Origin of the sequence: Ketobacter sp., assembly GCF_003671495.1 — a bacterium.
GTDB lineage: Bacteria > Pseudomonadota > Gammaproteobacteria > Pseudomonadales > Ketobacteraceae > Ketobacter.
The window spans coordinates 115,343-156,250 of the sequence record NZ_RCHN01000032.1 but is presented as its reverse complement, the minus strand read 5'-3'; the positions used below and the strand labels follow the sequence as shown (position 1 = coordinate 156,250).

The following is a 40,908-nucleotide window of genomic DNA, read 5'->3' as shown; positions in this document are numbered from 1 at the left end:
GTCAATGACCATCACTTTCAGATTCTCAAAATTATCTTCCATCGACATTGCCTTTGTTATTAACAGCGATAAGTCAGCAATCTTATTATAGTTATAATATCGTTATGGGCAGTTCGCAAACTCGAAAGGTGAGAAAATCTGCCGTATATTCAACGCAGCATGATATTTATCACAGTTTTCACCTTCAATCTATAAACCACTGTGGATAAAGCGTTTTTTTAACTTTAATTAAAAAACAATATTTATAACCAGAACGACAGATCCGGTGTAACCTATATACAGTTTTCGGGTCCAACAGAGACCTTAATGCAGCAAACAGAGCACACCATGACAATCAAGATCGGGGTGGTGATGGACCCCATTGAATCTGTCACATTCAAAAAGGATAGCACCCTCGCCATGTTGTGGGAGGCGGATTCACGCAATTGGCAGATTTTTTATATGCTGCAGTCCGACCTCTACATCGACCGCGGCGAACCACGGGCCCGCATGACCCGCCTGCACCCCAGACAGGACCCGCAAAAGTGGTACGACTTTGGGGAGGAAACCCACGCCCCCCTGGGCAACCTGGACGTGATCCTCATGCGCAAGGATCCGCCCTTCGACATGAACTTCATTTACACCACCTATATCCTCGACCAGGCCGAGCGCGACGGCGTGCTGGTGGTCAACCGCCCGCAAAGCCTGCGGGATTGCAATGAAAAGGTGTTCGCCACCCACTTTCCGCAATGCTGCGCGCCGACCCTGGTGAGCGCCGACAAACAGCGCCTGCGGGCGTTTGCCGAAGAGCACAGCGATGTCATCCTGAAACCGCTGGACGGCATGGGCGGCGCCTCCATCTTCCGCACCGGGGCCCGTGACGGCAACCTCAGCGTCATCATCGAAACCCTCACACAACACGGCCGCACCCCCGCCATGGCCCAACGCTACATTCCCGAGATCAGCAAAGGGGACAAGCGCATCCTGGTGATCAACGGCGAGCCTGTGTCCCATTGCCTGGCCCGCATACCGGCCGTGGGTGAGGTGCGCGGCAATCTGGCAGCCGGGGGCTCCGGGGTGGTACAACCGCTCACCGATCGTGATCGCTGGATTTGCGACCAGGTACGCGACACCCTGCTGGAAAAAGGGTTAATCTTCGTGGGCCTGGATGTGATCGGGGATTATCTGACGGAGATAAACGTCACCAGCCCCACCTGCATTCGCGAGATCGACGCTGGCGCCGGGCTGAACGTCGCCGGACTGTTGCTGGATGCCATTGAGAACCGATTGTCAGAAGCCGAATAACCTTGAGTAATCCACGATAACTATGGCTGCTGTTGCCGAACAACCCGTCATTTCCGCCACGGACCGTTTGACCTTTACCCTGTTTCTGGCGTTGGTGCTGCACCTGATTCTGCTGTTCGGGGTGCACATCGGGCTGCCGGACAAGCTGCCTTCGATCTCCTCACTGGAGATCATCCTGGCCCAGCACAATACGGAGAAAGAGCCGGAAGACGCGGACTTTCTGGCCCAGGCCAACCAGGAAGGCAGCGGCACCGAAGCGGAAAAGCTGAAACCCACCACCGACCAACTGGCCAGCTTTGACGACGCGGTGATCCGGGAGGTGAAGCCCCTGCCCCAGGAAGCCACCCAAAAGCCGGTGCAGCCCACGCTGGCCACCCAGTTGAGCACCACCGGCAAGACCGAACAGACCGTGATCAAAACCCCCACCAGCGAGCTGGATCGCGAGGTTAAGATTTCCAAGGAGGAAATGCTGGCCAACCTCAACCGGCAGATCGAGATGGCCAGCTACGAAGCGGCACTGGAGGCCAAACGGCAGGCCTATGCCAAGCGGCCGAAGAAGCGGGTGCTGACCTCTGCCAGTACCAAGCGGGCTGCAGATGCAGCCTACCTGGAAGCCTGGCGGCGCAAAATCGAGTACATAGGCAACCTGAATTATCCCGCGGAAGCCAAACGCAAGAAGATCCATGGGGAATTGCGGCTGCTGGTGGCCATCAACTCCGACGGCACCCTGCGGGAGATGAAAATCCTGAAAAGCTCCGGTGAACGCATCCTGGATCAGGCGGCCATGGAAATCGTCAAGCTGGCCTCCCCCTTCTCCACCTTTCCCCCCGAGATCAAGCAGGACACGGATATCCTTGAAATTATCCGTACCTGGCGTTTCGGCAAGGGGGACTTCCTGTCCTCGTTCTAGGGGTAGCATCGGCGCCCTGTGCACGCCCCGGCGACACAGGCCTGCTAAGGGTCAGCCTGGTCATTCCAAAAAATTCACTTGAACCCCCAGGCCTAACACCCAATACTGAATGTATGACTGATTCCAATCCCACCTGCCTCAAGAATCACTTCCTGATCGCCATGCCTTCCATGGCGGACCCCAATTTTGCTCATTCCATAACCTATATCTGTGAGCATAATGAGGAGGGCGCCATGGGTATCGTGGTGAACCGCCCCATGGACCTGACGGTGGGGGACATCCTGTCCCACCTGCACATTGAATCCTACGACGACAACTTCAATGACGTGCCGGTCATGTGCGGCGGCCCGGTGCAGATGGAGCGGGGCTTTGTGCTGCATCGTTCCAACCCGCACCAGTGGGAAAACAGCCAGATGGTGCATGGGGACATCTGCCTCACCAGCTCCCGGGATATCCTGATGGCCATCGCCCACAATGAAGGCCCGGCCGAATCCCTGATCGCACTGGGCTACGCCGGCTGGAGCGCAGGGCAACTGGACGAGGAAATGGCCCAGAATGCCTGGCTCAGTGTCAATGCGGACCCCGACATCATGTTTGCCACCCCCTACGAACAACGCTGGCAGGCGGCGGCCAATCTGCTGGGTGTGGACCTGAACCTGCTTTCCGATCAAATCGGCCACGCCTGATCCGGCAGTTCCCCCATGGCCACATTCCCCAGCTCCCTGAAGGTCAGTATCCTGGCATTTGATTTCGGCACCCGTAAAATCGGCGTGGCGGTGGGACAATCGGTAACCGGCACGGCCCAGGCACTGCCGGAATTGCCGGCCCGGGATGGCCAGCCGGACTGGCAGGCCGTGGCCCGGCTGATCGAGGAATGGCAACCGGACGCCTTCGTGGTGGGGGTGCCGGTGCAAATGGACGGCACCGAATTTGAACTGACCCAGCGAGCCCGCAAATTCGGCCAGCGCCTGCACGGCCGTTTTGGCAAGCCCTGGTTCGCCATGGATGAGCGCCTCACGTCCTTTGAAGCGCGGGAGCAACAGCGGGAATGGCGCCAGGCCGGCAGCACCCAAGACAGCCTGGTTGACAGTATCGCTGCAAGCCTTATCCTGCAGTCCTGGTTCACAGAAGAGTGGCCACAATTAGTAAAGGAAATGTCTTGATGATCATGCCGGAAGTGGCACCCCTGCTGGACTCCATGGCCAGCGACATAACCAAAACGGTCTACCCCAAACACGACAAACGGCCTGCCATGGTGGGTATTCACACCGGCGGTGCCTGGCTGGCGAAAGAGCTGCACGCCAGCCTGGGATTGAAACAGCCGCTGGGACTGATGGACATCTCGTTCTATCGGGACGACTTTCAGGGCAAAGGGCTGCACCCCCAGGTCCAACCGTCCAACCTGCCGTTCAATGTAGAGGGGCAGCACATTATCCTGGTGGACGATGTGATCATGAGCGGCCGCACCATCCGCGCCGCCCTCAATGAATTGTTCGATTACGGGCGTCCGGCCTGCGTCTCGCTGGTGGCCCTGGTGGACCTGCCGCGACGGGAACTGCCCATCCAGCCCGATGTGTGGGGCATAAGAATGGATTTAGAACCCCAACAAAGGATAAAATTGAGCGGCCCTGAGCCTTTGACTCTGACCCTGATTGAATCCAACGCATGACGCCGACCATACCGCCACACCAATTGCAGCTGACCCCGCAAGGTCAACTGCGCCACTTTCTCACCACCGAAGGATTATCCACCGAACTGCTCACCGAAATTCTCGACACCGCTGAATCCTTTGTCAGTGTGGGAAAACAGGCGGTGAAGAAGGTGCCCCTGCTGCGGGGTAAAACCGTGGTCAACCTGTTCTTCGAGGCCAGCACCCGCACCCGCACCACCTTCGAGTTGGCGGCCAAGCGGTTGTCGGCGGATGTGCTCAACATCAACATCAGCACCTCCGCCACGTCCAAGGGAGAGTCCCTGATGGACATGCTGTGGAACCTGGAGGCCATGGACAGCGATATGTTTGTGGTGCGCCACGAGGCCAGCGGTGCACCCCACTTCATCGCCGAGCACGTGACCCCCACCGTGGCGGTGATCAATGCCGGCGACGGTCGCCACGCCCACCCCACCCAGGCCATGCTGGACATGTACACCATCCGCCGCCACAAAGGTGACTTCAGGAACCTCAAGGTGGCCATCGTCGGCGACGTGCTGCACTCCCGGGTGGCCCGCTCCCAGGTCCACGCCCTGCGCGGGTTGAATGTGGGCGAAGTACGGGTGATCGGCCCGAAAACCCTGATCCCCACGGACTTCGACACCCTCGGGGCGAAGATTTACTACGACATGGTCAAGGGCCTGAAAGACGTGGATGTGGTGATCATGCTGCGCCTGCAGAAAGAGCGTATGCAATCCGCCCTGCTGCCCAGCGAATCGGAATTTTACCGCTTGTACGGCCTCACCACCGAGAAGCTGGCGTTCGCCAAACCGGATGCCATCGTCATGCACCCGGGGCCCATCAACCGCGGCGTGGAAATTGAGTCCGCCGTGGCCGACTGCAGCCAGTCGGTGATCCTGCAGCAGGTGAACTACGGCATCGCCGTGCGCATGGCAGTACTCTCCATGGCCATGAGCGGCCAGACGGATATGCAAAATGCACTGGAAGGAGGCGATGCCTGATGGATTTTTCCCGCCCCCAGTTCAACCAACGCATCGTGATCCGCAACGGCCGGGTCATCGACCCCAAACAGGTGCTGGACCAGAAAGCGGATGTGTACATTGCCGACGGCGTCATCGCCAGCATCGGCGACGCTCCGGTAGGGTTCAAGGCAGACCTTGAATTCGACGCCAACAACATGCTGGTGATTCCCGGTGCGGTGGACCTGTGCGCCCGGGTACGGGAACCCGGCCAGACCCAGAAGGGCAACATCCACACGGAAACCCACGCCGCTGCGGCAGCCGGAATTACGCATCTGTGTTGTCCGCCGGACACCAACCCGGTGCTGGACACCCGGGCGGTAGCCGCCCTGATCCAGGAGCGGGCCTATCAATCCGGCTACGCCCATGTGATGCCCATCGGTGCGCTGACCCAGGGCCTGGAAGGGGAACAGCTTTCTGAAATGCACGCCCTGCGGGAAGCGGGCTGCATCGGCGTGTCGCAATTGCGGCGCCCGGTCAAAGATTCCCAGGTGTTGATGCGTTGCCTGGAGTACGCCAGCACCTTCGACCTGATTGTGTTCTTCCAGAGTGAAGACCAGTCCATCAGCCCCCGCGGTGGCATGCACGCCGGTCCCACTGCCACCCGCCTGGGCCTGCCCGGCATTCCCGAGAGTGCCGAAACCATTGCCCTGAGCCGCGACCTGCTGCTGGTGGAGCAAACCGGTGTGCAGGCCCACTTCGGCCAGATCTCCTGCGCCCGCAGCGTGGAATTGATTGCCAATGCCCAGGCCCTGGGACTGAAGGTCACGGCGGACGTGGCCGTGCATCAACTGTATTTGACGGACAACATGATCGACGGCTTCAACAGCGCCTACCACGTGCGTCCTCCGGCCCGCACCGAGGCCGATCGCCAGGCGTTGATTGACGGCGTGAAGTCCGGCGTGATCTCCATACTCTGCTCCGACCACCAACCCCACGAAGCCGCCGCCAAGGCCGAGCCCTTCCCCACCACCGAAGCGGGCATCTCGGCGTTCTCCCATTTCCTGCCCTTAAGCTATGAACTGGTGAACCTGGGGGTGCTGTCGGAATCGGAGTGGGTGCAGCGCATCGCCATGAACCCGGCCCACCTGATCGGTTTGGACGCGGGCCACCTGGGGGTGGGCAGCAACGCCAACCTGTGTGTGTTCGATCCCAATCTGGAATGGACCCTGAAGAAGGAGAACGTCTACTCCCAGGGCAAAAACACGCCTTTTCTGGGGCGTACCATGCCCGGCCGGGTGGAATTGACGCTGCGGGACGGCACCATCAGCTTTCGCCGGGCGTAGCGTCCCGGCACCGACTTTGACTTACCAGCGGGTTTGGCTCACCAGCGGACCCGATTGCCGCGTACGTCCACATGCACAAACGGCCCGTGGGCGGAATTGCTGCCGTACACACCCAGGCCACCGATGCGGGGGCCGAACGCCCCACCCCGGGACATAGTGTCGATGAACGCCGCCAGCCACTGGGCATCGGCCCGGTTGATCTTGCCGTCACCATTGAGATCGTCCATCAGGCCGTCTTTCGGGTTGTCATCGATAAAAATGTCGCTGGCCCCGCCCCACACATGCCGACTGTAGGGCACATTGCCGATGGCCTTGTTGTACCAGGGTGTACGGTAGCCGCTCATGATGACAAAACCGTCCGTGGCGTGCCCCTGTCGATTCAGCTCCGCCAGAATGTTCTCCAGCTTGAGCAGCAGTTGCGGTCGCAGCAGCACATACTTGGGAAATCCCTGCGCCTGCTTGGAGACAAACTGACCCAGGGTAAAATTGGGGGATACCCGCACCTGCATATTGGCCTCCGTCACTTCAACGAAGCCTTTGGGCGGCAGGTAGATCGCATTATTGTGCAAGGGCTTGGCGGGGTAGCTGCCTATCCGATAGCCGTTCAGCTCTCCCTGTTTGTTCACCGCAGTGGCCGGGGTCAGCACGAACACATTGATGCGGGCGGATTCCCCACCCCGGGTATTGGTGATCGCCAATGGATACACACCGGGGGTTTTGGGAGCGGTCAGGGGCGCACTGCCCACGGCCATGTCGGCACCGGCAAAGGTTAATTGCCCACCCTGCTGAGCGTCCTTGAAATGCACCGAGAACGCCTGCCCCGGCATGACGTAGACAGCAAACTCCGGATACGGCACGATCATCTCATCGATCACCAGCGGCGTGGCCAGTCGCTCTGCGTTCCAGCTATAGGCAGGGCTGGTATTCAGGGACAGCCCCAGCATCACTGCCGCAAACAACCAACGCTGAAGGTTCCGCATAGTAAAATTCCTGTCTGTCACAATGACTGCCTATTAAAATTCCTGTCGTAGCTGCCTGACAATGGGTTGATCCCGCTGATACAGATCACGACGGAACACCACCTCCCCATTTTCATCCACAAATGCGGTCAGATAGACAATATAAACGGGGATTGGTTTCTTCAGGTAAACCGTTCGCGTTTCACGACTGTCGATCTGCTGTTGTATATCCTGTCGGCTCTGGCTTTGACCGTCGGTATTCAGCACCCAATAGGCCAAACCCAGGGGATCGGACAAGCGCACACAACCGGAGCTGAAGCCCCGTTCCTGTTTCTGGAACAGGTTGTGGTCGGGGGTGTCATGCAGATACACCGCGTAAGGGTTCGGCAGCATAAACTTCAGGCTTCCCAACGCGTTTTTCGGCCCTGGCTGCTGGCGCAGCACGTAATTGAAGTTGCGGGGCGTTACGCCGGTCCAGTCCACCTGGCTGACCCCGATGAATTGGGATTGGTGCGGCACTTTCACCTCATAGCCGATGGATTCCAGCGCACCGGCATCCTTGCGCAACAGGGGCAGTTTGTCTTTGGTGGCAATACTGGGCGGCACGTTCCAATAAGGGTTGTAGACAAAGTACTTCATGGATTCGGAAAACACCGGTGTACGCCGAAAGGGTTTGCCAACAATCACATTCATTCGATAGTCATCTTTATTGTTGCGAATCGCCCGCAGGGAGAAGGCGGCGATGTTCACCCGCAAATAGGTTTCCGGCAACACATCCGGCAGCCAGCGCCAGCGTTCCAGGTTGGCGTCCACCCGGTCAATCCAGGAGAAGTGGCTGGCGTTCAGACGCTCCAGGGTGGCGGCGCCCACCACGCCATCCACGTCCAGCCCCGCCGCCGCCTGGAAGGCCCTGACGCTCGCCTCCAGGGTCGCATCGAATGCATCGGAATACTCACCGGGCCCCAACAGGCGCTGTTTCAACAGCGTAACCCGCTCACCCTGCATACCCGGTTTCAATGCCGGGCCCGGCGGCACTTCGGCGGTTTCGGTATCCTGCATGGCCAGCAGTTGTGCCCGCTTGTCCAACAGCGCCTGATACTCCTGGTGGATTGGCCACAGGCCATTCAAGGTGGCCTGAATCTGCCCTTGCGCCAGGGCCTCGTTCAGCAACCCGACCGGGTCCCGGGTTTCCCTGGACAGCGACCATTCGGGGTCAATGGTCTTGGGGTCCAGCACCCCATTCTGCCGATGCCGGGCCTGGGCCAGAAAAGCATCGGTGGCCAACAGCTCCCGCGCCAGGGGGTGCAGCCCCTCCCGCTGCAGCAGGGCCAGATGATAGTTGTCCGGCAAAAAACCGTGCTGGCCGGAGGACTCTATCGCGGCGATCAAATCTGCGACGAGCTGCTCCGACACCTCGTTGTCGACCCATACGGCCTGGTGCTGCCGCTGGCGGTAAAAACGTTGCAACTCTTTAGCGGCCAGCAGGCGCTGATCGGCGACGATGGCCGGGGAGCCGGCGTCCAGACTTTCCAGATACTGCCGCAACTCCACACTGGTGTCAGCCCGGGCGGACACCACCGCCAGCCCTACCCCGCATAACAACCACCGAACCCAGCTCATTCTCCGCTTCCACATTGTTGTTACCATACTGCTGATTGATGCCAAATCTGATTACACGTTGATCATATTACGCCAAATCCCCCCCCGCGCCTCACCGCCGCACAGAAAAAATTCCGGACCTTCATCGGGTGGAGCAAAAGCAACCAAACACCAGGGTGTTCAGGATGGATAGGTCTTGCCCCTGGGCCAACGCCTGTAGCACCGGCTCCAGGTAACTGTTCTCCGCGTTACAAATGCCTTCCTGGTGATAGGGGCCAAAGTAGTTGACCGCCCCTTGAGGATTAAACAGGGCAACTGAGGGCGTGGCTGGAATAACTTCGGTGATAAAACTGAGCTGTTCCGGGGTGAAGGTGTCCTGCGCCAGATCCACGCTGATCACCTGCATGCGCGCAGGGTCTGCACGGGCGCTGAAGCTCTGGTGATACAGCTCGACAAAGCGCTCACATTGACAGCCGGATTGCTTGAACCGCACGAACCAGGCACGGCCATCCTGCAGTTGGGGAAAGTGCTGACGTAGCTGCTCCCGCAATGCCTGCTGCCGGGCACTGTCCGCCAACAGCGGTGGCTGTTGCTGGGTAGCGTCGAACCACTGCTGCGGTTTGATCAGGAAGTACCAATAGGCCAGGCCCAGAAGCAGCAGCCAGACCATGAAGAACAGCGTGGCTTTGAGTAAAGCACCCCGCTTGGCCCCGCTCTTATCCAACCCGGAATGCCGCCAGCTTTTTGCTCAGCGAGGCGACCAGTTGTTCGGCGTGCTGGACATCCTGCAGTCCCGCACTGGCATGTCGGGAAACATCCTGCGAGGCCAGCTTGATCTCATTGGCGTTCCTGGCCACATCCCGGCTCACCGCTGACTGCTCCTCTACGGCGGCGGCAATTTGCTGGATCATGGTGTTGACCCGCTCCAGGCCACTGTTGATGTCCGTCAGCCGCCCGACAAGCTCGGCGCTGAAGCTTTCGGTGTGCTGAACCTGTTCCTGGCAATCGGCCATGGCGGCGACGGTTTCTTCACTCCCCGCCTGCAGGTTCACAATCAGGTTGTTGATCTCTTTGGTGGACTCATAGGTTCTGGATGCCAGCGCCCGCACCTCATCGGCCACCACGGCAAAACCCCGCCCCTGCTCGCCGGCCCGGGCGGCTTCAATGGCGGCATTCAGTGCCAGTAGATTGGTTTGTTCCGCGATGCCCTGGATCACATCCACCACCGCGCTGATGGCGCGACAATTTTCCGCCAGGGCAGCGGTTTTATCCCCGGCGCTGACCAGGGAGCCGGACAGCACCCGCACCGATTGCTGGGTCTGATTGACGTTGTCCAGGCAGAGCCGGTTATCGGACACCGCCTGGTCCGTATCCTGTGACGTTTGCAGGGCATTTTCGGAAATGGAGGCCACCGACTGGGTCAGCTCATCCATGGCCACGGCAATCTGTTCGGTGAGCCCCACCTTGCTGCGGGACAGATTCTCCAGTTTTTGATTGGAGTCGCTGGAATGCTGCACCACCTGCACCAGCTCCGACAACGAGAGCTGGGTATCCTGCACCGCCTGTTGGAAATGGTTCATCATGGAATTGAAACGATTGAGCACGGCACTGCCCGCCTCATTGCAACGCACCGACAGATCCATAACGCCATTGTCCAGATGCACCTGCTCGGCCACCCGAATCACCTCTTCACTGACCCTGGCCTCCTCTTTGCCAATATGGGCCAGCCAGATCAGGGCCGCGGTTTCAGCAACCACATAGACCGCATGAATAAAGACGATTTTCCAACCCAGGCGGTCGTTATCAAACACCCAGACCGGCGCGCCCTGTTCCTGCAGAAAGTTGAAGCCAACGTGATGCACGGCAATCAGGCCTGCCCCCAGCAACAGCGGGCGCCAGTCCCGATAGGCAAACAGGAAGGCTAACCCCACGAACACGCCAAAGTGCAACTCAATCATGCCGTGGGCCTGGTGAATGTGCAGCGCCACCAGCACCATCAGGGCCACCGCGTTGGTCATGCGGCACAACAGGGAGCCTGCGGCCAGTTGGTGCATCAGCATGGCACCACCGAAACACAGCCCGCCGATCACCAGCGCTTCCATCCAGGTGCCGTACCAACTTGCCAGTCCCAGGCTGACCAAAAAGCCCAGCCCCAGAATAATCAACAGGAAACGATCGTTTTTATTGCTGCCCTGATGCGCCGTATCCATGGCTACCAGCCTCCTTTCATACCACCTTCATCATCCTGCAGTGTCAGCCCCTTGGTGGCAGTATCCAGGGCATCGGCCGAACTTTCCGAGCCCAGCTTGATCATCAGGCGCAGATCATTGGGCGAATCGGCGTGGGCCAGCGCGTCTTCATAGGTAATCTCACCGGCGCTGTACAGATCGTAGAGGGCCTGGTCGAACGTCTGCATCCCCAGTTCGCGGGATTTGGCCATCAGCGGCTTGAGCAGATGCACTTCACCCTTGCGGATGTGGTCTGCCATCAAGGGCGTGTTCAACAAGACTTCAATGACCGCGCGGCGGCTCTTGCCATCCGGCGTGGGAATCAGTTGCTGCGCCACCATGGCCCGCAGGTTGAGGGACAGGTCCATCCACAACTGGCCGTGGCGATCCGCCGGAAAGAAGTGAATGATTCGATCCAGTGCCTGGTTGGCGTTATTGGCGTGCAGGGTGGCCAACACCAGGTGACCGGTTTCGGAAAACGCCACCGCGTATTCCATGGTTTCCCGGGTCCGGATCTCGCCGATCATGATGACATCGGGCGCCTGACGCAGGGTGTTCTTCAGGGCGGTATCAAAACTTTCGGTATCCAGTCCCACTTCGCGCTGGGTGACAATACACCCCTTGTGCTGGTGAATAAATTCGATGGGGTCCTCGATGCTGATGATGTGTCCCTTCGAATTATTGTTGCGATGACCAATCATGGACGCCAGCGAGGTGGATTTACCGGTACCGGTGGCCCCAACAAAGATGATGATGCCGCGTTTGGTCATGGACAGGTCCTTGATCACCGACGGCAGGTTCAATTCATCAATGGTGGGAATCCGGGTTTCGATACGCCGCAACACCATGCCCACCAGGTTGCGCTGGTAGAAGGCACTGACCCGGAAGCGGCCAATGCCCCGGGCGGAAATGGCGAAGTTGCATTCGTGGGTTTCGATAAACTCTTTGCGCTGGGACTCGTTCATGACCCCCAGCACCGTCTCCCGGGTTTTTTCCGGACTGAGTGCGGTTTTGGTGACCGGCACAATGCGGCCGTGCACTTTCATGGAAGGCGGCACCCCGGCTGTGATAAACAGATCAGAGCCGCCCTTTTCCACCATCAGTTTGAGTAGATCTTCAAAATCCATGGTCTACCTCAGTTGCATTCTTGTTATTTGATCGCGTCCGGATTCTTGGCTTTCTCACGGGCCAGCTCAATGCTGACGTGACCTTTGCGCACCAGATCCCCCAGACACTGGTCCAGGGTCTGCATGCCCAGCGAGGCACCGGTCTGAATGGCGGAATACATCTGCGCCACTTTGTCTTCCCGGATCAGGTTCCGGATCGCCGGGGTGCCGATCATGATTTCGTGGGCCGCCACCCGGCCACCGCCCTGCTTCTTCAACAGCGTCTGGGAGATAACCGCCTGCAGGGATTCCGACAACATGGAACGCACCATGGCCTTTTCTGCGGCGGGGAACACGTCCACCACCCGGTCGATGGTCTTGGCCGCCGAGGTGGTGTGCAAAGTGCCGAACACCAGGTGACCGGTTTCGGCGGCGGTCAGGGCCAGTCGAATGGTTTCCAGGTCCCGCATCTCACCCACCAGGATGATGTCCGGGTCTTCCCGCAGGGCTGAACGCAGTGCCTCGGCGAAGCCCAGGGTATCCCGGTGCACCTCACGCTGGTTCAACAGGCATTTTTTGGATTCGTGTACGAATTCGATGGGGTCCTCAATGGTGAGGATGTGCTCATAGCGGGTTTCATTGATGTAATCGAGCATGGCCGCCAGGGTGGTGGACTTGCCGGAACCGGTGGGCCCGGTCACCAACACAATACCACGGGGAAACTCACAGATATCCTTGAACACCTGGCCCTGCCCCAGATCCTCCATGGACAGCACCTTGGAGGGGATGGTCCGGAACACCGCACCGGCACCCCGGTTCTGGTTAAAGGCGTTCACCCGGAAACGGGCCACACCGGGCACCTCAAAAGAGAAGTCGGTTTCCAGGAATTCCTCAAAATCCTTACGCTGCTTATCGTTCATGATGTCATAAATCAGGCCGTGCACCTGTTTATGGTCCATGGGGGGCAGGTTGATGCGGCGTACGTCGCCGTCCACGCGGATCATCGGGGGCAGACCGGCTGACAGGTGCAGGTCCGACGCGCCATTCTTCACGCCAAAGGCAAGCAATTCGGTAATGTCCATGGGATACCTTCTTTGAACTGGGTTGAATTAGAACCTGAGTCGACAATATAGGACTCTTTCAAGATTAGCAGACATTCCAGCCGCCACTTTTTTCCTTGGCCCACCTAAATGATTTTTGTGATTAAATACCATACTTTGAGAAAAATTTCCGTAACTCCAACCCAAAGCCATGAACAACGACCTGGAACAACGCTACCGAGCCGTCCGCGGGCGCATCGCCGAAGCCGCCCACAGCCTGCAGGCCACACCGCCGCTGCTGCTGGCAGTGAGCAAAAAACACTCAAGCGCAGCCATTCGCACCCTTTATATGCTGGGCCAACGGGATTTTGGTGAGAGCTACTGGCAGGAAGCCGAGACGAAGATGCAGGCGCTTGAGGATCTGGACCTGGTCTGGCATTTCATCGGGCCCATTCAATCCAACAAAACCCGCCCCATCGCCGAACATTTTCACTGGGTGCACAGTGTGGAGCGGGAAAAGATCGCCCGCCGCCTGAGCGAGCAACGACCTGACCACCTGCCGCCGCTGAATCTGTGCCTGCAGGTGAACATCGACCAGGAAGCCAGCAAGTCCGGCGTCTTGCCGGAAGCGGTTCTGCCCCTGGCCCAGGCAATCCAGGGCTTGCCGAAGATACGGTTGCGGGGACTGATGTGCATCCCACGGCGCCGGGAGGATCCGGTGCAGCGCCGGGCATCCTTTCATCATCTGGCGGAGCTGGGCCGGGCACTGGCCCGTGCCGGTATGCCCATCGACACCCTCTCTATGGGCATGTCTGATGATCTGGAAGCCGCCATTGCCGAAGGCAGCACAATTCTTCGCATTGGCACGGCTTTATTTGGCGAGCGGCAGAAAACCGTAACAAATCCGTCATAGAATCGCTATTCTAACGAGCAGATTTGCAAGCAGATTCGCGCTTTACGATTGTTTAAATTCAGAGATCCTACAGACCATGAAGATTACCTTTATCGGGGCCGGAAACATGGCCAGCAGTCTGGCGGGGGGCATGATCGCCAAGGGCATGGACCCGATCAACGTTACCCTCTCGGACATCAACGAACAGCAACTGCAACATGTGCGCAAGCAATTGCAGGTGAACACCACCCGCGACAACATCAACGCCTGCCAGAAGGCCGACGTGGTGGTTTTGGCGGTCAAACCCCAGGTCATGGGGGACGTACTGGCGCCGCTGAAGGACTTGTTTGCACAGCGCAAACCCCTGGTGATGAGCATTGCCGCCGGCATCACCCTGGCTCAGCTGGAGGGCTGGCTGGGCGCGGACACCCCCATTGTACGCTGCATGCCCAACACCCCCGCCCTGGTGGAAACCGGGGCCAGCGGTCTGTTTGCCAACGCCAATGTAAGCCCATCCCAGCGCGAGCAGGCCCGTTCCATCATGGGGTCAGTGGGCCTGGCCCTGTGGGTGGAAAGCGAAGACCAGATCGACGCGGTGACCGCCGTATCCGGCAGCGGCCCGGCCTATTTCTTCCTGGTCATGGAAGCCATGATCGCCGCCGGCCGCGCCCTGGGGCTGAGTGAGCAGGCGGCCAAACAGCTCACCCTGCAAACCGCGCTGGGCTCCGCACAAATGGCCATCACCAGCGATGTAGAGCCGGATGAACTGCGGCGCCGGGTCACCTCCCCCGGCGGCACCACCGAACGGGCCATCGGCATTATGGAGGACCGGCAACTGCGGGATATTTTCGCCCAGGCCCTGCAGGGCGCCTACCAGCGCTCCAAGGAACTGTCGGGCTGAGCCGGGTCTGTTATCATTAGTGAGTTTAAATGCCGCTGAATTAGGAACTGCTAACCATGCACGTGAACAACGCCTTTCTTTTTCTGGTGACCACCCTGTTCGATATCTACATATCGATCGTGTTGGCCAGATTCATCCTGCAGATGGTGCGGGCTGATTTCTACAACCCGGTATCCCAGTTCATCGTCAAGGCCACCAACCCCTTGCTGGTACCCCTGCGCAAGGTGGTGCCCGGCTTTGGCGGCCTGGATGTGGCCTCCCTGGTGCTGTTTGTGGGGCTCATCATGGTCAAGCTGGGCCTGTATATCTTCGTGTTTCACGATCCCGGCCAGGTCAATGTGGTGGCGCTGTTCATTTTCTTCCTCAAGTCCATGGCCAACACCATCATCAACTTCTTCCTGTTTGTGATCTTCGTGTCCGCCATCCTGAGCTGGGTGTCGGCGGCCGGGGGCGGCTATAACCCGTTTGCCGACATCCTCAACCAGATTGCCGAACCGGTGCTGGCACCGGCGCGCAAGGTGATTCCCCCCATGGGTGGGTTGGATATCTCCCCCATGCTGGTGATGATCGCCATGATTTTCATCAAGCAACTGTTCGGCCTGTCGGGAATGCCGTAAATTGTGGCAGACTGGTATCGGTGGCAGGGTTTGGACCTGATTCTGGATTGTCGTCTGCAGCCGAAAGCCGCCAGCGATGAGATTGTCGGTGACCATGGCGCGGAGCTGAAGATCCGGATCACCGCGCCACCGGTGGATGGCAAGGCCAATGCCCATCTTACCCGGTTCCTGGCCAAGAGCTTTGGGGTGAGCAAAAGCCAGGTGGTGATTGAAAAAGGCGAACTGGGCCGAAGTAAACGGGTGCGGATACAGTCACCCAAGGAAATCCCTGCTAAGCTGAACATTAGCAAGCCCTGAACGTTCAAGGGTTTACCGTCTGCTCGGCAGCCAAACTGTCAATTTTATGCTGAATTATCATGAGTGAATGACCCGATGGAGTCTGCGCGTCTTTCCAATCAGATGGATGCCTATCTTCAGTGGCGGCAGGAAATCCACCGCGAACTGACGCATTATCGTGGCTGGCTGATTGATCACAATGTGCAGAATCCGGAGCTGGAAGCCAAGCTGGAACAGGCTCTGCAGACCCTCAGGGAAGACCGCATCACCATCGCCTTTGTGGGGGAATTCTCCCGCGGCAAAACCGAGCTCATCAACGCCCTGTTCTTCAGTCACTACGGCACCCGCATCCTGCCATCCGGGGCCGGCCGCACCACCATGTGCCCCACTGAGCTGATGTACGATCACCGGGCCACCGAGAGCTATATCCGCCTGCTGCCCATTGAAACCCGCATGGTGGGGTCCAGCCTGTCCAGTTTTCGCAAGATCCCGGACAAGTGGGTGTTTGTCCCCCTCAACACCGACGACCCCCGCGCCATGAAGAAGACCTTTTCCGAGGTGGCCCAACTCAAATCGGTCACCCCCAATGAAGCCTCCGCCATGGGGTTTCAGATTGATCTTCTGGAAAAAGACAGCGAAAATCCGGAAAAAGTCCGGATTCCTGCCTGGCGCCATGCCATGATCAGCTTTGATCATCCGCTGCTGCGCCAGGGCCTGACCATCATCGACACCCCCGGGCTCAATGCCCTGGGCTGCGAGCCGGAGCTGACCTTCAGCCTGCTGCCGGAAGCCCAGTCCATCCTGTTCCTGCTGTCCGCCTCCTCCGGGGTCAGTGCCACCGACCTGGACATCTGGAACCGTCACATCCGCGACCTGGCGCTGCGGGAATCCACCGGCGTCTACGCCATTCTCAACAAGGTGGACTCAGTCTGGGATGAGCTGGAGGACGACCAGTTCAACAAACGGGTGCTGGGGGATATCCGGGCCCAGTGCGCCCGCCAGCTGGCCATCGCACCGGACGAAATTCTCTGCGTCTCCGCCAAAGAAGGCCTGCTGGCCCAGGTGGAGGGCAATATGGAACGGCTGGACAACAGTTTTCTGCCGGAGCTGGAGGAGCTGCTCTCCAACGACATGATGCGACGCAAGGAGCACCTGATCCAGAAAAGCGTGATCAAGGACATCCACGCCATGCTGCACGGCAGCCGCAAGACCTTGCTGCGGCGCCGGGAATCGGTGCTGGCGGAACTGCGGGTGCTGAAGGCGGAGGAATCCGACCGCCAGTCCCAGCTGGAGAAAATGCTGTCCCAGGCCCGCCACGAGCAGACCTATTACCACAAGAAGCTGATTCTGCTGAAATCCAGCCGCAAGATGATCCTGCGGGAAGGCGGCGCCATGCTGGAGCCGGTCAACAGTGACAAACTCAGCGCCTATCTGAAAGAGGCGGGCAAGGCCCTCACCAGCAGCTGGACCATCGTCGGCATGAACAACGCCATTGACAGTTTCTTCGATAACCTGAAGCGGGACATGACCCAACTGGCGCAACGGCAGGAGAAAATCCAGCCGCTGGTGGCGGATATCTACGCCAAGTATGAGGCGGAACAGGGCATGGCGCCCCTGGACTACCCGCGCTTTTCCCCCAAGGAATACCTGACCCGCCTGGACGACCTGCGCACCAAATCCGGCAGCTTCCGCCGCAACCTGCGCAAGCTGCTGACCGAGCAGAAAGCCACCTCCAAGCGCTTCCTCAGCACCATTGTCAACGAAGGCTCCACCATCTACCGCCTGTATGAGCGGGCCGCCAAATCCTGGCTCAACGACGTGCTGCTGCCCCTGTTCCAGAACGCCCAGGAGCAGAAACACCTGCTGGATGAGCACATTCTCAAGCTGCGCAATCTGGGCAACGCCGAAGACAACGCCGAGCAGCGGATCAGCAACATGGAATCCCTGCTGGAAGACCTGGACGAACAGATTGCCGAGGTGGAAGAAATGGTCAAGGGGCTGCGCAAACCCGCCCCGATCCACCAGAGCCGCAAGGTGATCCCCATGATCACGGCGCAGTTCTCCAATACCACCCGCAGACGCTAGGGCTATCCTCCCCACCCTTTTTCAAGACCCTTTTTAAACCCCCTTTTTCTGATAGACTGCGCTCTTCATTGTTTTCAGCTCAGGAACACGAGGATTGACCACCGCGCTCCAAACACCGGCCAAGCAGACGAAAGGCTCCGTGGGCATTGTCCAGCCCCGGCTGTTTCGTTATGACCACCCGATCACCCTGCAATGTGGCAAAACGCTGCCCCATTACGAGCTGGTGTATGAAACCTATGGCACGCTGAACGCGGCAAAAAGCAACGCCGTACTGGTGTGCCATGCCCTCAGCGGCCACCATCATGCCGCTGGCTTCCACAGTGAAGACGACAAAAAACCCGGCTGGTGGGACGCCTGCATCGGCCCCGGCAAGGCCATCGACACCAACCGCTTTTATGTGGTGAGCCTGAATAACCTGGGGGGCTGTCACGGCAGCACCGGCCCCAATTCCATCAATCCGGACACCCACAAGCCCTATGGCCCGGACTTTCCCATTGTCACCGTGCGCGATTGGGTCAACAGCCAGCACACTCTGATGCAGCACCTGGAGATACCCCATTGGGCCGCCGTAGTGGGGGGCAGCCTGGGGGGCATGCAGGCCATGCAGTGGTCCATCGACTTTCCGGACCTGGTGCGCAACGCCGTGGTGATCGCCGCCGCCCCCAAGCTGTCGGCCCAGAACATCGCCTTCAACGAAGTGGCCCGCAAGGCCATTCTGTCGGACCCGGATTTTCGCGAAGGCCATTACTACGAGCACAACACCTACCCCAAGATCGGCCTGAGCCTGGCCCGTATGCTGGGTCACATCACCTATCTGTCCGATGCCGCCATGCGGGAGAAGTTCGGCCGCGAGCTGCGGGACGGCGCCAAGAGTTTCGACTTCGACGTGGAATTTCAGGTGGAAAGCTACCTCAATTACCAGGGGGAAGTGTTTTCCAAGAATTTCGACGCCAACACCTATCTGCTGATGACCCGGGCCCTGGATTATTTTGACCCGGCGGAAGAATTCGACCACGACCTGCGCATCGCTCTGGCCCAGGCCAAGGCCCATTTCCTGGTGTTGTCCTTCACCACCGACTGGCGCTTTTCACCGGAGCGTTCCCGGGAAATCGTGCAGGCCCTGCTGGCAGCCCGCAAGCAGGTCAGTTATGCCGACATCGAGTGCCCCCAGGGGCATGACTCCTTCCTGTTGGATGTGCCCCGTTATACCAATTTGTTCAAAGCGTATATGAATTCAATCGAACTGGATGGGGAGCACTGAGCCATGCGTCAGGATCTGCAGACCATTCAACAATGGATCCGCCCGGATTGCAGCGTACTGGATCTGGGCTGTGGTGACGGTGCCCTGCTGGCCCACCTGCGGGAAGCGAAAAATGTGTTCGGCTACGGCCTGGAGATCGACCAGGACAAAATCCTTGAATGCATTAAGAAAAACGTCAATGTCATCGAGCAGGACCTGGACGGCGGCCTGGGCAACTTTGAAAACGACAGCTTTGATGTGGTGATCATGACCCAGGCCCTGCAGGCGGTGCATTACCCGGACAAAGTCATTGATGACATGCTGCGGGTGGGTAAAGAGTGCATCATCACCTTCCCCAATTTCGGCTATTGGGGCTGCCGCCTGTACCTGATGACCAAGGGCCGCATGCCGGTCTCCAAACAGTTGCCGTATACTTGGTATAACACCCCCAACATCCATCTGTGTACGTTCAAGGATTTTGAGGCCCTGTGTCATCGCAAGCATCTCAAGATACTGAACCGGACTGTGGTGGACATGCATTTTCGTGATGGTGTGCTGATGCGACTGTTCCCCAATCTGTTCGGTGAAGTGGCGGTTTACCACGTCACCAAATAAGCGGCACAACATCTCGGAGGTCAAGAACATGAACCTGCAACCACGGACCATCAAACGGATTCTGACCCCACTGACAGGGCTCCTCCTATTGTTAGCCGCCACCCTTGCGGCGGCGGAACAACTGGTGGAGAACAAGGACTATGTGGTGCATTACAGCGCCTTCAATTCCACCCATCTCACGCCGGAAGTGGCCAGCCGTTACGGCCTGATGCGCAGCCGGCAGCGGGGCGTGATCAATATTGCGGTACAACGCAAACAACCGGGCGGCACACCCAAAGCGGTAATGGCTCAGTTGGAAGGTTTCACCGGGCAGCGCGGCGGCAGTGAAATCCCCCTGCAGTTTCAGGTGGTGGAGGAAGGGGATGCCATTTACTACCTGGCCGAGTTCCGCATTCATGACGGCGACCGACTGGACTTTGACATCAAGGTCAAACCCACCCCCCAGGTCCCGCCATTGAAAGTCAGCTTCAGTCAGGAATTCTATACAGATTAAACACTTAGTCGCCGGCAAACAGGCGTTGCCGGCGTCCTTTTACAGTTATCAATCTGACCCTACAATTTACTACACTCACTTACATTCCCCTGGGCTACAATCCAGAGTAATAAATATTATAAGCACCGAAAGAGTCTTTTGATGTTACCTAAATATCTGTTTTATCTTGCCTTTGGCACCCTGCTGATCAGTGGCTGCGGACTGGATACCGACGACGATGATGAGGACGAGGAATCATCCTATGTTGAGGTCAGCGTCGAACAGAGCGTTTACCTGCCACTCACCAACGACACCCGATTTTTCTACACCGCCACCGGCGGCACCGTCAGCGGACTGGAAGCCAGGATCACCTATGACGTGGGCATGTCCAACCAGAAAGGCTATCCGGTGCATAAAGTGGCAATTGACGGCGATGAACTGACGCTGGATTTGTATTTCCGCTCCACCACCAACCAGATAGAACTGATTGGTATCGATGGTCCCGTGGACGTGAGCGGCGCGTCCATCGATTACCTGCGTTTCAACACGCCCATCAAGCTGATCGGCAATCGCAGCGATCAAAGCACCAAGGCCACCGCTGCCATTGAAATCAATGGCGGCAGCCTGTCCAACAGCAGCATCACCCTGGACTACGACGTCACCAACAGCAGCAACAGCGCATTCAACAACAGCACCACGTTAAGTGGCGATACCTGGCGCTTCCCGACCCTGAACGCCACCCTTGAAGCGGAAATCACCGTGACCGCCACCGGCTTGAGCATCGACCCTATTCCCATCACGCTGGCGTTTTATTTCACCAAAGGCCTGGGCCTGGTGCAGCACAGCGGCAACCTTACTGAAAACACCAGCCCCGACTATGAAGTGAAATTCGATCATCTGCTGGATCTGCCCAACATCATGGTATTCGACACCAACGGAGACGGGCCCAGCAGCCACTTCACCATGGCCGACAGCGGCGACAACCTATCCTCTGCGGATTTCAGGGTGGTCAATCAGTCGGAATTGAACGCCTTGAGCTGGTTGACCGTCAGTACAGATGCCAACGGCGACTGGCGTGTGATCATCAATCACGACGATAACATGCCCAATGACCTGACCAGTTATCAGGTGTTGTTCGAGAGCAAGCGCAACGACGAGCGCCTGTCTGCCAACATCACCGTCCTGGAACCATGATTCACATTAAAACAATAAGACGAGAAGTATCATGATGCAGTCTATCTTTAATCGTTTCGCAGCCCTGATTATTAGCACGCTGATGCTGACCGCCTGTGGTGGCGGTGGCGGTGGCGGTGGTGGTGGCGGCGATGATGGCAGCTCCGGCGGCGGCAACAGCTACTCCCAACAGTTCAACCCCTACATGCCGTTCACAGAAGACACCGCCATCAATTACGCAGATGGCACCTCCGGCCTGGTGGCTTATGATGCTGCATTGTCCACCAACAGCCGCGACGTGTATTCCGTCACCTATGGTGAAGATGACGGTGCCTTGACCCTGCTATTCGAATCCACACCCAACGCCATCAAGCTGCACGGCATCCGAGGCAATTTTGATGTTTCCATCGTCACCATTACCCAGCTTCTGTTTCAAACGCCCCTGGTGATCAGCGACGACAGCAACGCCAGCTATGCACCCACCATCGCAACGGCCAAAGTTAAATACGGCATTGCCACGATTAATGTCAATGTGGATGTCAGTTACACCAAAGCCGAGTCTGACGCGATCTTTACCGCATATGGGGACGGCAACCTGCCGGTAATCCAGTCGGTACTGAATACCACCATTGATTTCGATGGCAGCGTAGCCGGTAATGCCATCGTGATTCATGAGACTCTTCAGACCACCCTCCAACTGGCCAAGGGCATTGGCATTGTCAGCCACGAAGGTGACTACGCGGGCCTGGAGTTCGATGCCCAGATCAGCTCCCTCACCGACCTGCCGGAACCCATCTGGTTTGAGTACAACGCCGGTGAACCCATCAACGTCACCCCCGACACCACATTCCAGATCACCAGCCAGATGAGCCCGGTGAACGCCCAGGTGTATAAAGTGGCGAACCTGAATGAGCTGAATGCTCTGGGTTGGTTCACTCTGGAAGAGGACAGCGCCAGCAACACTTTCAACGTCAGCCTGCAAAACGATCCTGAGCTGCCCGATACCCTCACCAGCGTGGAAGTGGTGTTCGAGCATCGCTCCAGCGGCGAGCGGATGTCCGGTAACGTTACCCTGCTACCCTGAGCGCTGCATTCTGATCCACCGGGTTGCTGGGGTATACTGGCCCCTCGTTTACCAACCCAGTGGATCTGTTATATGCAAGACATCGTGGTGGCCACCGGCAATCAGGGCAAGCTCCGTGAAATCAACCAGGTTTTAAATCCTTTTGGCCTGCAAGCGCGGGGTCAGGGGGAATTCCAGGTGGAAGAAGTGGAAGAGACCGGGCTGACCTTTGTGGAGAACGCCCTGCTGAAAGCCCGCCATGCCAGCCGGGTGACCGGCAAACCCGCCCTGGCCGATGATTCCGGCCTGGAGGTGGATGCCCTGCTGGGGGCACCGGGCATCTACAGTGCGCGCTACGCCGGTGCCGATGCCAGCGATGCCGCCAACGTGGCAAAGCTGCTGCAGGCACTGCAAGGGCTGCCCCGGGAGCAACGCCAGGCCCGCTTCCAATGTGTGATGGTGTATTTGCGTCACGCCGACGACCCGGTGCCGTTGATCTGCCAGGGTACCTGGGAAGGCTATATCGATGAGCAGGCGTCGGGCAGCAATGGCTTTGGTTATGACCCGGTGTTTGTGGTGCCGACACATCAGTGCACCGCCGCACAATTGCCGCCGGACATCAAAAACCAACTCAGCCATCGGGGCCAGGCACTGCAGCAGTTGATGCAGGCCTTTACCCGCCGGATGGGCTGAAATGGGCCTCGCGCTTTACGTTCACATTCCCTGGTGCGTACGCAAGTGCCCTTACTGCGATTTCAACAGCCACGAAAGCCGCGACATCCCAGAGGCGGACTACATCGCTGCACTCTTGCGGGATTTGGAGCAGGACTTAGAGCAGGATCTGCTACAGCAGCCGTTCTGGGCCCAGGGCCGTGAGATCAGCAGTATTTTTTTCGGCGGCGGCACCCCCAGCCTGTTCAGCGCCGCCAGCTACGATCAGCTGCTGCAAGCCATCCACCAAAAAATTCCCATTGCCCGCCAGGCCGAGATCACCCTGGAGGCCAACCCGGGTACGTTTGAGTATGAGAAGTTCGCCGGTTTTCGCCAGGCGGGCATCAATCGTCTTTCCATTGGTGTGCAGAGTTTTGCGGACGACAAGCTCGCAGCACTGGGACGCATTCACAACCGCGACAACGCCATTCGCGCCATCGCTGCCGCCCATGAGGTTGGCTTTGCAAAGGTGAACGTGGATTTGATGCACGGCCTGCCCCGGCAATCCGTGGCCGATGCCCTGGCAGACCTGCAACAGGCCATTGACCTGCACCCCACGCACCTGTCCTGGTATCAGCTCACCATCGAGCCCAACACCGTATTTTACCGCCGCCCCCCCACCTTGCCGGACGACGACGCCCTGGGGGAGATCGAAGACGCCGGCTGGGCCTTGCTGCAACAACAGGGCTACCAGCGTTACGAAACCAGCGCCTACGCCCAACCCGGTTTTCAATGTAAGCACAACCTGAATTACTGGCGTTTTGGGGATTACCTGGCCCTGGGTGCCGGCGCCCACGGCAAGCTCACCCTGGCAGACGGCCGCGTGCTGCGCTATCAGAAAACCCGCCTGCCCCAGGATTATCTGCATCCGGATAAAGCCTTCACCGCCAAGCAACACGTGGTGGCGCAGCCGGATCTGCCGTTTGAATTTTTCATGAATGCCCTGCGCTTGATGGAGCCCATCACCAAGAGTCTGTTCAGCGAGCGCACCGGCCTTGCCCTCCAAACCGTTGAAAAACCCGTGGCGCACGCGGTCGCCCAGGGGCTACTGGAAGACCACCCGGATCACTGGCGCACCACCGAGCTGGGGCAGCGATTCCTGAACACCCTGCTCAATCTGTTTCACTGATTTCGCTGCGACAGGCTTCCCAGCCGATCATGGCCTGCTTGCGGGTGGGGCCCCAGCGATACTGGCTGAACTCGCCGGTGGCGCGGATCACCCGATGGCAGGGAATCAGGTAGCCGATGTGATTGCGGGCAATGGCACTGGCAACCGCCCTCACCGCCGCAGGTTCCTGAATGGCGTCGGCCACCTGTTGATAGGAGTGCAGGTGGCCCTCAGGGATGCGCAGCAACGCCTCCCACACTTTCAATTGAAATGGGCTGCCTTTCATCAGCAGGTGCAGCCGTTGCGGTGTACCGTGTGAATTCGACTGCAGGCGGCCGAAAATCCGTTCACCGGTAGCCTCTGCCACGTTGTCATCCTGCTGCAACGTCGCCTGCGGCCACTCCGCTGCCAGCTCCGCCTGCAAGCGCTGCCATTCGTTCGGGGTGTCATAAAATCCCAACTTGCAGATGCCCTTTCCGGTTTGCGCCAACAGCGCTTTTCCAAAGGGAGTAGCAATGGCTCCGAAGGTAATCAGCAGCCCCGCACCCTGCTGCCGCACCTCGCCGGGGGTCATGGCCTCGCAGGTCAGCATCAGATCGTGCAGACGGCTGCTGCCGCTCAAACCCAGCCCCAGTGCAGTGTCTTCCACCGATTGCTGTTGCAGGCGCCGCTTGGCCTCCTGCTTGGTGAGGAATTTGAGGAACTGCTTGGGGGAGACACCTACCCATTCCGAAAACAGGCGCTGCAGGTGGGATTCACTCAGCCCCAGCTGGTTGGATAACCGCGCCAGACCGGGCTGCTCCTCCCGGTGGGTGACACAGTATTCGATGGCAGCGGCAATCTGCTGATAGCGGCTGCTGGAGGTTGGGTCTGCGCTCACGGTTTCTCTCGAATGCTGTTCTATGGAATGCTGTAACCTGATGCAGGCCAGTATCCGGTTATCCTGCCGCGAGCGCCACCCGAATCCTGCTCAGGGGCGATTGCGACCATAGGCATCGTGGCTGGACACCCACTCGTCCGCCACAATGGCCGAGGCCAGTGACAGCTCACCGCACAGCACCGTGGCTGCCACGATCTCCGCAAACTTGTAGACACCGCCGTTGCCATAACAACCCAGCACATCCAGGCACTCTTTCTGGGTAGGCAGGCCAGTGCCACCGCCGTAGGTGGCCACCACCAGGGAGGGAATGGTGGTGGAAAAGTAGTAGTCCCCTTCCGGGGTGATCTCGCTGTAATTGAAACCGGCGGAGGATTCTGCCACGTTGGCAACATCCTGGCCGCAGGCGATGAACATGGCGGTGATGCCGTTGGCGTAGTGGGCACCATTGCAGACGGAGCCCGCCATGATGGCCCCCATATTGGAATACTGGCGCTGGCGGAACAGGTCTTCCGGCGTGGTGTGCATGATGTCCTTCACCAGTTGGGCCGGCAGGGTCACCTCCGCCACCGCGCGCTTGCCCCGGGTGTGCAGGCTGTTGACGAAGGAGTGCTTCTTGTCGGTATCGAAGTTGGCCGCCAGGGTGAAGTTCTCCAATCCGGGAATGCCCTGGTCGATCATCCACAGGCAGGCGTGCCGGGTGGCTTTGCTCACCATGTTCTGGCCCGCCGCATCGCCGCAGGTAAAGTTGAAGCGCAGCCAGCGCATCTTGGCCACCGCGTACTGTTCAATGTTGCGCAGTTTGCCGGAGGAGGTGGTCTCTTCCGCCTTGGCCTTGATGGCCCCGAAGTTGTCCTCCACCCAGCGCCCGAAGGCCAGGGCCGCACGGGCATCCTCAAACACGAACACCGGCGCCCGCTGCATGGCGTCGTCGATTACCGTGGTTTTGATGCCGCCGGCCTCCCGGGTCAGGCGCATGCCGCGGCTGTAACTGGCCACCAGGGTGCCCTCGGAGGTGGCCATGGGCACGTAGAATTCACCCTGGGCATGCTCCCCGTTCACCCGCAGGGGGCCCGCAAACCCCAGGGGAATCTGGGCCACACCGGCGAAGTTTTCGATGTTGCCCGGCAATACCCCGGGATCAAAGGAATACGAGCCCACGTGCTCCAGGCTGGCGCCGGTTTCGGTGCTCACCACCTGGCGGCGTTGCTGGGCCATGGCGGCTGTGTAGTCATTGTGTTTGTCGCGGGGCAGCTTCTGCATGGGATGTCCTCGTGTGTCTGAAGGCAGGAAACGGCAATGGCAAGATACTAAGCAGCTTCCGCAGCGAGCGCAAAAACCACCACCGAATAGGCCGAAATTACATCGCGTTTTGGCCTGTAGAGCCGGGTACAACCGCTTCAGTGATCGGGAAACCAGATTTCAAACACCGTACCCTGCTGGGGACGGCTGTTCACTGCGATGGCGCCACCGTGCATTTCCACCAGCTCCTGCACCAGGGACAGCCCCAATCCGCTGCCCAGATACTGGTTGCTGAAGTCGTTGCCCAACTGCTCAAAACGCCGGAACAGCCGTTTCAGGTCTTCTGAGTTAATACCCTTACCGGTATCCTCCACCTGCAGGCAGACCCCCGGTCGGCCTTCCCGTATCTGCCGCCGGTAGCGCAGGGTGATGCCGCCCTGCTCGGTGAATTTCACCGCATTGGAAATCAGATTGATCAGGATCTGGGAGAAACGCATGCGGTCCGCCCACAGGGTGGTGACGTCGCCGCTATCCAACCTGATGCTGAGCTGACGCTCTTCCGCCAGGGGTTGCAGGATATGAATCACATCCTGAGTCACCTCCGCCACCGGCACCTGGCTGCGCTCAATCTGCAGCTTGCCCGCCTCGATTTTGGACAGATCCAGTATGTCGTTGATCAGATTCAACAGGTGGCGCCCGTTCTTCTCGATCAGGCCCAGGGAATCCAGCACCCGATGCTGCCCGCTGCCCTCCAGTTTCTTTTGCGCCCGCACACTGAAGCCGATAATGGAATTCAGCGGTGTGCGCAACTCGTGGGACATACTGGCCAGAAAGTTACTTTTGATGCGGCTGGCGTTTTCGGCCTTTTCCAACGCCAGTTTGAGTTCCACCGTCTGCCGTTGCACCGCGTTCTCCACGGTGGATTTCTGGGTCATCACCATCAGGATCACCATGCCGAACACCGACACCGCCACGAAGCCCGCCACCAGCACCACCCAAACCGAAAATGAACGGGTCCGTTTCAGATACTCCACGCCCGGAGAATAAGTGATCTGCCAGGTACGGCCGCCGAATTCCAGGTGCTGCAGCAAGCGTTTCTGGGTGGGCTCAATCTGATCGTTGAAAAAGGGAATCGGATTGCCGGGATCGGTGTTGTCCACAATGGAGATCGACACCTGTTCCAGATCATCGTGATCGAATGCTGCCTCCAGTAAATCCTTGGCGCGATAGACAGAAGAGATCAAGCCGATCACCTGCTGGCCCCGTCGTACCGGCGCCAGCAACAGGAAAGCATACTGTTGGCCTTGCTCCTGCACCAGGGTAATGGGTTCCGTCGCCACAATGGCCTGACTCTGAATGGCCTGCTGTATGGCCGCCCGCCGGGACGGGTCGGACCCCAGGTCAAAGCCGTGGGCCCGCCGGTTACCGTCCATGGGGGTGATAAAATACACCGGAAAATACTGTTCCCGCGCAGCGGCCGGCATCATGTTCTTGTCCGCACCCAGCTCTTTGAACTGGAACGGCTCAGCCAGCTGTTGCTGCATGTTCTGTTCATAGGCGGCACGTTCTGCGTGGGACACCCGGGGAATCCAGGACAAAGCCTGGGTCCCGGGCACATGCTGGTAGAGCTGCTGCGAATAGCCGCTGAACTGGGCGTAATCAATGTCCTCGAAGGTGGTGAACAGGGCCACCAGGGTATGGGCGATATGGGAAATCCCATCCAACTGCTTGTGGATGGCCCGCTGCATGCCCGCCACATGCTCGTCGAACACCGTGTCCACCCAGCGCTCATGCTGGCCACGAAAATACAGAAAGCTGGCACTGGCCACCAGGACCAGGGAAACATAGAGCGCGATGAAACTGGTCAGCCGGGTGCTGGAGGACCAGGCGGTCTGCCCCTTCACCGCCACGATCAGCGGCGCCAGGCACATGACACCGATGGCATCCCCCACCCACCAATTGATCCAGTTGGCCCCTGCCTCGCGCAAGTCGACAATGCCAAAGCCAAACAGCGTGCTGACCCCGACACTGCAGGACACCAGGCTCGCCACCGGGCCACCCAGCACCGCAAACAGGATCGGGTCGCTGCCGCGAATCCAATGGGGAAAGCCGGTGAAACGCCGCACCAGCCAGTAAGCCAAGGCGGATTGCAGAACAGCACCCAGCGCGATGACGGCCGCCACCACCCAACTGAGGGAGGGCTCACTCAGGGAAGCACCGGAAAAACGGATATTCAGCAGGAACGACGCCAGCCAGATGGCAGGCAGAACCCGGGGGCCCACCACCAGCAACATGAACAGGGCAAAACCGGCCGCCGGCCAGATCGGGCTGGCATAGCCTGGGGGAATGGCGAACCAGCCCGAGGCCACCCCCAACAGCCAATAGCCGGCCAGCGTGGCGACGAAGAGCAGTGGCTCGCGGAAGCGCAACATGTCCTATCCTTGAATCAGCCCCATGGCATGACTAAGGATAGCCCAGTTTCGGGGGCGAGGCCGGTTTAGAAATTGGCACCCAGGCGCAGGTAGAGGGTACTTTCGCCGATTTCGTCATCCAGCCCCCGGGCATAGCCCAGGGTGCTCTCCAGCTTGAACGTGGAGTACCCGATGAGCAGGTCCGGGCGCAACTCCACCCCCACGCCGGTATAGAACTCGTGGCTGTCGCCGCTATCCCAGGCCGCACCGTGGTCCACAAACACATGCACCCCGGCTTTGCCCAACCCCACCGGCAATGAGGTTAAACCGTCGAACCATTCCCCCAGCGGCAGGCGGTATTCCAGGGAATACAGGCGCAGGTTATCCCCCTCCAGTTCCGCCTGGTTATCGGAATAGCCACGCAGGGTGTATCCGGTGCGGCCAAAGCCGATGGAAGCCCCCAGGGTCTGCAACTCATCCAGTTCGTTCCCCAATTGGAAGGACTTGGCGGTGTCGTCTGCCTGCCCCAACACTACCCGTAACGCCAGCACATGATTGTCGAACAGGCTCAGGTACTCTCGCCAATCCAGACTGTAGACGTCGCCGTCGTGATAGCCGTCGCCGAAGGCATTGTAGTGCTCAGCCTGCAGCTTGATGCGACGGCCGTCCTCCACGCTGATGGAATGCAGATAGTATTCGTAGTCGGACCAGTTCAGGGACAGGCCTACAATATTATCCTCATAGGAATCGAACTCCACGTCGTCGATGATGCGTTTCACGTCTTCCTTGCCCATGCCCAGGTCGAATTCGAAACTGCCATCGAAACTGTTGAAAGGTTGTTGCCACACCGCCTGGTAACGGGTTTCCTCGCTCCAGATGCCCGGCGCCCCCGCCTCTTCATCCTGAATTGTGTCCCACTCCCGCTCCGCCAGCAGCGCCAGCCGGTGATAGGCAATATAGGCCAGGCTGCCGCCGAATTTTTCCTTGTCGAAGTAATAGGCCGGCGCCAGCTGCCATTGGTGATAACCGAGCACATCCTGGCCCTGCAGAATAAACTGAATCCAGTTATTGTCGTCGCTGTCCGCATACAGGAACGCAAACCAGGAGGTGGGGGCGATGGTGTGGAGGGGAGAATAATCCTCAATGTCGGTATAGGACTCCACTGAGTAACCCGGCTGATTCACGATGGACTGCAGCGGCGCCCGCTCCTGCCACAGGCCGGCATACTCGCTGCCCCAGGGTTGCAACGCCTGCTCCCGAATACGCCAACCGTCCGGGGAGTATTCCACCACCCGCACCCGCTGCTCATCGGCACTGAGGCTGTAATCCAGAATGGCGGTTTGGGTGCGGGTGACGGTTTGCACCTGGCCGTCCGCCAGCCGCAGCCGGCGCAGGTTCATCAACCCTTCCCGATCGGAAATAAAGTACACCCACTGGCCATCGGCGGAAAAACGGGGGCGCTGTTCCAGATGCGTATTGCGGGTCAGCGGTGTCCAGAGGTTGCGGGCCAGGTCGAGGATTTCCAGATTCCAGCCGCTGCGTTCGCGCCGCACCGCCGCCACCAGTTTGCGATCATCAGGAGACCAGGCGATATGGCCGATCACTTCCCCCTGCCCCAGGGCCGGCAGCATCTGCAGCAGGGTGCCACGATCATCCAGAATGGCAATCTGCGACAAACCCCGGTCGGTGTGCACTGCTGCGATCTGTTGGCCGGAATGGGACCAGGCGATACGGGGGTAACGGCCACACTCAGTGATGCGCTGCCAGCGACCGTTGTCCTGCAGGCGATACAGATCCGCATAGACATCCACGTTGTTGCAGATTGAATGCCGCGACATCAACACACCGGCCTGGGGATGCACATCAAACTGCAGCAACTCCACCACGTCGCTGAGCCTGGTTTCCACGCCCTCCGCCGAAACCTGCTGCAATGACGGATGTTGGCGACCGTCTTCCCGGTAGTAGTAGAGGTTGCCGTCCGCCAGCCAGACCGGATTGCCGTTCACGCGCCCGTCGGCGACGATCTCGTTGTACTCCACCACCGGCAGGCGTGCCATCTGGCGACCGAATTTTGCATCCAGATACGTTTCAAACTGGTCCCACAACGCCTCGGCACTGACACCGAATACCTGCTGGGCGCGGGCCTGCATGCGCCAGGGAATGATGTTGTTGTTCCAATTGCGCAGATACTCGAACGCCTTCTCCTCACCGTACTGCGCCCTCAGGAATTCAAAAAAGTAGTAGCCATATAAATAGACCTGACCGGAAGGCCAGTCCGTGCCCCAATAGCCCTGGTAACTGGTCTGGGAAAAGCTGCGAAACCCCTTCAGATACTCCGCCCGCATCATGGCGTCGTAAAACACGCTCTGGCCACGACCGAAACCTTTTTCCACATCGGTCTCTTCATAAACCGCGATGCCTTCGGAGACCCAGGAGGGGCTGAAGATCTGCGGGAAGGCAAAAAAGAAGCGCCCGAACACGTTGCGCAGAAAAGTCTGTCCACCGGAACTTTGATCCAGGTGCAGGATGTGCACAAATTCGTGGGTGAACACCTGCTCGATCCAGGGACTGTTATCCAGCAGCTCGCCGTCCACCGGTGCATTCATGAAAATGAAAAAGCGGTTGAAGGGCAGCACGCTGGCGCCCCCGTTGGAGCCGTCGTAACTGTCAATGATCACCACTTCAGTGGGTTTGGCCGGCTCCCATTGCAGACGCGGGGTCTGCTTGGCATAGACCGTCTCCGCCACCGCCGCCAGGCGTTGGGCAAAGGCCAGATGCTGATCCCGGTAATTGATGCGGAAGTGCTCGGTCTGCAGGGTTTTCCAGTTCTGGAACGGTTGCGGCATCAACAACGCGCTGTCTTCCGGTATCGAGGCCCGAACCGGCTGGGCCAGGGTGCACGCACAGAGAAGCAGTGCGACAAAAATGCGATGCATTAACATGGTTCCTTTCTTGATGGTGCTCTTCTTATTGTTATGAGCCCCAATGCGGCTCAGTGTGTTTTCACGAATATCAAATCCCAAACCCCATGCCCCAGGCGCTCACCGCGCCGTTCGAACTTGGTACTGGGCCGGTAATCCGGCTTTGGCGCATAGTGGCCTGCACCCGCCGAATTGTCATAACCCTCAGCGGCGGACATCACCTCCATCATGTGTTCAGCATAGGGCTCCCAATCGGTGGCCATATGGAAATAGCCGCCCACTTTCAGTTTGCGCCGGATGTTGGCCGCAAACTCCGCCTGCACGATGCGCCGTTTGTTGTGGCGTTTCTTGTGCCAGGGGTCCGGAAAAAACAATTGCACGCCGTCCAGGCTCTGGTCGGGAATGCAGTGCTGCAACACTTCAATGGCGTCCTCACAGAACACCCGGATGTTGTGCACACCGGCGTGATGGGCATCGTTGATCAGCTTGCCCACACCGGGGCGATGCACCTCCACACCGATGAAGTGTTTCTGCGGCGCCGCCTGGGCCATCTGCAACAGGGACACGCCGTCACCAAAGCCGATTTCCAGGATCACCGGGCCATCGCCACCGAAGACATCAGTATAGTTGATGACGCCCTGCTGCAGATTCAGGCCATAGTCCTGCCACAGGGTGTCCAGGGCGCGGCTCTGACCTTCGGTCATGCGCCCCTGGCGACGCACAAAACTGCGCAGGCGGCGCAGGGGTTGTTCAGTGGCTTGGGTGTTGCGGTCGTTCAATGGGATTACCTGCACTACTGCGATTAGAAAAACGTGCCTTCGATGGGCGAGGACGCACTGGCATAGAGTTTTTTCGGCATGCGCCCGGCCAGGTGCGCCTCACGGCCGGCTTCAATGGCCTTGCGCATGGCCGACGCCATCAGCACCGGGTTGCGGGCCGCGGCGATGGCGGTGTTCATCAACACCCCTTCACAGCCCAGTTCCATGGCCACCGCGGCATCCGAAGCGGTACCCACACCGGCGTCCACAATGATGGGCACCTTGGCGTCTTCCAGAATCATGCGAATGTTATAGGGATTGCGGATGCCCAGGCCACTGCCGATGGGGGCCGCCAAAGGCATCACCGACACACACCCCATCTGCTCCAGCTCCTTGGCGATGATGGGATCGTCCGAGGTGTACACCATCACTTCAAAGCCGTCCTTGATCAGGGTTTCACAGGCGGACAGGGTTTCCACCACGTTGGGGAACAGGGTTTTTTCATCCCCCAGCACCTCCAGCTTCACCAGGTTATGGCCATCCAGCAGCTCCCGCGCCAGGCGGCAGGTCCGCACCGCGTCCTTGGCGTTGTAGCAGCCGGCTGTGTTGGGCAGGATGGTGTAGCGGTCCGGTGGGATCACGTCCAGCAGGTTGGGCTCATCCGGGTTCTGGCCGATGTTGGTGCGGCGCACCGCCACGGTGACGATCTCGGCGCCACTGGCTTCGATGGCCAGGCGGGTTTCCTCCAGATCCTTGTACTTGCCGGTACCCACCAACAGGCGGGATCGGAATTCGCGTTGTCCAACTTTGAGCGGGGTGTCTGTGAAGGTCTGAGTCATGATGGGCCTGATTCCTTGAATGGGTGACAGCGGGGGGCGGCTCAGCCGCCGCCGATGGCATGCACAATTTCCAATACATCACCGGCCTGCAGCCGGGTGCTGGCGTGGGCGGCTTTGGGCACGATCTCCAGATTGCATTCCACGGCCACCCGGCGCCCGGCCAGGTCCATGGACGCCACCAGATCGGCCACCGTAGAACCGGCCGCCACCTGTTGCGCGTCACCATTGACGGTGACAGTGATCGTGTCTGTGATGGTAGGTTGTGTCATGGCTAATTCGTTTATAAAACGTCCATTTTCAGCTGGCTGACTATTGTGTTGAATTGATGACAGCCCGTAAAGGCTTGCGCCAATATTTTACATGGATCTGATCACAGACCAGGCAATCCAAACCCAGCCCACAATGAAGGCGGTACCCCCCAGCGGGGTGATCGCCCCCAGCCAGCGCAGCCCGGTAAACGCCATCAGGTAAAGGGAGCCGGAGAACAGGAGGATGCCCCACAGCAACAGCCAGCTGCCCCATTTGAAGCCCGCCGCCTGGGGGAAGTGAAAGGCCAGCAACCCCACCAACAGCAATCCCAGGGCGTGGTAGAGGTGGTATTCCACACCGGTCTGGTACGCCGCCAGCAGGTTGGGCTCGATTTTCCCCTTCAAACCATGGGCACCAAAGGCCCCCAGAATCACCCCCAGGGCCATGGCGAACAGTCCTATCACAATGAAAATTTTCATGTTTTCCCCCAACGCTGTGGTACATGTGCCGCCATTTTACCCGCGGAACCCGCCGCGGTTACAAAAATTTCCCCGTGACCCGGTGGCCACCGCTTGCAGTTCGAAGGGAGATTGGCTATCTTTCAGTTGGATTGTAGGACAATCTAACAATTATTAGAAATCAGGAAATGCCATGTTCGGTTTATTCAAAGCCTCGCAGCCCAAGCTGCTCCACATCGAGGGCACCCCCACGCCGCTGCCCGTGGGCGACAAGGAAACCATCCTCAATGCGGCCCTGCGACAGGGTATACGCTTTCCTCACAGCTGTCGCGTGGGGGGATGCGCCACCTGCAAGTGCCGGCTGACCCGGGGCAAGGTGAAGGAACTCACCGAAGCGGCCTATGTGCTGTCCGCTGAGGAGCTGGACCAGGGCTACATCCTGGCCTGCCAGTCCGTGCCCAGGGGCGAGGTCCACATCGCCCTGGACCAGCCACCGGTCCAGGCTCCGGACCCGATCCGCTGCTGGGGGACGGTGGTGGCCCAGCAGGCCCTGACCCACGACATTACTGCCCTGGACATCGAGCTGGAGCCGGAATCCAACCAGGCCCTGCACTACGCCGCCGGCCAATACGCACGGCTGTCGGTACCGGGGCACATCGACACACCCCGCAGTTATTCCTTCGCCACCCCGGCCACCGCCTCAGGTCAACGCCGGGTGCGCTTTTTTATCCGCCAGGTGCCCGGTGGCGAGATGTCCAGCTGGGCCCAGGGCCCGGTACTGGCATCCCGGGTACGGCTGGAGGGCCCCTATGGCGACTTTTATCTGCGGGAGAGCCCTGCCCAGCCCATCCTCTGCATCGCAGGGGGCAGCGGGCTGGCGCCCATCAAAGCCCTGCTGGAGGACGCCCTGGCCCACCGCAACCCGCGCCCGGTCACCTTTTTGTTCGGTGCCCGCAGCCAACAGGATCTGTATTGCCTGGCGGAGCTGCAACAACTGCAGGAACAGTGGGCGGGGGACTTCCGGTTTATCCCGGTGTTGTCGGAAGAGCCCGCCGCTTCCGACTGGAACGGCGCCCGCGGCCTGGTGACGGATCACCTGGAGCAATATTGCGATCCCCGGAGTCAGGCCTATCTGTGCGGCCCCCCGGCCATGCTGGATGCCGCTGAACATAAGCTGCAGCAACTGGGTATTCCCCCACAGCAATGTTTCAGCGACAAGTTTCTGGATCAATCCAGCCAGGCAAACGCCCAATAACATACAACAAGCCCCATCAAGCTCATAAGGACACTGCCATGTTCCACTATCTCAAATTTTTTCTGTTTCACGGCATCGGCCTGTTGTCGGCCCTGTTTCTCACCCTGGGTGGAGACTGGATGACCTACGGTTTCCTCGCCATCTTCTGTGGCTATGTGTTACTGGATGCCGTGCTCGGTGACGACATCAGCGTGCCCGATTACGCCCGCCCGGAAATCCTCACCTGGCAACTGTGGCTGGCGTTGCCACTACTGGCCTTCATCCTGTTCACCTTTTTATGGCAGGTGAGCGGACTGTGGCAAACCGCTGCAGTGGACCCGTTGGGCTACGGTGCCCTCATCCAGCAACTGAGTGGCTATGACATGCTGGCGGCCCGAGACAGCAACAGCGGCTGGAACCTGTTCTGGGGTGTGATCCTGACCGGCCTGATGATCGGCATGGTGGGCACCATCACCGGCCATGAGTTGACCCACCGCACCTGGGACCCGATCTCCATGTGGGTGGGGCGCTGGCTGCTGGCGTTCAGTTTCGACAGCAACTTCGCCATCGAACATGTCTATGGTCACCATCGTTACGTCAGCACAACCGAAGACCCTGCCACCGCACCCCGGGGTCGCAACGTTTACGCCCACATTGTGATTTCCACCCTGCGTGGCAACCTCAGTGCCTGGCGCATCGAACAGGCGCGCCTGCAGAAAAAACGCCAGCGCCTGTTCTCCCTCCACAATGTTGCCATCCGCGGTTACCTGATGAGTGCCACCATCCTGCTGGCATCGTATTGGGTTGCCGGTTGGGCCGGTGTGCTGTTTTTCAGCGCCGCCGGGGTGTGGGGCAAGGCGTTACTGGAAATCGTGAACTACATGGAACACTACGGCATGGTGCGCAACCCAGAAACACCGGTGCAGCCACGCCACTCCTGGAACACCAACAAGCGCTTCAGTTCCTGGTCCATGTTCAATCTCACCCGGCACTCCCATCATCACGCCCAGGGAGAGGTGCCCTATCATGAACTGCAACCCTATCGGGACGCACCCATGATGATCAACGGCTACCTTACCACCATCGCCATTGCCTTGGTTCCCCCCCTGTGGCACAAATTGATGACGCCCAAGGTACTGGATTGGGACGCCCGCTATGCCAGTGCCGAAGAACGCAGGATGGCAACCGCTGCCAATCAAAAAAGCGGCCTTAAATCCCTGCAGGCCATTCGCTACGATGAGGACGCTCACACCGCCTGATTTATGACAGATTAATTACCGCAGGCGCTGGTCTTGCGCGTTGCATTGTCCTAGGCCTATCGCTATGCTGCCTGTTCATTTTTTGATGATTCAGGCTGCCATGACCACTGCAACGCGCGCTTTCTGTCTGCTGTTTTTGACCCTGGGCATGGGCCTGGGGCACGCTGTTTTTGCTGCCGACAACAAGCGCGCTATCACCCTGGCCCAGATTGCCGAGCATCCCGCACGCCAGGCACCCGCCACCGCCGTCAGCCTCAACCACACCACCTTGAGTGCCCAACTGCAGGCCACCGTCACGGCGATTCCGGTGGGCGTCAGCCAACAGGTGAAAAAGGGCGAGACACTGCTGCAACTGGATTGCACCGATTTCAATCTGGCCCTGCAACTGGCGGAAGCCGGTATTACCATCGCCAAGGCGCGCCTGGACCTGGCCAAAACCCAACAGGATCGCGCCGCGCAATTGATGCAGAAAGATTTAACCTCCCGCGAAAGCCTGGACACCGCCAACGCCGAAGCCATCGCCCGGCAGGCAGAACAACTGCAGGCCCGCATCAACCTGCAACGAGCACAACTGGATGTGAAACGCTGCCAGATCAAAGCCCCCTTCGACGGCATCATCACCCAACGCATCGCCAGCGTCGGGCAGCTGGCCGCAGTCGGCACCCCCCTGATCACCATTGTGGATACCCGGCAACTGGAACTGTCCGCCCTGATCAAGCCGCACGAGGTCTCGCAACTGCAACAAGCGGCGTTAGCGTTCGTTGCCGACCAGTCCTATCCGGTGACCCTGCTGCGCAGCGGCGGCATTGTGAATACGGAAACCCGCGATCAGGAGATCCGATTGGCGTTCCGTGATCAGGCGCCGCCACCGGGCACGGCGGGCAAACTGGTGTGGACCGATCCACGCAGCTTTGTTCCCGCCCAGTATGTGGTGAAACGGGAGGGTCAATGGGGTGTGTTCATCAAACAGGAAGGCAAGGCGCGCTTCATTGCCCTGCCCAACGCCATCCCTGGCCGCAGTGCACCCCTGGAGCTGGCAGAGGATACGCTCATCGTGGTGAAAGGCCTGGGCCCACTGAATTCAGGTGACCCCTTACCGTGAAGCTGCTGCGGCGTTTTCTCGAAAATCACGTCCTGGCCAACCTGACGTTTGGCCTGGTGATCATCCTCGGCATCCTGGCTTATCAGGATATGCCCCGCGCCCGCGATCCGGAGATCAATTTCAACTGGATCGACATCACCACCGCCCTGCCCGGTGCCTCGTCCATTGATGTGGAAAAACGCATCACCGATCCCATCGAAGACACCATCAGCAGCACGGTACGGGATCTGCGTTTTGTCACCAGCACCAGTCGGGAGGGCGTGTCCTCGATTCTGGTGCGCTTCAATCAGCTGAGCAAAACCGAGTTCCGCGAACGGGTGGCGGATCTGCGGCGGGAAGTGCAGAACGTCTACACCGATCTACTGCCGGACGAAGCCCTTGATCCCCAGATCCGCGAAATCACCACCTCCTCCGGTTTCCCCACCGCCAGTCTGGTGCTCACCGCGCAGTCCCCCGACGAAACCTTTCGCCGCTATGCCGCCAATCTGAAACTGGCCCTGGAACGACAGCCGGGGGTGGACGAAGTGCTGAAGATGGGCAGTGAGGACCCGGAACTGCACATCGCCTTCTATCCGGAAAAATTACTGGGCCTGGCCATCAACCCCAACGACCTGGCGGCCACCGTGCGCGCCTATTTCAGCGATGTGGCCATCGGCGACCTGAATACCGCCAGCGGCCGCTGGCTGGTGCGGCTGGAAGGCACCAGCAGCTCCCTCAATGAACTGGAAGCCTTCCCGGTGGTGACCGCGCAGGGAGTGGTGCCCCTGGGCAGCCTGGCGGAGATCTATCGCAGCAGCGCCGAGCCATCCATTCTTGCCCACTTCCAGGGCCGGCCCGCCATCATGTTCAACATCACCAAACAGGAGCAGGCCAATACACTGCAGCTGCTGGACAACCTCAACCGCTTCATCGAGCGGGAGCAGGATGTGGTGATCCCGCAGGGTTACCACCTGGAACTGGTGGACGACCAGACCATCAGCACCCGGGATGCCATCCGCACCATGCAATGGAACGCCGGCATCGGTCTCAGCCTGGTGATCCTGGTGGTGTTTGTGTTTCTCGGGGGCCGCATCGCCCTGCTCACCGGCATCGGCATTCCCTTCACCCTGGCGGCCACGTTTTTCATTCTGCAGGCCATGGACATGAGCCTGAATAACACCGTGCTATTGGGAGTGGTGATCGCCCTGGGCATGCTGGTGGACGATGCTGTAGTGGTGGTGGAAACCATTTATTACCGCCTGCAACAGGGTTACTCGGCCATGGATGCCGCCATCGAGGCGCTGCAGGAAGTGGCCGCGCCGGTGTTCACTTCCGTACTCACCACCATCGCTGCGTTTCTGCCATTGATGTTGCTGCCCGGTTTTATGGGGGATTTCCTGCGGGTGATTCCCCTGGTGGTGTGTATCGCCCTGGCGGTGAGCCTGCTGGAAGCGTTCTGGATGCTCCCCGCCCACGTATCCGCCATTCGCGTGAACTTTGATAAAGAATCCGCGCTGCAACGCAAACGCCAGCACTTTTCCCGCAACATCCGCCACTATTACAGCCTGCTGTTGATCCGGGTCATGCGCCATCCCATACGCTCTTTGCTGGGCATTCTGGGCGTCGCGGTGCTGGCCGGACTGCTGCTGGCCAGCGGGGTCATCCAGGTGAATTTTTTTGCCGCCGATCCCTATCGGGTGCTGTACATCAACGCGGAATCCCCGGCCCGTTACACCATCCATGAGTCCATGGACGTGGCCGAACAACTGGAGCAAAAAGCCCTGGCGGTGCTGGAGCCGGAGGAAGTGCGAGCCAGCGTGGCCTACAGCGGCATCATGTTCACCCAGACTGAACCCTATTTCGGCGAGAACTACAGCCAGGCCTTCATCAGCCTTAACCCCATTCGCGGTGATATGCGCGATACCTACAGTCTGATTGCCGCCGTGGAAGCTGCGGTGGGGGAGCAGCTGGGGGAATCCAAAGTCTCGGTGCTGGTGCTGGAGGACGGCCCGCCGGTGGGGCAACCCATCAGCGTCAAAGTGCGCGGGGACCGCTTTGAAGACATTCAGGACGTGGTGGACAAGATCTCTGCCCACCTGCAGGCGGACCCACGCTTCAAAAACATCAACACGGATTTCAAAACCGGCAGTCCGCAATTAAAACTGACCCTGGACGGCGACGCCATCCAGCGGGCCGGCATTGCGCCCCAGGTGGTGACCAGTGCCCTGCAAAGCCGGGTGGACGGCCTGTTAATCGGTCGCTACCAAAGCTTCGGTGAGGAAGTGGACATCCGCCTGCTGGCCCGTACCGATGGCGACGACAATCTGGACAATCTGTTGAGCACCACACTCACCACCGCCAACGGCGGCACGGTGCGCCTCAGCACCCTGTTGCAGGCGGAATACGGTTCCGGCTACCAGAACATTCGTCACTACAATTTCAAGCGCTCCATCACCATCAACGGCGACATCGATGAAAGCCAACTGGATGTGGTGGCAGCCAACGACCTGATCCGGGAGTATTGGGATACCATTCGCGGCCAGCATCCCGGCGTCGACCTGGACTTCTCCGGCGTGCTCGATGATATCGAGGAAAACCTCAGCGGCATCATCAATCTGTTTGTCATGGGGCTGTGCCTGATTTATCTGATTCTGGGCACCCAGTTCAAAAGCTATCTGCAACCGCTGATGATTCTGGTCTCGGTGCCCCTGGCCTTCATTGGCGTGGTGTTCGGCCTGGTGCTCACCAACAACCCGTTGAGTTTCACCTCCATGTACGGCGTGGTCGCTCTGTCGGGGATCTCGGTGAATTCCGCCATTGTGCTGATGTCCGCCGCCAACAGCCGCCTGCAAATGGGCATGAGCCCCCTGCACGCCACCATCTACGCCGGCCGCCGCCGGGTGGTGCCGATTCTGATCACCTCCACCACCACCATCGCCGGGCTGTTTTCCCTGGCGGTGGGGGTGGGTGGCAAATCCCTGCTGTGGGGTCCCATCGCCGCCACCATCGTCAGTGGCCTGCTGTTTTCCACAGTACTGGTGCTGGTGGTGATTCCATTGATCTATTACGCGTCGGTGCGCAAACGCACCGCCGGAGGCGTAGCGAATCGTTAAAGGGCGCTGAGGAGTGACGTGTTTGAGAGATCAGTCGGCCGGGTTAAAACGGGAGAAGTGAATTTCCCAATCCAGCCGTTCAGGATAGCGGTTCAACTGGCTGCCGATGCCGAGGATGAAGGATTGATTCTGAAAATGCACCACCTGTTTGACGGTGGTGAGTTCCTGGCGTGGCCCGGCTTTGAGCAGGACGTCCAGCCGATAGGCCAACAG

Annotated in this window: 38 protein-coding genes (1 of these 38 running past the window's edge); 23 read left to right on the top strand and 15 right to left on the bottom strand. The window is 59.2% G+C overall.

What is annotated here, in order from left to right:
- Positions 1 to 327: 327 nt before the first annotated feature.
- From gshB to D9N14_RS15710, 7 genes are all read left to right on the top strand, one after another.
- Positions 328 to 1,284, top strand: coding sequence for a glutathione synthase (gshB, locus tag D9N14_RS15740; RefSeq protein WP_290581427.1), 957 nt, complete (start codon positions 328 to 330; stop codon positions 1,282 to 1,284).
- A gap of 22 nt (positions 1,285 to 1,306) precedes the next feature.
- Positions 1,307 to 2,194: an energy transducer TonB gene (locus D9N14_RS15735; protein ID WP_290581425.1), complete on the top strand. Its 888-nt coding sequence runs from the start codon at positions 1,307 to 1,309 to the stop codon at positions 2,192 to 2,194.
- A gap of 113 nt (positions 2,195 to 2,307) precedes the next feature.
- A complete protein-coding gene (locus D9N14_RS15730) occupies positions 2,308 to 2,880 on the top strand; it encodes a YqgE/AlgH family protein (RefSeq protein ID WP_290581423.1) in 573 nt (190 codons plus the stop codon).
- A 15-nt stretch (positions 2,881 to 2,895) separates the two neighbouring features.
- Positions 2,896 to 3,357: a Holliday junction resolvase RuvX gene (gene ruvX / locus D9N14_RS15725; RefSeq protein WP_290581421.1), complete on the top strand. Its 462-nt coding sequence runs from the start codon at positions 2,896 to 2,898 to the stop codon at positions 3,355 to 3,357.
- Positions 3,357 to 3,863 (top strand): bifunctional pyr operon transcriptional regulator/uracil phosphoribosyltransferase PyrR, encoded by a 507-nt coding sequence (gene pyrR / locus D9N14_RS15720; RefSeq protein WP_290581419.1) that lies wholly within the window; start codon positions 3,357 to 3,359, stop codon positions 3,861 to 3,863. The genes ruvX and pyrR overlap by 1 nt, the downstream gene beginning before the upstream one ends.
- Positions 3,860 to 4,864, top strand: coding sequence for an aspartate carbamoyltransferase catalytic subunit (locus tag D9N14_RS15715; RefSeq protein ID WP_290581398.1), 1,005 nt, complete (start codon positions 3,860 to 3,862; stop codon positions 4,862 to 4,864). The genes pyrR and D9N14_RS15715 overlap by 4 nt, the downstream gene beginning before the upstream one ends.
- The gene (locus D9N14_RS15710) at positions 4,864 to 6,168 is read left to right on the top strand and encodes a dihydroorotase (RefSeq protein WP_290581395.1); all 1,305 of its coding nucleotides are present in this window, start codon (positions 4,864 to 4,866) and stop codon (positions 6,166 to 6,168) included. Before D9N14_RS15715 ends, D9N14_RS15710 begins: the two co-directional genes overlap by 1 nt.
- A 38-nt stretch (positions 6,169 to 6,206) precedes the next feature.
- Here the strand turns inward: D9N14_RS15710 and D9N14_RS15705 are convergent, their stop codons facing one another.
- The 6 genes from D9N14_RS15705 to D9N14_RS15680 all read right to left on the bottom strand — a co-directional run bounded on the left by D9N14_RS15705 (position 6,207) and on the right by D9N14_RS15680 (position 13,142).
- Positions 6,207 to 7,148: a D-Ala-D-Ala carboxypeptidase family metallohydrolase gene (locus D9N14_RS15705; protein WP_290581394.1), complete on the bottom strand. Its 942-nt coding sequence runs from the start codon at positions 7,146 to 7,148 to the stop codon at positions 6,207 to 6,209.
- Positions 7,149 to 7,181: 33 nt separating this feature from the next.
- On the bottom strand, positions 7,182 to 8,747 hold the full coding sequence (locus tag D9N14_RS15700; protein ID WP_290581392.1) for a murein L,D-transpeptidase: 1,566 nt from the start codon (positions 8,745 to 8,747) through the stop codon (positions 7,182 to 7,184).
- Between the two features lie 121 nt (positions 8,748 to 8,868).
- A complete protein-coding gene (locus D9N14_RS15695; protein ID WP_290581390.1) occupies positions 8,869 to 9,450 on the bottom strand; it encodes a DUF6436 domain-containing protein in 582 nt (193 codons plus the stop codon).
- A complete protein-coding gene (locus D9N14_RS15690; RefSeq protein WP_290581388.1) occupies positions 9,443 to 10,936 on the bottom strand; it encodes a methyl-accepting chemotaxis protein in 1,494 nt (497 codons plus the stop codon). Before D9N14_RS15690 ends, D9N14_RS15695 begins: the two co-directional genes overlap by 8 nt.
- Positions 10,937 to 10,938: 2 nt before the next feature.
- A complete protein-coding gene (locus D9N14_RS15685; protein ID WP_290581386.1) occupies positions 10,939 to 12,081 on the bottom strand; it encodes a PilT/PilU family type 4a pilus ATPase in 1,143 nt (380 codons plus the stop codon).
- Between the two features lie 23 nt (positions 12,082 to 12,104).
- Entirely contained in the window at positions 12,105 to 13,142 is a 1,038-nt protein-coding gene (locus tag D9N14_RS15680) for a type IV pilus twitching motility protein PilT (protein WP_290581384.1), read from the bottom strand.
- 169 nt (positions 13,143 to 13,311) lie between these two features.
- Here D9N14_RS15680 and D9N14_RS15675 point away from each other — a divergent pair, with 169 nt between their 5' ends.
- The 12 genes from D9N14_RS15675 to hemW all read left to right on the top strand — a co-directional run bounded on the left by D9N14_RS15675 (position 13,312) and on the right by hemW (position 24,274).
- Positions 13,312 to 14,013 carry a YggS family pyridoxal phosphate-dependent enzyme gene (locus tag D9N14_RS15675; protein ID WP_290581382.1) on the top strand — a complete coding sequence of 234 codons (702 nt, stop codon included), beginning with the start codon at positions 13,312 to 13,314 and terminating at the stop codon, positions 14,011 to 14,013.
- A 76-nt stretch (positions 14,014 to 14,089) separates the two neighbouring features.
- The gene (gene proC, locus D9N14_RS15670; RefSeq protein ID WP_290581380.1) at positions 14,090 to 14,893 is read left to right on the top strand and encodes a pyrroline-5-carboxylate reductase; all 804 of its coding nucleotides are present in this window, start codon (positions 14,090 to 14,092) and stop codon (positions 14,891 to 14,893) included.
- 56 nt (positions 14,894 to 14,949) lie between these two features.
- Entirely contained in the window at positions 14,950 to 15,510 is a 561-nt protein-coding gene (locus tag D9N14_RS15665) for a YggT family protein (protein WP_290581378.1), read from the top strand.
- A 3-nt stretch (positions 15,511 to 15,513) separates the two neighbouring features.
- The gene (locus tag D9N14_RS15660) at positions 15,514 to 15,807 is read left to right on the top strand and encodes a DUF167 domain-containing protein (protein WP_290581376.1); all 294 of its coding nucleotides are present in this window, start codon (positions 15,514 to 15,516) and stop codon (positions 15,805 to 15,807) included.
- 75 nt (positions 15,808 to 15,882) lie between these two features.
- A complete protein-coding gene (locus D9N14_RS15655) occupies positions 15,883 to 17,871 on the top strand; it encodes a dynamin family protein (RefSeq protein ID WP_290581374.1) in 1,989 nt (662 codons plus the stop codon).
- 94 nt (positions 17,872 to 17,965) lie between these two features.
- On the top strand, positions 17,966 to 19,132 hold the full coding sequence (locus tag D9N14_RS15650; RefSeq protein ID WP_290581372.1) for a homoserine O-succinyltransferase MetX: 1,167 nt from the start codon (positions 17,966 to 17,968) through the stop codon (positions 19,130 to 19,132).
- 3 nt (positions 19,133 to 19,135) lie between these two features.
- On the top strand, positions 19,136 to 19,726 hold the full coding sequence (metW, locus tag D9N14_RS15645; RefSeq protein ID WP_290581370.1) for a methionine biosynthesis protein MetW: 591 nt from the start codon (positions 19,136 to 19,138) through the stop codon (positions 19,724 to 19,726).
- Positions 19,727 to 19,754: 28 nt separating this feature from the next.
- Positions 19,755 to 20,219, top strand: a complete 465-nt coding sequence (locus D9N14_RS15640) for a DUF4426 domain-containing protein (protein ID WP_290581368.1) — start codon at positions 19,755 to 19,757, stop codon at positions 20,217 to 20,219.
- Between the two features lie 141 nt (positions 20,220 to 20,360).
- A complete protein-coding gene (locus tag D9N14_RS15635) occupies positions 20,361 to 21,392 on the top strand; it encodes a hypothetical protein (RefSeq protein WP_290581366.1) in 1,032 nt (343 codons plus the stop codon).
- A gap of 31 nt (positions 21,393 to 21,423) precedes the next feature.
- On the top strand, positions 21,424 to 22,455 hold the full coding sequence (locus D9N14_RS15630) for a hypothetical protein (RefSeq protein WP_290581364.1): 1,032 nt from the start codon (positions 21,424 to 21,426) through the stop codon (positions 22,453 to 22,455).
- A gap of 72 nt (positions 22,456 to 22,527) precedes the next feature.
- On the top strand, positions 22,528 to 23,127 hold the full coding sequence (locus D9N14_RS15625) for an XTP/dITP diphosphatase (protein WP_290581362.1): 600 nt from the start codon (positions 22,528 to 22,530) through the stop codon (positions 23,125 to 23,127).
- 1 nt (position 23,128) lies between these two features.
- Complete coding sequence (gene hemW, locus D9N14_RS15620) at positions 23,129 to 24,274, top strand: radical SAM family heme chaperone HemW (protein ID WP_290581360.1); 1,146 nt, start codon at positions 23,129 to 23,131, stop codon at positions 24,272 to 24,274.
- On the opposite strand, the gene D9N14_RS15615 is transcribed toward hemW, so the two are convergent.
- The 8 genes from D9N14_RS15615 to D9N14_RS15580 form a co-directional block, all read right to left on the bottom strand.
- Positions 24,258 to 25,133 (bottom strand): methylated-DNA--[protein]-cysteine S-methyltransferase, encoded by an 876-nt coding sequence (locus D9N14_RS15615; RefSeq protein WP_290581358.1) that lies wholly within the window; start codon positions 25,131 to 25,133, stop codon positions 24,258 to 24,260. The two genes, hemW and D9N14_RS15615, sit on opposite strands and share 17 nt — an antisense overlap.
- 90 nt (positions 25,134 to 25,223) lie before the next feature.
- Entirely contained in the window at positions 25,224 to 26,393 is a 1,170-nt protein-coding gene (locus D9N14_RS15610) for a hydroxymethylglutaryl-CoA reductase (protein ID WP_290581356.1), read from the bottom strand.
- Positions 26,394 to 26,530: 137 nt separating this feature from the next.
- Positions 26,531 to 28,804, bottom strand: a complete 2,274-nt coding sequence (locus D9N14_RS15605; RefSeq protein WP_290581354.1) for a CHASE domain-containing protein — start codon at positions 28,802 to 28,804, stop codon at positions 26,531 to 26,533.
- Positions 28,805 to 28,869: 65 nt separating this feature from the next.
- Positions 28,870 to 31,719, bottom strand: coding sequence for a hypothetical protein (locus D9N14_RS15600; protein ID WP_290581352.1), 2,850 nt, complete (start codon positions 31,717 to 31,719; stop codon positions 28,870 to 28,872).
- 56 nt (positions 31,720 to 31,775) lie between these two features.
- Positions 31,776 to 32,483: a tRNA (guanosine(46)-N7)-methyltransferase TrmB gene (trmB, locus tag D9N14_RS15595; protein ID WP_290581349.1), complete on the bottom strand. Its 708-nt coding sequence runs from the start codon at positions 32,481 to 32,483 to the stop codon at positions 31,776 to 31,778.
- A gap of 23 nt (positions 32,484 to 32,506) precedes the next feature.
- Positions 32,507 to 33,301 (bottom strand): thiazole synthase, encoded by a 795-nt coding sequence (locus tag D9N14_RS15590; RefSeq protein WP_290581347.1) that lies wholly within the window; start codon positions 33,299 to 33,301, stop codon positions 32,507 to 32,509.
- Between the two features lie 41 nt (positions 33,302 to 33,342).
- Positions 33,343 to 33,570 carry a sulfur carrier protein ThiS gene (thiS, locus tag D9N14_RS15585; protein WP_290581345.1) on the bottom strand — a complete coding sequence of 76 codons (228 nt, stop codon included), beginning with the start codon at positions 33,568 to 33,570 and terminating at the stop codon, positions 33,343 to 33,345.
- Positions 33,571 to 33,657: 87 nt separating this feature from the next.
- Positions 33,658 to 34,029: a DUF423 domain-containing protein gene (locus tag D9N14_RS15580; protein ID WP_290581343.1), complete on the bottom strand. Its 372-nt coding sequence runs from the start codon at positions 34,027 to 34,029 to the stop codon at positions 33,658 to 33,660.
- Between the two features lie 172 nt (positions 34,030 to 34,201).
- Here D9N14_RS15580 and D9N14_RS15575 point away from each other — a divergent pair, with 172 nt between their 5' ends.
- From D9N14_RS15575 to D9N14_RS15560, 4 genes are all read left to right on the top strand, one after another.
- On the top strand, positions 34,202 to 35,263 hold the full coding sequence (locus D9N14_RS15575; RefSeq protein ID WP_290581341.1) for an NADH:ubiquinone reductase (Na(+)-transporting) subunit F: 1,062 nt from the start codon (positions 34,202 to 34,204) through the stop codon (positions 35,261 to 35,263).
- Positions 35,264 to 35,301: 38 nt separating this feature from the next.
- Complete coding sequence (locus D9N14_RS15570) at positions 35,302 to 36,501, top strand: alkane 1-monooxygenase (RefSeq protein WP_290581339.1); 1,200 nt, start codon at positions 35,302 to 35,304, stop codon at positions 36,499 to 36,501.
- A gap of 100 nt (positions 36,502 to 36,601) precedes the next feature.
- Positions 36,602 to 37,603: an efflux RND transporter periplasmic adaptor subunit gene (locus D9N14_RS15565; protein WP_290581337.1), complete on the top strand. Its 1,002-nt coding sequence runs from the start codon at positions 36,602 to 36,604 to the stop codon at positions 37,601 to 37,603.
- Positions 37,600 to 40,695, top strand: coding sequence for an efflux RND transporter permease subunit (locus D9N14_RS15560; protein ID WP_290581335.1), 3,096 nt, complete (start codon positions 37,600 to 37,602; stop codon positions 40,693 to 40,695). The genes D9N14_RS15565 and D9N14_RS15560 overlap by 4 nt, the downstream gene beginning before the upstream one ends.
- A 30-nt stretch (positions 40,696 to 40,725) precedes the next feature.
- Here D9N14_RS15560 and D9N14_RS15555 read toward each other — a convergent pair whose 3' ends face one another.
- On the bottom strand, positions 40,726 to 40,908 hold the 3' portion of the coding sequence (locus tag D9N14_RS15555) for a hypothetical protein (RefSeq protein WP_290581333.1). It continues 321 nt past the right edge of the window; 183 of the gene's 504 nt are visible here — the last part of the coding sequence; its start codon lies beyond the right edge, outside the window; the stop codon is at positions 40,726 to 40,728.

What these genes read in the sequence shown, in the direction of transcription:
- D9N14_RS15700 (WP_290581392.1), bottom strand. Translation starts at nt 8,747, where the DNA reads ATGAGCTGGGTTCGGTGGTTGTTATGCGGGGTAGGGCTGGCGGTGGTG.
- D9N14_RS15685 (WP_290581386.1), bottom strand. Translation starts at nt 12,081, where the DNA reads ATGGATTTTGAAGATCTACTCAAACTGATGGTGGAAAAGGGCGGCTCT.
- D9N14_RS15710 (WP_290581395.1), top strand. Translation starts at nt 4,864, where the DNA reads ATGGATTTTTCCCGCCCCCAGTTCAACCAACGCATCGTGATCCGCAAC.
- D9N14_RS15735 (WP_290581425.1), top strand. Translation starts at nt 1,307, where the DNA reads ATGGCTGCTGTTGCCGAACAACCCGTCATTTCCGCCACGGACCGTTTG.
- D9N14_RS15655 (WP_290581374.1), top strand. Translation starts at nt 15,883, where the DNA reads ATGGAGTCTGCGCGTCTTTCCAATCAGATGGATGCCTATCTTCAGTGG.
- D9N14_RS15625 (WP_290581362.1), top strand. Translation starts at nt 22,528, where the DNA reads ATGCAAGACATCGTGGTGGCCACCGGCAATCAGGGCAAGCTCCGTGAA.
- D9N14_RS15730 (WP_290581423.1), top strand. Translation starts at nt 2,308, where the DNA reads ATGACTGATTCCAATCCCACCTGCCTCAAGAATCACTTCCTGATCGCC.
- ruvX (WP_290581421.1), top strand. Translation starts at nt 2,896, where the DNA reads ATGGCCACATTCCCCAGCTCCCTGAAGGTCAGTATCCTGGCATTTGAT.
- D9N14_RS15630 (WP_290581364.1), top strand. Translation starts at nt 21,424, where the DNA reads ATGATGCAGTCTATCTTTAATCGTTTCGCAGCCCTGATTATTAGCACG.
- D9N14_RS15705 (WP_290581394.1), bottom strand. Translation starts at nt 7,148, where the DNA reads ATGCGGAACCTTCAGCGTTGGTTGTTTGCGGCAGTGATGCTGGGGCTG.
- gshB (WP_290581427.1), top strand. Translation starts at nt 328, where the DNA reads ATGACAATCAAGATCGGGGTGGTGATGGACCCCATTGAATCTGTCACA.
- D9N14_RS15610 (WP_290581356.1), bottom strand. Translation starts at nt 26,393, where the DNA reads ATGCAGAAGCTGCCCCGCGACAAACACAATGACTACACAGCCGCCATG.
- D9N14_RS15665 (WP_290581378.1), top strand. Translation starts at nt 14,950, where the DNA reads ATGCACGTGAACAACGCCTTTCTTTTTCTGGTGACCACCCTGTTCGAT.
- D9N14_RS15575 (WP_290581341.1), top strand. Translation starts at nt 34,202, where the DNA reads ATGTTCGGTTTATTCAAAGCCTCGCAGCCCAAGCTGCTCCACATCGAG.
- D9N14_RS15690 (WP_290581388.1), bottom strand. Translation starts at nt 10,936, where the DNA reads ATGGATACGGCGCATCAGGGCAGCAATAAAAACGATCGTTTCCTGTTG.
- thiS (WP_290581345.1), bottom strand. Translation starts at nt 33,570, where the DNA reads ATGACACAACCTACCATCACAGACACGATCACTGTCACCGTCAATGGT.
- D9N14_RS15570 (WP_290581339.1), top strand. Translation starts at nt 35,302, where the DNA reads ATGTTCCACTATCTCAAATTTTTTCTGTTTCACGGCATCGGCCTGTTG.
- hemW (WP_290581360.1), top strand. Translation starts at nt 23,129, where the DNA reads ATGGGCCTCGCGCTTTACGTTCACATTCCCTGGTGCGTACGCAAGTGC.
- proC (WP_290581380.1), top strand. Translation starts at nt 14,090, where the DNA reads ATGAAGATTACCTTTATCGGGGCCGGAAACATGGCCAGCAGTCTGGCG.
- metW (WP_290581370.1), top strand. Translation starts at nt 19,136, where the DNA reads ATGCGTCAGGATCTGCAGACCATTCAACAATGGATCCGCCCGGATTGC.
- D9N14_RS15565 (WP_290581337.1), top strand. Translation starts at nt 36,602, where the DNA reads ATGACCACTGCAACGCGCGCTTTCTGTCTGCTGTTTTTGACCCTGGGC.
- D9N14_RS15680 (WP_290581384.1), bottom strand. Translation starts at nt 13,142, where the DNA reads ATGGACATTACCGAATTGCTTGCCTTTGGCGTGAAGAATGGCGCGTCG.
- D9N14_RS15635 (WP_290581366.1), top strand. Translation starts at nt 20,361, where the DNA reads ATGTTACCTAAATATCTGTTTTATCTTGCCTTTGGCACCCTGCTGATC.
- D9N14_RS15580 (WP_290581343.1), bottom strand. Translation starts at nt 34,029, where the DNA reads ATGAAAATTTTCATTGTGATAGGACTGTTCGCCATGGCCCTGGGGGTG.
- pyrR (WP_290581419.1), top strand. Translation starts at nt 3,357, where the DNA reads ATGATCATGCCGGAAGTGGCACCCCTGCTGGACTCCATGGCCAGCGAC.
- D9N14_RS15675 (WP_290581382.1), top strand. Translation starts at nt 13,312, where the DNA reads ATGAACAACGACCTGGAACAACGCTACCGAGCCGTCCGCGGGCGCATC.
- D9N14_RS15715 (WP_290581398.1), top strand. Translation starts at nt 3,860, where the DNA reads ATGACGCCGACCATACCGCCACACCAATTGCAGCTGACCCCGCAAGGT.
- D9N14_RS15640 (WP_290581368.1), top strand. Translation starts at nt 19,755, where the DNA reads ATGAACCTGCAACCACGGACCATCAAACGGATTCTGACCCCACTGACA.
- D9N14_RS15590 (WP_290581347.1), bottom strand. Translation starts at nt 33,301, where the DNA reads ATGACTCAGACCTTCACAGACACCCCGCTCAAAGTTGGACAACGCGAA.
- D9N14_RS15600 (WP_290581352.1), bottom strand. Translation starts at nt 31,719, where the DNA reads ATGCATCGCATTTTTGTCGCACTGCTTCTCTGTGCGTGCACCCTGGCC.
- D9N14_RS15605 (WP_290581354.1), bottom strand. Translation starts at nt 28,804, where the DNA reads ATGTTGCGCTTCCGCGAGCCACTGCTCTTCGTCGCCACGCTGGCCGGC.